42 protein-coding genes (1 of these 42 only partly in view) are annotated in these 49556 nt (G+C 57.5%); 19 read left to right on the plus strand and 23 right to left on the minus strand.

Annotated elements, in window-relative coordinates; genetic code table 11:
* Together H6F59_RS18160 and H6F59_RS18165 are read right to left on the minus strand one after the other, a co-directional pair.
* Nucleotides 1–3017, minus strand: partial view of a WD40 repeat domain-containing protein gene (locus H6F59_RS18160; RefSeq protein ID WP_190703335.1) — the 5' portion only. It extends 2545 nt beyond the left edge of the window; the window shows 3017 of its 5562 coding nt (coding positions 1–3017); its start codon is at nt 3015–3017; its stop codon lies beyond the left edge, outside the window.
* Nucleotides 3010–4383, minus strand: a complete 1374-nt coding sequence (locus H6F59_RS18165) for an AAA family ATPase (protein WP_190703337.1) — start codon at nt 4381–4383, stop codon at nt 3010–3012. Before H6F59_RS18165 ends, H6F59_RS18160 begins: the two co-directional genes overlap by 8 nt.
* A 308-nt stretch (nt 4384–4691) precedes the next feature.
* On the opposite strand from H6F59_RS18165, the gene H6F59_RS18170 reads away from it, so the two are divergent.
* Nucleotides 4692–5054: a nuclear transport factor 2 family protein gene (locus H6F59_RS18170; RefSeq protein ID WP_190703340.1), complete on the plus strand. Its 363-nt coding sequence runs from the start codon at nt 4692–4694 to the stop codon at nt 5052–5054.
* Between the two features lie 132 nt (nt 5055–5186).
* Here H6F59_RS18170 and H6F59_RS18175 read toward each other — a convergent pair whose 3' ends face one another.
* Both H6F59_RS18175 and H6F59_RS18180 read right to left on the minus strand, forming a co-directional pair.
* Nucleotides 5187–5552, minus strand: a complete 366-nt coding sequence (locus tag H6F59_RS18175; RefSeq protein WP_190703344.1) for a hypothetical protein — start codon at nt 5550–5552, stop codon at nt 5187–5189.
* Nucleotides 5553–5689: 137 nt separating this feature from the next.
* Entirely contained in the window at nt 5690–7315 is a 1626-nt protein-coding gene (locus H6F59_RS18180; RefSeq protein WP_190703349.1) for a glycosyltransferase family 39 protein, read from the minus strand.
* Between the two features lie 112 nt (nt 7316–7427).
* Here H6F59_RS18180 and H6F59_RS18185 point away from each other — a divergent pair, with 112 nt between their 5' ends.
* Entirely contained in the window at nt 7428–8225 is a 798-nt protein-coding gene (locus H6F59_RS18185; protein ID WP_242021553.1) for a methyltransferase domain-containing protein, read from the plus strand.
* 74 nt (nt 8226–8299) lie between these two features.
* Here H6F59_RS18185 and H6F59_RS18190 read toward each other — a convergent pair whose 3' ends face one another.
* Nucleotides 8300–10459 (minus strand): S-layer homology domain-containing protein, encoded by a 2160-nt coding sequence (locus H6F59_RS18190; protein WP_190703352.1) that lies wholly within the window; start codon nt 10457–10459, stop codon nt 8300–8302.
* A 106-nt stretch (nt 10460–10565) separates the two neighbouring features.
* Between H6F59_RS18190 and H6F59_RS18195 the strand changes: the two genes are divergently transcribed.
* The 3 genes from H6F59_RS18195 to H6F59_RS27380 all read left to right on the plus strand — a co-directional run bounded on the left by H6F59_RS18195 (nt 10566) and on the right by H6F59_RS27380 (nt 12040).
* Nucleotides 10566–10916: a hypothetical protein gene (locus H6F59_RS18195; protein WP_190703356.1), complete on the plus strand. Its 351-nt coding sequence runs from the start codon at nt 10566–10568 to the stop codon at nt 10914–10916.
* 78 nt (nt 10917–10994) lie between these two features.
* Complete coding sequence (locus H6F59_RS18200; RefSeq protein WP_190522372.1) at nt 10995–11330, plus strand: YtxH domain-containing protein; 336 nt, start codon at nt 10995–10997, stop codon at nt 11328–11330.
* Between the two features lie 11 nt (nt 11331–11341).
* Complete coding sequence (locus H6F59_RS27380) at nt 11342–12040, plus strand: DUF948 domain-containing protein (RefSeq protein ID WP_190703359.1); 699 nt, start codon at nt 11342–11344, stop codon at nt 12038–12040.
* A 22-nt stretch (nt 12041–12062) separates the two neighbouring features.
* Here the strand turns inward: H6F59_RS27380 and H6F59_RS18210 are convergent, their stop codons facing one another.
* Nucleotides 12063–13715: a Ppx/GppA phosphatase family protein gene (locus H6F59_RS18210; protein WP_190703362.1), complete on the minus strand. Its 1653-nt coding sequence runs from the start codon at nt 13713–13715 to the stop codon at nt 12063–12065.
* Nucleotides 13716–13998: 283 nt separating this feature from the next.
* On the opposite strand from H6F59_RS18210, the gene H6F59_RS18215 reads away from it, so the two are divergent.
* A complete protein-coding gene (locus H6F59_RS18215) occupies nt 13999–15405 on the plus strand; it encodes an FAD-dependent oxidoreductase (RefSeq protein ID WP_190703365.1) in 1407 nt (468 codons plus the stop codon).
* A gap of 57 nt (nt 15406–15462) precedes the next feature.
* Here H6F59_RS18215 and H6F59_RS18220 read toward each other — a convergent pair whose 3' ends face one another.
* The 3 genes from H6F59_RS18220 to H6F59_RS18230 form a co-directional block, all read right to left on the minus strand.
* Nucleotides 15463–16317 carry a thermonuclease family protein gene (locus H6F59_RS18220; RefSeq protein ID WP_190703368.1) on the minus strand — a complete coding sequence of 285 codons (855 nt, stop codon included), beginning with the start codon at nt 16315–16317 and terminating at the stop codon, nt 15463–15465.
* A gap of 145 nt (nt 16318–16462) precedes the next feature.
* The gene (locus H6F59_RS18225) at nt 16463–16873 is read right to left on the minus strand and encodes a fasciclin domain-containing protein (protein ID WP_190522362.1); all 411 of its coding nucleotides are present in this window, start codon (nt 16871–16873) and stop codon (nt 16463–16465) included.
* 110 nt (nt 16874–16983) lie between these two features.
* Nucleotides 16984–18279 (minus strand): CO2 hydration protein, encoded by a 1296-nt coding sequence (locus tag H6F59_RS18230; RefSeq protein ID WP_190703371.1) that lies wholly within the window; start codon nt 18277–18279, stop codon nt 16984–16986.
* 114 nt (nt 18280–18393) lie between these two features.
* Here H6F59_RS18230 and H6F59_RS18235 point away from each other — a divergent pair, with 114 nt between their 5' ends.
* Entirely contained in the window at nt 18394–18822 is a 429-nt protein-coding gene (locus H6F59_RS18235) for an NUDIX hydrolase (RefSeq protein WP_190703374.1), read from the plus strand.
* A 163-nt stretch (nt 18823–18985) separates the two neighbouring features.
* Here the strand turns inward: H6F59_RS18235 and H6F59_RS18240 are convergent, their stop codons facing one another.
* Together H6F59_RS18240 and H6F59_RS18245 are read right to left on the minus strand one after the other, a co-directional pair.
* On the minus strand, nt 18986–20545 hold the full coding sequence (locus H6F59_RS18240; RefSeq protein ID WP_190703377.1) for an NADH-quinone oxidoreductase subunit M: 1560 nt from the start codon (nt 20543–20545) through the stop codon (nt 18986–18988).
* Between the two features lie 119 nt (nt 20546–20664).
* Nucleotides 20665–22518 carry an NAD(P)H-quinone oxidoreductase subunit F gene (locus tag H6F59_RS18245; RefSeq protein ID WP_190703380.1) on the minus strand — a complete coding sequence of 618 codons (1854 nt, stop codon included), beginning with the start codon at nt 22516–22518 and terminating at the stop codon, nt 20665–20667.
* 394 nt (nt 22519–22912) lie between these two features.
* Between H6F59_RS18245 and H6F59_RS27385 the strand changes: the two genes are divergently transcribed.
* Entirely contained in the window at nt 22913–25249 is a 2337-nt protein-coding gene (locus tag H6F59_RS27385; protein WP_190703383.1) for a tetratricopeptide repeat protein, read from the plus strand.
* Nucleotides 25250–25369: 120 nt separating this feature from the next.
* Here H6F59_RS27385 and H6F59_RS18255 read toward each other — a convergent pair whose 3' ends face one another.
* On the minus strand, nt 25370–26029 hold the full coding sequence (locus tag H6F59_RS18255) for a DUF2834 domain-containing protein (protein WP_190703387.1): 660 nt from the start codon (nt 26027–26029) through the stop codon (nt 25370–25372).
* 242 nt (nt 26030–26271) lie between these two features.
* On the opposite strand from H6F59_RS18255, the gene H6F59_RS18260 reads away from it, so the two are divergent.
* Entirely contained in the window at nt 26272–27288 is a 1017-nt protein-coding gene (locus tag H6F59_RS18260) for a pentapeptide repeat-containing protein (RefSeq protein ID WP_242021554.1), read from the plus strand.
* The gene (gene cutA / locus H6F59_RS18265; RefSeq protein ID WP_190703390.1) at nt 27288–27614 is read left to right on the plus strand and encodes a divalent-cation tolerance protein CutA; all 327 of its coding nucleotides are present in this window, start codon (nt 27288–27290) and stop codon (nt 27612–27614) included. The genes H6F59_RS18260 and cutA overlap by 1 nt, the downstream gene beginning before the upstream one ends.
* A 73-nt stretch (nt 27615–27687) precedes the next feature.
* On the opposite strand, the gene H6F59_RS18270 is transcribed toward cutA, so the two are convergent.
* The gene (locus H6F59_RS18270; RefSeq protein ID WP_190703393.1) at nt 27688–28071 is read right to left on the minus strand and encodes a hypothetical protein; all 384 of its coding nucleotides are present in this window, start codon (nt 28069–28071) and stop codon (nt 27688–27690) included.
* Between the two features lie 501 nt (nt 28072–28572).
* Between H6F59_RS18270 and gndA the strand changes: the two genes are divergently transcribed.
* Together gndA and H6F59_RS18280 are read left to right on the plus strand one after the other, a co-directional pair.
* Nucleotides 28573–29997: an NADP-dependent phosphogluconate dehydrogenase gene (gene gndA, locus H6F59_RS18275; protein ID WP_190703395.1), complete on the plus strand. Its 1425-nt coding sequence runs from the start codon at nt 28573–28575 to the stop codon at nt 29995–29997.
* Nucleotides 29998–30426: 429 nt separating this feature from the next.
* The gene (locus H6F59_RS18280) at nt 30427–31410 is read left to right on the plus strand and encodes a glutathione S-transferase family protein (RefSeq protein WP_190703398.1); all 984 of its coding nucleotides are present in this window, start codon (nt 30427–30429) and stop codon (nt 31408–31410) included.
* A gap of 11 nt (nt 31411–31421) precedes the next feature.
* Here the strand turns inward: H6F59_RS18280 and H6F59_RS18285 are convergent, their stop codons facing one another.
* Nucleotides 31422–32144, minus strand: coding sequence for a winged helix-turn-helix transcriptional regulator (locus tag H6F59_RS18285; protein WP_190703403.1), 723 nt, complete (start codon nt 32142–32144; stop codon nt 31422–31424).
* 120 nt (nt 32145–32264) lie between these two features.
* On the opposite strand from H6F59_RS18285, the gene H6F59_RS18290 reads away from it, so the two are divergent.
* Nucleotides 32265–33413: an acyl-CoA dehydrogenase family protein gene (locus H6F59_RS18290; RefSeq protein ID WP_190703406.1), complete on the plus strand. Its 1149-nt coding sequence runs from the start codon at nt 32265–32267 to the stop codon at nt 33411–33413.
* Between the two features lie 97 nt (nt 33414–33510).
* Here the strand turns inward: H6F59_RS18290 and H6F59_RS18295 are convergent, their stop codons facing one another.
* The 5 genes from H6F59_RS18295 to H6F59_RS18315 all read right to left on the minus strand — a co-directional run bounded on the left by H6F59_RS18295 (nt 33511) and on the right by H6F59_RS18315 (nt 36447).
* Nucleotides 33511–33651 carry a hypothetical protein gene (locus tag H6F59_RS18295; RefSeq protein WP_190703409.1) on the minus strand — a complete coding sequence of 47 codons (141 nt, stop codon included), beginning with the start codon at nt 33649–33651 and terminating at the stop codon, nt 33511–33513.
* Between the two features lie 5 nt (nt 33652–33656).
* Nucleotides 33657–34610: an isoaspartyl peptidase/L-asparaginase gene (locus tag H6F59_RS18300; RefSeq protein WP_190703412.1), complete on the minus strand. Its 954-nt coding sequence runs from the start codon at nt 34608–34610 to the stop codon at nt 33657–33659.
* Between the two features lie 177 nt (nt 34611–34787).
* Nucleotides 34788–34940: a DUF2256 domain-containing protein gene (locus tag H6F59_RS18305; RefSeq protein ID WP_190522321.1), complete on the minus strand. Its 153-nt coding sequence runs from the start codon at nt 34938–34940 to the stop codon at nt 34788–34790.
* Nucleotides 34941–34942: 2 nt separating this feature from the next.
* A complete protein-coding gene (locus H6F59_RS18310; protein ID WP_190703417.1) occupies nt 34943–35647 on the minus strand; it encodes a GUN4 domain-containing protein in 705 nt (234 codons plus the stop codon).
* Nucleotides 35648–35805: 158 nt separating this feature from the next.
* Nucleotides 35806–36447: a response regulator transcription factor gene (locus H6F59_RS18315; protein WP_190703419.1), complete on the minus strand. Its 642-nt coding sequence runs from the start codon at nt 36445–36447 to the stop codon at nt 35806–35808.
* A gap of 246 nt (nt 36448–36693) precedes the next feature.
* Between H6F59_RS18315 and H6F59_RS18320 the strand changes: the two genes are divergently transcribed.
* From H6F59_RS18320 to recG, 5 genes are all read left to right on the plus strand, one after another.
* Nucleotides 36694–38121 (plus strand): NADP-dependent isocitrate dehydrogenase, encoded by a 1428-nt coding sequence (locus H6F59_RS18320; RefSeq protein WP_190703422.1) that lies wholly within the window; start codon nt 36694–36696, stop codon nt 38119–38121.
* A gap of 182 nt (nt 38122–38303) precedes the next feature.
* Nucleotides 38304–39083, plus strand: coding sequence for a 30S ribosomal protein S2 (gene rpsB / locus H6F59_RS18325; protein WP_190522311.1), 780 nt, complete (start codon nt 38304–38306; stop codon nt 39081–39083).
* 191 nt (nt 39084–39274) lie between these two features.
* Nucleotides 39275–40024, plus strand: coding sequence for a translation elongation factor Ts (gene tsf / locus H6F59_RS18330; RefSeq protein ID WP_190522308.1), 750 nt, complete (start codon nt 39275–39277; stop codon nt 40022–40024).
* 154 nt (nt 40025–40178) lie between these two features.
* Nucleotides 40179–41420: a hypothetical protein gene (locus H6F59_RS18335; RefSeq protein WP_190703425.1), complete on the plus strand. Its 1242-nt coding sequence runs from the start codon at nt 40179–40181 to the stop codon at nt 41418–41420.
* A gap of 18 nt (nt 41421–41438) precedes the next feature.
* Nucleotides 41439–43973 carry an ATP-dependent DNA helicase RecG gene (recG, locus tag H6F59_RS18340; protein WP_190703428.1) on the plus strand — a complete coding sequence of 845 codons (2535 nt, stop codon included), beginning with the start codon at nt 41439–41441 and terminating at the stop codon, nt 43971–43973.
* A 67-nt stretch (nt 43974–44040) separates the two neighbouring features.
* Here recG and H6F59_RS18345 read toward each other — a convergent pair whose 3' ends face one another.
* Nucleotides 44041–45264: a DUF790 family protein gene (locus H6F59_RS18345; protein ID WP_190703431.1), complete on the minus strand. Its 1224-nt coding sequence runs from the start codon at nt 45262–45264 to the stop codon at nt 44041–44043.
* A gap of 105 nt (nt 45265–45369) precedes the next feature.
* Here H6F59_RS18345 and H6F59_RS18350 point away from each other — a divergent pair, with 105 nt between their 5' ends.
* Nucleotides 45370–46269 (plus strand): alpha/beta fold hydrolase, encoded by a 900-nt coding sequence (locus H6F59_RS18350; protein WP_190703434.1) that lies wholly within the window; start codon nt 45370–45372, stop codon nt 46267–46269.
* A gap of 49 nt (nt 46270–46318) precedes the next feature.
* Here the strand turns inward: H6F59_RS18350 and H6F59_RS18355 are convergent, their stop codons facing one another.
* The 3 genes from H6F59_RS18355 to H6F59_RS18365 form a co-directional block, all read right to left on the minus strand.
* Entirely contained in the window at nt 46319–46900 is a 582-nt protein-coding gene (locus H6F59_RS18355) for a DUF2996 domain-containing protein (protein WP_190703435.1), read from the minus strand.
* Between the two features lie 174 nt (nt 46901–47074).
* Complete coding sequence (gmd, locus tag H6F59_RS18360; protein ID WP_190703438.1) at nt 47075–48148, minus strand: GDP-mannose 4,6-dehydratase; 1074 nt, start codon at nt 48146–48148, stop codon at nt 47075–47077.
* A 106-nt stretch (nt 48149–48254) separates the two neighbouring features.
* Nucleotides 48255–49316, minus strand: coding sequence for a folate-binding protein YgfZ (locus H6F59_RS18365; RefSeq protein WP_190703442.1), 1062 nt, complete (start codon nt 49314–49316; stop codon nt 48255–48257).
* Nucleotides 49317–49556: the final 240 nt, after the last annotated feature.

Consider the following 49556-nt stretch of genomic DNA (forward strand, 5'->3'; position numbering starts at 1 on the left):
CGAATAGACGATATAGCTCGAAAGCGGGTATGAGGCTCTAGACGAGTTGCATTATCACTTTGCAAAGCTTGCCCTGTGAGCATGGCTTGAGTTACGGCAGCTTCTTCCAAACCTGCTTCTAAATAGGTTTCCATGGCTAAGCTGTCGGCTAATGTTTGAGCATTAATTTTGCCCGTCAGTGCCTGCTGCTGTTGTACCCAGGCAAAGACTCCAACTCCAGTTGATACGGCTGCCAGTGACCCTAAACCGATGGCCGCTAGGCGAGTTTGCCTGAGTTTTTGCTGCTCTGCCTCGATCCGCTTACGCTGTTCTTCAAACCGTTGTTGCTCTGCCTCGACCCGCATCTGCCGCTCTTGGATCAGCTGAGCCATCAACGGCTGCTGCGACGAGCGCAAAAACGCCGCCAGGTAGTCGTGCACCAGCTGGTAGCGGTCGTCAGGGGCATTAGGCACCTGCACCACCAGTCCCGATTGAGTCAGAATTTGCAGCACCAACCCAAAGGCTTCGGCATCTACCTCAGTGTGGTTGGTAAAGGTATGTAGGTCATTCAGCAGCTCGGTCTGTGTTTTCAAGGGGCGGGTGCCTCTCTCATCAGTCAGCAAATACAGCACCAGGTTTGCCAATTTCTGGTGGGCCATCGGACCGCAGTCTCGCACCACATCGTTCAGGTACTGCTGCACCAGAGCCGCTTTAATGCTCGCCCTACTATGGGGCCACCCCTGATAGTCCGCCAGCGTCGCAATCCCCTCCGCTTGCAGCTGAGACCCCACAATTTGCAGCTCAATCGGGCGCACCTCCCCCGCCTCAGCCGCCAGGTCGGACACCACCCGCTCCACCAGGTCGGGGGCCGGGGCATAGGGCGTGGGCTGGGTCAGGTCGTCAATCACCCCCTTAGCATCGTCAGGGCTAAAGTTGCCCAGATAATAGATCCACTTTTTATCGAGAATGTTGTTGTCAATAATCGCCAGGTCCGTCAGGCGGTTGCACTCTAGCAGGTAGTGGGTATAGTCTTCGCGCAGCGACAGCACCACCTTGATATACGGCATCGCCAAACAGTCGCCCAAAAAGTTATAAAAGCGCAGACGCTCCGCTGGCTGATCGCAGGCAAAAAAGAACTCCTCAAACTGGTCAAAAATAAGCACGATGACCCGATTAACCTGAGTCTGCTGGCGCAACAGATTCAATAACAGAGTCTCTAGGTCAGCGGCATTCTCCCCCGCAGATTCGGCTAGAGCAGCTGGCCTTGGCATAGCGCCCAGCACCTCTTCCACCCAGTTGCCATAGCTCCGCAGCCGCACCGGCACCACCTGCCGCCCCCCAAACCGCTGCTGCTCCAGAGTCGGCACCAGCCCCGCCTCAATCAGCGAGCTTTTGCCCACCCCCGATGGCCCATAGACAACGGTGAGCACAAATTCATCCTGCTCTAGCCGGGTGACCAACCGGCTCACATCCTGCCTGCGGCCCGAGGCCATAATCAAGTCGGGGCCGTGGTCGCCCGTGGGCAGCGCCGGGTTAGTAATCTGCTGCTTGGGCTGTAGCCGCCCCGCCCCCACAAACGCGCGAAAGTTAAACCGACTCTCGATCGCCTCTTTTTCTCGCCGCGTCTCAAAGGCTTGCAGATAGTGGCCCTGCTCAAAATACCCTCGGCGCAGATACTCCAGCGTTTGGCTGTAGAGCCGCGGGTCATACTCCGGCTGGGTAATGCGTTGCACCTGCTCCAGCGTTTGCACCGCCGCATCCACCTGCCCTTGCCCCATCTGAGCTTTGCCCAGCGAAAACACATACCAACTGCGATGAAAACTACTCACCCAAGCGTAGAAATCGCGATCCGACACCGAGGCTTCGGCATCGCTGTCGGCAAACGGCTGAATTAACGCCAGGGCAGCTTCGGCCTGGCGCTGGGCTGCGATATAGTTCTCGTTGGCCAAGTCAACTTCCGCCAAAAAGCCCTCGGCCCGGGCCTGGCGAACTGGGTTGGCTTGGGCCTGGTGCAGTAACCGCGCCGTGGCTGCAACCGTCTCCAAAGCTTCCCACGCTTCCAGGCAGTGCAAGGCTTCGGCCCAGTAGTTAATGTAGCGAGCCATTAGCTCTAGCCGCTGGGCCTGGTCAAAGGTTTGTACGGCCTGCTCGAAGTAGCGGCACGCCTGCTGATAGGCCGGTTCAAACTCGCGGCGGTGGCGCACCGAGTAGTTGCGCCACCACAGGCCCAGGTAAAACTGCCCGTGGCCAATTTTCTCTTGCCATTGGGCAATTGTGGCAGCGCTGGGATTTTGGTCAACCAGGGCTTGCCACTGAGCCAGGCTGTGTTCGTAGTGCTCGCGGGCCTCTGGGGTGTTGTTGTCGGCAATGCGGCCCTGCACAAAAGCCAACCCCGCCAACTGCTCTGGGCTAAGGGCAATACCCTGCGCCGTCAGCACCTCCAGGCTGGCCTCTAGCTCACGGCAGCGGGCCGAGCCGGGGGTGAGGCCCAGCTCTTGGTTGCTAAGAAAGCGGTTTTCCCGCGAGTCCACCACCTGCCGCCCCACGTCGGCAATCAGCTGATCTAAAAAGGCAAGAAAAAACTCGGGCGGCGTGGCAAAGGTAACCGAGTTGGCCCAAGTGTAAAAATCTGGGGCCGTACGAATCAACTGCTTGAGGCCGTCGTCGGTGAGCCACAGCACCAGCGGAAACGGAAACTGGCGAAACTCCTCGCGAATTTGGTTGGTAGCGGTGAGCAACTGCTGCAGGTCGTGCACCCCGTCCAGCCCATAGACCATTAGGGCATTGGGAAACGGGTTACCAATCTGGCTGCGAATGGTGGTGAAGAGAGTTGTGGTGCTCGGGTCGAGGGTGATTTCGGCAAAGGAAACACTGCACTGCTGTCGCAGCTGATTTACCAACCCCTGCCGCTGCTGGGTCGAGTTGCACACCGCCAAAATCAGCTCAAACTCACCCTGAGAAAAGCGCAGCAGGCGGCAAAGCTCCTCCAGCGCTTGCTGGTTGTGGCGATCGATCTCAGAGGGCGAAACGTCAGGCATCGGGCGTGAGTTCCTTAGCGGCCAGTAGCGCGGGGTTGAGGTCAAACCAGGTTTGCCCCGCATCCCGATATTCAAACACAAACAAACTGCGCAGCAGAGCTTGATACTCGCCTTCGCCCCGCACCGCCTTTGTGCGATGCACCTCCCGCAGCAGGCCCCATTCTTCGACCTCGATCGCCTTAGTGAGATCGCTCAGCCGCAGACTAATCACCTGACCGAGCAGAGCCTGGGTGAGGGGCGGGTCGGCCTTCTTGAGGCAATCGTTGACCAGCACCAGCAAATTCCGCACGTGGCCACCGCTGGCCAAACACAGGCGATCGAGGGTTTCAGGCGAGTCAAAGATTTGCCCCAGCTGATCCAGGCGCTGGTCATCAGGCACCTCCGGAAAGGCGCGGGCCAAAATCATCTGGCGCAGAGCCTCCAGCCCCGCTTCGCAAGCGCTGCCGTCGCGGTTTTGGGTGCGCACCATGGGCAACACCTGGGGGCTAGCCCCAAACCGATTGGTCAGGTTCTCTTTTTCGTTAGAAAACGACAGCACCAGAGGGATGGTGTAGATCACATGGCAGCGCAACTGCTTGAGCTGGTCGCCCCGATCCACAAATAAGTACTCGGGTTGGCGGCGGTCCTGCACGCGGGGCTTGTTGTCGATGCGATCGAGGTTATCGACAATCACCACCAGCCCAGCCTTGCCCTGGTCGATCAGCTGCCGGTTGGCCGCGTCAATTAGCTCGCCATTGATGATGTCGAGAATGGTCTTGATGCGCGGCTCTAGATGCTGGCGCAGGAGGGCGCGCACGTCTTTGCTATCTTTGGCCTTGGTGGTAATTTCGCCAATGCCGAGGGAGAGCGAATAGGTGCCATCCGCAGCGCTGATACCCAGGTCACCACCGACCTTGATACCGCCAATTTCAGGCCCTTTAACCTTTAGCCCTGTGACCTCAGAGTTGAGCAGGTCGGCGGTGCTCTTAATTAGCTGTTGAAAGCGGCTGGGAGTTAGACGCAGCTTGGCATCCTCTAGGCTTTTGCTGACCTGCTTGGCGATCGCCAGCAAAATATCGCTGATATCCACATCCCCCATGTCTAAGTCGTCGGTCGACTCAAAGTAGACCACATGGTAGCCCGCGGCCTCTAGATCGCCCTGTAGACGAGAAAGCTCGGTCGATTTGCCACAGCCAATGTGGCCGGTAAACAACTGGCAGGTGGGCTCTTCTCCAGACAGGGTAATGGTGCGCTTCAGCTCTTGCACCAGATCGCTGCCTCGCACCGCTGAGAAGTCGATATAGTACTGCTTATCGGCGGAAGAGGTGAGGTTTAGGGTTTTGCTAGGGTTACAGGCCCGAAAAAACCGCCCTGCATCAAATGCCATGGTTTGTCGCTGCCCTATCGTTACGCTCCAACTGCCCAAACTATGGCGTATTTTCTAAGAATGAGCGACAGAAGTCCTGAAAATTTAACGGATGCGAGGAATGTGGGTTCTTTGGTAGCGTGAACCACTAGAAAAGGCAGAGGCGATCGCAGCCGCCAACTAACGCAGTGGGCAGAGCAGTACTTGCCTATACTGGCAGTACTGGCTGGAGATTAGAGCAGCACTGGCCAGGGGACAAATCGGCATCAGCCCTTTAGAAAACAGGTGAGGCAATAGGTGCCATTGCATACTTACCTGGACAAACGACTATGGAACCTCGGGAACTCGTGAAGACTTGGGTTGATACATTCAACCGCCGCGATGTGGAAGGCCTAGTAGCCTTCTACAGCGACGATGCCATTAACCATCAAGTGGCCGATGCGCCCGTCATCGGTCGCCACGCCATTCGAGCCATGTTTGCGGCGGCGTTTGCCCAGGCCGACATGGTCTGCATCGTTGAGCAAATTTTTCAGGATGGAGAGTGGGCCATTCTCGAATGGCGCGATCCTTTAGGGCTGCGAGGCTGCGGTTTTTTTCATATTCTGGACGGCAAAATTGTCTTTCAGCGCGGTTATTGGGACAAGCTGACATTTTTGCGGCTCAACGGCTTGCCCCTGCCAGATGCACCCTAACAGGGGATAGAGGCACCACTCGTGCATGAAGGATTCAATGGGGATTCCCCAAAGCGAGAGGGCAGGGGCGATCGCCCCTGCCCTCTATAATTTCTCCAGATACTCTCCTAGAAATTTGACCTCTACTTTTACCTAAAAGCCAGCATCCGATTCGGTCCAGGTGGCGCAGGGTTCAACGCTGCAGCTAGCCATCACCAGCTCAATCAAGAAGTTGCCCTCGTAGGGAGCAACTACTCCAGGCACAGCGTCAACCAGCGTATCTGAGGCTACCAGTTCACCCGACTGAGCGTCGTAGAGAAACATGTCAAGATCGCTACAGTCTTCATCGCAGCTGGCGAACACAGCCTCATCCGCCAGCAAGTAACCTTCATAGGTAATGGTTTCGCCGGTGCTGAGCCAGTCTGAGCGGGACTGAGCCTGGGCAATCGTTGCTGTGGTAGCAATCGCGATCGCCCCTAACGCCACCGTTGCCGTCATCTTCACTCCAAACTTAGTCATATTCAATGCTCCGAGGTTGATAAAAATGAGGCCAACGCCCGGTCCGTGACCAGCGATTGACCTTACCCCTAGACTGCCTCTAGCGGTATCTATTACCACACCAAGTTTTGCCAGCTCTACGGAGACTTTACTAATGTTTAAGGAAGCTGCACCAACACCCAATCGCGCACCTGGCCCAAGCGCACCGTCTCGGCGGGTAGCGCACCTAAGTCTGGGACGGCAACCCAGGCGTAGCTGCCTGGAGCTAAGGTCTGCCAGTCGTCGGTAGCGGTGCCGGGCTGGGGCGTGTAGAAGGTGATTAGCACCGCATCTTCGTCACCCAGGCCGATGCTGTTGACAATAGCGTGGACAGAGTTTTGGGCCACAATCTCTTGGAGGGGTGGAGTGGTCAGCGCCAATTTAATGTCGGGGTTGTAGTTGCCCCATAGACCAGTGGCGTAGAGCAAGGCGATCGCCCCCCATGGCCCCAACAGCCATCCCCCCTGCCAAAGTGCAGCGGATTCACCACGCTGGTGGTGGGCAGAGCGCCAGGAAACGGCCAGCGGCACTAGCCACCCCAGTCCCGCCGCGATCGCGACTAGGCCGTAGCGCCACAGCTCCTCCACCGGGAATCGCTGGGGTTGCAGCAAGGCGACACCCCCCGCAATGATCAGCACAGCCCCAATACTCGTTAGGAGCACGGTTAAACCTGTCACCAGGCGAGGACGTCGATGCGATCGGTAAAGCGCTCCTAGGGTCGTCAGGGTTAGCGCCGCCAGCAGGGCGACAAAAGGCAATAGCTGGAGTGGGTAGTACCAGGTGCGGGTCTTAAACAGGGCCAGCAGGGTAAACAGCACCAGCGGATACCCTAGCCACAGCGCTTTACGCGGGTAGGGCGACTGCCATCCTAGCCACACCCCGGGCACCGCCAGCAGCGGCCAAGGAAAAGCATTGAGAGGAATATTCCAGAAATAGTAGAGCGGGCCGACGTTGTGAAAGTCTTCCTGGGCCAGGTTGGCCAGCAGGCCAAAGGTACGCTCGAGGGGCAGCGAGCCGTAGCGCTGCACGCTGAGGGCCAGCCAGGCGATCGCAGGCACCATTCCCACCACTAGACCCAGGTAGATTCCTGGGTTAAACAGATGGCGGTGGCGGCGATGGTCAAGCAGCAGGTAGGGCACCAGGGCCATCACCACCGGAATCACCATGATGCTTTTGAGCATAAAGCCCAAGCCCACGGTGCTGCCGGCCAGCAGCCCCCAGCCCCACCGGCGCTGAGGCTGCGCTTCCGACTGAAGTAATGCCCAGATCCCGAGCAGTTCCAGCGCAGTCAGCGGCACATCTTGAGTGGCCAGCCGCGAGGCCTGCATCCAGATTGGGGTGGCGGCGAGAATCGCTGCGCCCCACAGAGCAATCTGGGGCGTCAAACATCGCAGACCGATCGCGTAGGTCAGCATCACCGCTCCCCAGCTGGCGATCGCTCCCGGCAGCCGCGCCGACCATTCACTCACCCCAAACAGTTTGTAGGAAGCCGCAATCAGCCACTGAATACCCATCATGCGATCGTGCACCGGGGCACCCCACCACTGCTGGGTAACCCAGTCCCCCGTTTCCACAATCCACCGAGCCTGCTGGGCATACAGGCCCTCGTCGTGGGGCATCAGGCTTTGCAGTGGGCTGCGCAATAGCAGCAACAGGCCCACCCACAGACTTAGCACCAGGTAGGGCGCAAGGAAGGATTTGCCAAGGCTAAACCGCCGGGTGGTCAGGCTGGAGGACAAGGGCATGGAGAGTTTCGACCTCGGGATCAGACAATTTCATCACCCTACTATAGACGGCGGCCTTGAGAGAGCCAGGTGCTACCGGTAGCCAGCCGCTTTTTCGCGGGAATGACCGCCTATGATGGTGCCTAGATCCAAGCTCAAGGGAGAAACAAGCGAAGAAATGGCGGCGGGAAGCATCGATCGACACAACCAAGAAATTCTCAAAAATGCCGAAGCTTGGCATCAAAAGCCAGCTCTGCGGGCCATCTACAAAACGTTTCACCAAACCATTGCCAACTACCTGGCCCCGCTGCCCCAGCCTACCGTCGAGCTGGGCTCTGGGGTCGCCGATATTCAGCGAGTGATCCCCGGCTGTATCCGCACCGATATCTTCCCTAACCCCTGGATTGATCGAGTTGAGAACGCCTACGCCCTTTCCTTTGCCTCCGGCAGTCTGTCGAACCTGGTGCTCTTTGATGTGTTTCACCACCTGCGCTATCCCGGCACTGCCTTCGAGGAATTCGATCGCGTGCTGGCCCCCGGTGGCCGAGTGATTTTGTTTGAGCCCTGCGTCAGCCTGCTGGGTCTGCTAGTCTACGGCGCCCTCCACCCCGAACCCCTGGCCCTTAACCAACCAATTCAGTGGCACGCGCCCCCCGATTGGGATCCAACCCAAATTGATTACTATGCCGCCCAAGGCAACGCCAGCCGCCTGTTTCTCAAAGCCAACATCCCTCAAGATTTAAACGGATTTCGAGTCGTTACTACCCAACGCTACGCCGCCATCTCCTACGTTGCCTCCGGCGGCTACTCCAAGCCCCAGCTCTACCCCACCTCGTGGCTACCGCTGATGACAGCGATCGATCGCCTCTGCGACCACCTCCCCCAACTCTTCGCCACCCGCCTACTCGTGGTTTTAGAAAAAGTCACCTAACCTACCCGCCCACTCGCCCACTCACCCACTCACCCACCCATCCACCCGCCTACCCATCCACTCGCCCACTCTTCCTACGGCCTCACAATAAACGGGTTGTCAATCCTCGACGCCCGCAGCTGTAGCACTAGCGCCTGATACACCGCCGCACAGACATCGGCGCGGCTGGCTACCCGGTTGGGGTGGAGCTGAGCAATGTCGGGCACGTTGACCACCAGACCGAGTTGCGTGGCCTTAGCAATCGCATTCACCGCATAGTCGGGAATGGTGGCGCGATCGCGGTAGCGCTCCAGCAGTCTCAGGTTGCCGGGCTGGTTGGGCAGCAGCGCCAGCCCCGAGATCAGCGCTACCCACACCTGAGCGCGCAACAAGGGATTTTCTGGCCCAAAGGTTTGATCGGGAAACCCCGAGAGAAAGCCTCCCCGGTAGGCAGTTTGAATAGCGCTGGCCCCCCAGTAGCCCGCGGGCACATCGCGAAACAGCTGGGCCGGGCGGCGCGGCGCGGGGGCAAAGGCGCGGCTAACCAGAGCGGCAAACTGGGCGCGGGTCATGCGCTGAGCGGGGTTAAAGCGGCCCGCGTCATCCCCCTGCACTAGGCCGAGGTTGAGCAAGCCCTGAATAAAGTCCAGCGCCCAGTGGGTTTGAATATCGGGAAACGATCCTTGAGCCATGGCAGCAGGGGGAGTAGCAGTAGTAGTTAAGGGAGGGGCCTTGCCCTGGGCTACTAGACCTTGGTAGATCAGCACGGCAACCTCGGCGCGGGTCATGGTTTCTAGGGGCCGCAGCTGCTCTGGGTCGGGATGGTTGATCACCAAGCCCGCCTGAGTGGCGCTGGCCAGAGCATCGATCGCATAGCTGGGAATCTGGGCGCGATCGCGATACACCCCCAGCCCGCTCGCTGGGGCCGGGGGCAGCTTCAGCCCCGCGGCCACAGCCACGATTGCCTGCACTCGCACCATGCCCTGGTTAGGGCGAAAGGTCTGGTCGGGGTAGCCGCCCAAAAAGCCCTTGCGCTGGGCCTGGTCGATAGCGCTGGCGGCCCAGTGGGTCGGTGGCACGTCCACAAAGGTGATGGCTCCCCGCACCGGGTCGAAGTTGCTGTAGCTGGCAGCCACCATAGCCGCAAACTGGCCCCGATTGATCGTTTCCTGGGGGCGATAGGTGCCGTTGCCGTAGCCCTTCACCAGACCGCGATCGGCCAGAGCCTCAATGTAGGGAGTGGCCCAGTGGCCCCCTAGGTCGGTAAAGCGGCTGGGCACCGGAGTGGCTGGAGTCAGCGGCTTGTCCAATGGTGTGGGGATTGCAGGTGCGGGAGGCGCAGGGGAAACGGTGGGGCGATCGAGCAGCACCGGCGGTACGGCGGCAGGGTCAGGCCACTGGCTGGCCAACAGATTAACTGGCCCCACCAGCCCCGTAGGAATCACGTCGTTGCCCACGAGAGTTAGCGCCGGTTGGGTGTCGTTGCGCAGATCGGCCTGGCGGTTGTAGCGCAAAATGTTGCCCGCTGGGTCGTCGGGCTGACCCAGGTCGGGGCGACCGGTGTCTTGCACTACCAGGCCAGCGGTTTGGTTTTGCACCAGCCGATTGTGCCGCAGCACTGGGCTAGCGGCCCCGGCCACCTGCACCCCCACCTGGTTATTTGAGCACTGGCAGCCGCGCAGGAGGGGGGCCGAGTTTTGACCGAGATAGATACCAGTGCCGCAGCGCTCTACCGTGCAGTCTTGCACCTCGCCCCGGGCTTGGTCGACAAAGCTGAGGCCGCGATCGCCGCAGTCATTTACCCCCGTTTTTGCCACTAGGGGACGGCTAGCCCCCGATACCTGAAGCCCCACCTTGCACTGGCTGACGCGACAGGCTCGCACTAGGGGCGCGCCCGAGCCAATTAAGATGCCAACGCCCTGAGGGTTTTGCACCGTCACCCCCCGCAGCTGGCCCTGACCCTGAATAATTAACCCTACTGAAATCGCCCCTGGCCCTGACCCGCCGCCTGCGATCGCAATCCCCTGACCCTGGGTCGATTCCTGGCCCGCGATTATCACGCCGTCCGGCACGGTGATGGGGAAGCGTTCGCCCGTGGCAGCGCTGTAGGTGCCGGGGGCGAGCTTGATCAGCGTGTTGGCCTGGGCCGCTCCGAGGGCAATCGTTAGGGTTTTGTAGGGCAGGTGGGGGCGGCCCGAGGGTTCATCAATCCCGCGGTTGGGATCCACATCGAGGGTTTTAGCTATAGTGTCCAACGGGGAGATCTCCTAACGGCAGCAGGAAATGCGGCGGTTGGCTCAGAATGTCGCTATGCCAGAATACCGTTATGATTAAGCCAGTTAAAAGGATAGGGCGAAAGTTGTGATTGCGGTTGCCGTTAGCCTAAATCTAGTGATTGCGCTGTTTTGCTTTTATGTGGCCTGGCAGGTATGGCAGTTGAGCAAAAGTCTGGGGGCCGTGGCCGACGCGCTGACGACTTGGGAGCGCAATACCCACAACACCCTCAATCCCATTGTGATTCCTCCCGCTATTTTGCGCGGCCAAGCAGGCACAGCCTACCTTAGACAACGCTACAGCCTACTTCAGCTCCAGCTTCAACGCCTTCAGCAGCTCATGGCTATGGTGGGTCTGCTGCCCCAGGCCAGCCGTTGGCTAGGAATGAGCCGCCGGTTCAGCCCCAGGGCCAACGTGGCTTCTGCTAAAAGGCGGTAGGATTGCCTTAGCTCTAGCCGGTTAAGGGATTGGGCAGAGGTCGGGGCAACGGTTTGGCAAGCACAGGATAAAGACATTATGAGCGAGAAACAGTCAGGGGGGTTTGTTGGCGGAGTGCTGCTAGGAGCCGCTATAGGCGCAGTGGCAGGGCTGCTGGTGGCTCCCCGTACCGGGCGCGAAACCCGTCGCATTCTCAAAAAATCAGCTGATGCCTTGCCTGAGCTGGTCGAAGACTTAGCCACCAGCGTCAATCTTCAAGCCGATCGCCTGTCGGAAACCGCTTTAGTTAATTGGGACCACACGCTGACTCGGCTGCGGGCGGCGATCGCCGCCGGTCAAGAGGCCAGCCGCCAGGAATATGAGCAGCTTCGCCAGTCCGCACCCGTGGTCAGCAACGGGTCTACCCAGGAGTAGGAGCACCCATTTTGGCCGACCCGCTGTTTTGGCTAGCTCTATCGTTTTTGCTGGTTGTCATCAGTCTGACGGCGGTGCTGATGGTGGCCATACCGGCCATGCGCGAGCTGGGTCGCGCTGCCCGTAGCGCCGAAAAATTCTTTGATACCCTGGGTCGCGAGCTGCCCCCCACCCTGGAGGCCATTCGTCTCACGGGGTTAGAAATAGTGGAGCTCACCGACGACGTCACTGAGGGCGTGCAGAGTGCCGGGCAGGTGGTGCAGCAGGTTAACCAAAGTATTTCTACTGCCCAGACCGGAGCTAAGCGCCTAAATACCGGCACCAAAACTTTTATGGCCGGGGCCCGCGCTGCCTGGCAAGCCTGGACGAAGAATCCGTCGCCTCAGCCACCGCCTCGCCGCCCCGCCAAATCAGCTCAGACACCTCAACCCGTTATTCAGCCTGGCGATCGCGCCCCCATCCCCACCCCACGACCGCTGGAGCTTGAGGACGGCCACAGGGAAAACCAGAGCGATGACGCGGCCTCCCCGGAGGGAAATCGCACCCTTCCCGGTAACCTTGATATCCCGCTTCCTCAGCTCGAAGAAACCACCCTTCACACGCTCCCCGAGGCTGGGCTAGAGACCATCCCCACCGCCGACTCTTCTGAGCTATTGCCCAGTCGGTCGACCCAGCAAACCCAGCACCGTCCCAGCACCGAGCGAGACTAGGGGCTTCGGCTGTTGAAATGCTTTAACCAACCAATTGAGCTGCCAGCTTTACCTCAAACACCTGCTCAAAGTAGGCCTTTTTATAGTCTAGATTCCACAGTTCTGAGGCGCAGTCGTCATTGGGGTTGGCGGCCCGCACCTCTATGGTCAGCAAGTGGGCGTCAGCATCGAAGTTGCAGTGAATGCTCTTAACAGCCCCAATTCCACGGCGATCGAGGGCCACCGCCAGGCGCAGCAGGGCGCTGAGGTGAGTAATCATCTGTCGGTGGTAGCGGGTGGGCAGATTGCGATAGTTATCGTGCTTCTTTTTAGGGGCGCTCTTACGGTGATAGCGAGCGATGTTAGCGATCACCTCCAGCTCGGTTTCGGTATAGCCCAGCAGCTCGCCATGGCGGATCAGATAGTAAGAATGCTTATGGTGCGACGAGTGGCTGACAAAATGGCCGCAGTTGTGCAGGATGGCGGCGGCCCAGAGCAGTTCTTTTTCTAGATTGCCCCAGGTGTGCAGGCTGCCTCGGGTTTGCTCAAACAGATCCATCGCAAACTCAGCCACCCGCTTTGAGCGGTCGAAGTGCACCTTATATTTCTTCGCGGTTTTGAGAATGTTGCGCTGCCGTACCGACTTTTGAAACTGCATCCGGTCTTCGATCAGACCGTGGGTGAGCATCCAGTCAACGACGACCCCCTCCCGCAGGGCACGCTCGCAGATGGTAATGCTCTCAGCATTGAGGAGCCCCATAGTTTCATGCAAAATCACCGCTCCCGCTACGACAATCTCGGCGCGGCGCGGCGACATTTCGGGCAGGGCTAGCCGCTCGGCGTAGGTGGCGTGGCGCAGGGTTTCGACCAGCCGCGAGATCTCGTCGTAGCTCATCTGAAACCCGTTAAGGGGATTGGGCACCAGGCCCAGTCGCTCGGCAGCGATGACTGCGGCTAGGCACTCAATGGTGCCCGAGGTACCCATCAGCTGCATCGGCTCTCCGTCTTGGAGATGGTGCTTAAGCTTGGTGGTGTTGGGTTCTATCATGCCCCGCACGTAGGCTCGCAGAGAGCTAAACTCGGCATCTGAAATGGGGTCAGTGGAAATAAACTGGGCCGTGAGCCGCACCGCCCCCACCTTGGTGCTGCTGAGAAAGCGATGGGGTTCGCCGGTGCCCAAAATTAACTCGGTGGAGCCGCCGCCAATGTCGATGATGGTGTGGGGCTGGCCATTAAACTCTACGCCCGAGAGCACGCCCAGGTAGATGCGCCGCGCTTCTTCGGTGCCCGAAATCAGGTTGAGGGCCAGGCCAACTTCTGTGTAAACCCGCTCAACAAATTCTTGGCCGTTGCTGGCCTCCCGCACAGCGCTGGTGGCTACCGCCACAATATCTTCGGCCTGAAGGCTAGTGGCGATCGCACAGCAGCGTTTTAGCGCCTTGATCGCCCGCTCCATAGCGGCCTCCGACAGCCCCCCCGTGGCTGCATTGAAGTCGCCTAGGCGCACGGTCTCTTTCTCGCGATCGACAATGGTAAAGGCGGGTAGATCAGGCTGAATTTTGACAACCACCATGTGAATCGAGTTAGTGCCCACATCGATGGCCGCCAAAACGCGATCGCTAGTAATTTCTGGCGGGGCAAAGTCAGAAAAATCGGTAATCGATGCGAACTCGCGGGTCGAAATAGTGCCTGTCATAGTCGCCCATGCTGCGTTTGTTTCAAATCTTACCTGTCCCGCTGCACCCCATCAGGACCGGGAATAAACTTTACTCAGACTAAATAAAGTAGGGAGGGAGTTGGGGGATAGGAAAGATAAGGGAGATAGAGAAGATGGGGAGCTAGAGAGAGCCATAGAAACCCTTACCTCTCACCCCTTACCCCCCACTCCCTCACCTTCCTCATCTCCCTCACCTTCCCCATCGCCCCGATCCCCCTGCTAGCGCTGGCGCTAAACTCATGGGGACACACGTGGAGAGACCATGACCGTTGACTACGACGCAGTGATTCTCGGCGGCACGGTGCAGGGGCGTGAGGCCGCTGCCTTTGCGGTGCGAGAGGGTGCGCGGGTAGCCCTGGTTGAGCCTCCAGGCGAAGTAGAGCGGCAGGTTCGTCGGCAGATTGTGCTTACCACCCTAGCTCAAGCTGGAGCCTCTCAAAGCCAAACCTGGGAGTCGTTGAAATCTCGGGTCAAAGCGCTAGAGGCGATCGCCTACCCCCACCTGAATCTCGATGGCTTGGCCACTAGCGGTGTGGATATAGTGCTAGAACCCGGCCAATTTAGCCCTCGGCCGAATCTGGCGGTGACGACGTTGACGCGGCGACTGCGATCGCGCGGCTACCTCCTCGCCCCCAATACCGCCGTTACCATCCCCGATATTCCTGGGCTAGCCGAAACCCCCCAACTGAGCCTCGACACGCTGCTAAACTTGGCGGTGCTGCCTGAGTCGGCGATCGTGCTGGGACGCAGTGCGGCGGCGATCGCCCTGGCCCAAGCCCTGGCTCAACTCGGTTGCCACACCACCCTAGTCACCCGAGGCGACACACTCCTCGCCACCGAAGACCCTGATATATCTGCTTTTGTGGAAGCGCTCCTGGAGGCGGCAGGAGTAACCCTCAAGCTTAACACTCGCTTAGACGCGATTCATTACAAAGATAGCGTTGAAGTCTTGTTAGCCAGTGGTGACTTACTCAAGGCTCAAACCCTGGTACTAGCTACCGCTTCCCACCCTGCCTTGGGGCCGCTCTACCTCAGCAGCATCGGCATTCAGCCTCAAATAGTTCACGGCGTTGCCACCGCTTTATCTGTGAACGATCGCCTCGCTACTGCCCATCCCCGAGTGTTTGCCTGCGGCCCGGCCCTAGGTGGCTACTGGGCCGAATCAACCGACCGCCAAGAGGTGGCGATCGCCCTGCGCAATGCGCTCTACCTGCCGCTGCGAAAGGTTTCCTTTCTCAACCGCCCTGCCCTGCTCCACACCACGCCAGAATATGCGCGGATCGGGCTCACCGCTGACCAAGCCCGTCACTGGTACGGCAGCGAAGCAACTGTGGTGCAAGTCGCTTTCGGTCAAGTTCTTAAGACCCACTACGGTAACGACATCACGGGCTTTTGCCGGTGGATAGTGCGCGCCGATGGGCAGCTGCTCGGTGCCCAAATTTGCGGCCCTGGAGCCAGCGAACTCATGCACACGGTAGCGCTGGCGATCGACCAGAATATTTCGCTGCCGCGGCTCGATCAGGTGCCAACGCTATCTCTCAGCCAAGCGGAGATCATTCCCTTAATGGTGAGCGAGTGGCAGCGGCAGCGCTGGCGGCACGGCACTTGGCGACGAGACTGGGCCGAGAACTGGTTTAACTGGCGGCGATCGCGGCGACGGCGGCTGTAAACAGGTAGGGGCCAACACCGTTTGCCCCTGTAGGGACTCGGATTTTCGACTACAGCCTTAGCGCAAGCTTTCGCAGGCAACACCGTCGCTATCGCCATCGAGACGGTGAGGGTCACCAGGGGTGGCGTTAAGCACAGCCTGAGCTTGTTCCCAGGTGGCAAAGTCGCCACAGTCGCAATCGCCAGACACACAGGCGGGCAAATTGGTCGGAGTCGCTGAAGGCGGGTTAACGGGAGCTGGCACAACAGCCGGTGGTGGATCCGTTGGGGTGGGGGATGTCCCGCCCCGACGAAAATCCCAGGGCATGGTGGGGTTGGGCTGGCTCCAAAAGTTGCGGCGAGCGTTGCGGGCCGCAGATTCGGCCTGGCGGTAGTCGTCAGCGGTGGCAGCGCAGCCAGAAATGTACTGTTCGTAAACGACGGCGTAGCCTTCACCCACCAGCTGTAGGCCAACCGATTGGCCGCCGCTGTAGATTTCAGCCACGGTTCTGCCGTAGCGATCGCGTTCAATCGCCCGCACCTCCACCATCTGCCCAGTCGAGAGCAACTGCCGCAGCCGCAGCGTTGCCTCGGGGCCGAAGGCTTGGCTGCTTTCGGGCGCATCCACACAAGCTAGACGAATGGTGATCGAGCCATCCTGCCCCTGCACACGCAGCGTATCGCCATCGCCCACAGAGACTACGGTTGCGGTGGGTAGGGTTTTAGCGGCAGCTTGGTGTGCATCTTGATCAGTGACGGCTGCTAAGGAATTTTGCTCACCGGTTGAAGCCTCGGCAATCTCTTGCTCTCTAGGTTGGGCACCAACAGCCCCTATCTCAGGCAAAGCCGAGCAACCAGAGAGCAAGACGAGCAGTCCCAAACTAGACAACCCCTCAATCAGGGCCGTCACATATCGACTTCGGGTTAGGGGCATTGTTGGGGCCAGTTATGCGATCGCTAGTTTCACAGAGAATGTCACCCTCTATACCAAGGATACCTATCCCAGTGATGCAGTTCAGGCAAGAACGTACTCAATCTAGCTAGACCAAGAGACAGCGATCGCTTCCCTCGCCCAAGGTTTAACCCATCAACATGACCGTATCCAGCACGTGGATGATGCCATTGTCGGCTTCAATGTCGGCAGCGAGTACCGTGGCATTTTTTACCTCAAACGCCTCATCATCAGAGAGGTTGTGAATGGGTATGGTCGCACCTTCAAGGGAACCCACCGTGCCGAGTTTGATCAGTTCATCCTTGGTGTATTTGCCCGCCACTACATGAAACTTGAGAATACGCCCCAGCTGAGGCGGATTTTGCACCAGGGTTTGCACCGTACCGGGGGGCAGCTTTGCAAAGGCGGCATCATTCGGCGCAAAGACCGTAAACGGCCCGGGGCTTTGCAGCGCTTCAACCAACCCCGCCGCCTGAACGGCGGCAACTAGGGTGGAAAAGCCTTCGGTATTGACAGCGATATCGACGATGGTAGGCATGGGGGTGGATGGGTGAGGGGTGGATGGGTGAGGGGTGGATGGGTGAGGGGTGGATGGGTGACTGGGTAATCAGGAGGCTGACTCATCCACTCATCCACCCATCTACCCATCTACCGGTAGTCCTGCCGCTGAACATCGCGCAGCCGAGCCTCAGGGCGCACAAAGCGATCCATTTGGGCTTCGAAGAATTGGCGGTTGGCCATTAGGTGGCGAGGGTTTTGGTCATCGAGGGGGTAGAGCAGTGCTGCCCGCAGAGCCTGGATCACCGCTGAGGTGACGTTGTACATCGATCGCTGAAAGGTGATCCCCAACTGGATCAGCATGTCGTCCTCGCCGCGACAGTGCTGCTGGTAATACTCCAACAGGTAGGGCGGCAGGAAGTGAAGCATGTCCTGCATTAGCAGTGTCGGGGGAATGCCCGCGCTGCCCACCGGGAAGACGTCGGCGTAGAGAATGCCATAGTGGAAGTCGTTTTGATCCTGCGGCACCTGACCAGCTTGGGCGTTGTAGGATTTGGTGCCTCGGAAGGGGGCGGTGCGGTAGAACACGGCTTCCACGTAGGGTAAAGCCGCTTCATACAGCCAGGTGAACCCACAAGATTTGGGGATCAGCTCGAAGCATTCGTCGCCCACATAAACGTGGTGGTAGATGGGGCGACCAGCCACGGCAAAGATGCCGTTGACCAAAAAGTCCATGGCGGCGGGCACGCCCGCAAAGCCACCTTCGTCATAGATGTCACTCATCTCGAAGAAGACCGGGGCCATCACTTCCCAAAACAGGCCCAGGTTGGAGTAGTAGGAGAGTTCGCGGCACTTTTCATAAAACATCTCGGGGAAGAGTTTGTGCAGCCCCAGCATGGCTGGGTTGCCCTTAAAGTAGGCGCGGATGGCGCGATCGCATGCCCCCTTATATTCCTCGGTATATAGATAGTCGTTGAACCGGCCGCCCATATCCTGGTGCCAGAGCATGGCCCGCATGCAGGCTTCGGCGAACTCCATGTTGACGCGATCGTGCCACAGGTGGTGGAACAGCTTGGGCAGTTTGCGCTTCAGCTCGCCCTTCTCCATAAATTCCAGCAGCTCTGGATGGGCTGTAGCTTCCCCCCGCCAAATTCGTAGGTCGGCGGTGTCACCCGCGTAGTGGTTGGGCAGGTCGAGGTACTCCTGGGGCAAAAAATACTTAAAGGCCGGTATGGGGTTCAAAAACACCCGCTCGGCAATGTAGAGCAGGTCGCGCCAATAGAAATCCATCGGCACGGCGTAGGCCTTGTAGATGCCGATGATCTGCATCAGGTTCTCCGGCGTGTCGGGCAGCATCGAGCCGCCGGCCTCTAGCCGGTGAATCACGTCGGCGTGGGGGTGGGTGGAGGGAGGGATGAGGGTTTGAGGTTGGGTGAGGGTGGGCATAGGGGTGAATGGGTTGGGGGTGGATGGGTGGGAGAGTTGTAAATGTTTAGTTTTGAGTTTTGAATTAGATTTGTTTCGGGAAGAACTTAAAATTCAACACTCAAAACTTTTGGCATGGGCAAAAAAGCGCGAATTCGGTCAATTTCGATCTGTTTGCTGCGGCGGGGCGACGAGATTCTTGTCCACGAGGCCTACGACTCGGTGAAAGAGCGAGGCTTTGCGCGCCCTCTGGGGGGCGGCATTGACTTTGGAGAAACCAGTGCCGAGGCGGCGATTCGCGAAATCAAAGAGGAGTTGGGGGCCGACATCACCGGGGTGGAGCTGCTGGGCATCGTGGAAAACATCTTTGTCTACGAGGGCGAGCCGGGGCACGAAATCGTGTTTGTTTACGATGGGCGGTTTGTGGATGAGTCGCTCTACGGGCAGGAGAGCCTAGATGTGGTGGAGGGGAAGCGGCAGTTTAAGGCGGTTTGGCGATCGCCCGCCGACCTCCGCGATGGCCCCCACCAGCTGGTTCCCGAACAAATTTGGGATTTCCTCTAAGTCCCACCGATCGCCGTAGGGTGCATTAGGCCGTAGACCCCTCTCGCTTTTACCGAACCATTTTGCTTTGGCCGTAATGCACCATCGCGGAAATTTATACCTTGGGTATATCGCGTTATGGGATGGTGCATTGCTTCGCGAATGCACCCTACGGGGTTGGGGGTCAGGGCAGGGTGGGGAGGGTGGCGATGGGGAGGGCGATCGCCCCATCGGGCTGCACCTCGAGCTCCTGAATTACCTCATCGGCGACGACCTCAGTAGTGAAGATAGGGATGTTAGACACCATCAGGCTGGCGGTCGGTTCGCCCCACTTCACCAGCCAGTTGGGCTGAATACCGAGGAACAGAATGAGCCCAGCGAGAATATAGGCGGGCAGTTTTTCAGAAAAGGTGACCTTGGGGAAATAGGCGATCGCATTGTCTAGCCGCCCAAAGCAGGTGCGGTTGAGCAGAATCACGAAGTAGACCGCCGTCAGGCCCGTGCCAATCACCCCCAGCAGGGTCTGCACCGGGTAGGCGGCATAGCTGCCCTGAAACACCAGAAACTCCGTCACGAACCCCACCAGTCCGGGGATACCGGCGCTGGCCATGCCCCCCAGCACCAGCAGCGCGCTGACCATGGGCAGCCCTCGCACCGGGTTCATTAGCCCGTTCAGCACGTCCAGTTCGCGGGTGCCGACTTTGGTCTCAATCACCCCGACCAGGTGAAACAGAATGGCCAGAATAATGCCGTGGGAAACCATTTGGCTCACCGCCCCGGTCAGTGCCAAGTCGGTCATCGCCGCGCCGCCCAGCAGCACGTAGCCCATGTGGCCAATCGAACTATAGGCCACCATGCGCTTGATGTCTTTTTGGGCGATCGCCGTCACCGCTCCATAGAGCACGCTCACCGCTGCCCACCCCGCCAGGTAGGGCGAAAACTGCGCCCAGGCATCGGGGAACAGCCCCAGACCAAAGCGAAATAGACCGTAGGTACCCAGCTTAGCCAGCACCCCGCCCAGCATCATCGCCACCGGGGTCGAGGCCGACACATAGGTATCGGGCAGCCAGGTGTGAAACGGCACCAGGGGAATTTTGATGCCAAAGGCCACCAGCAGCAGCCCTAGCAGCACTCCCTGCCACACCATCGGCAGGTCGTGGCCCATCACCGCGTAGTAGGTAAAGTCTTTAGCGCCGCTGAGCCAGACGGTACCGAGGAACCCGGCCAGCATCAGCGCGCCAGACAGCGCCGTGTAGAGCAAAAACTTGGTAGCCGCATAGGCTTTCTTCTCGCCGCCCCAGATAGCAATCAGCAGATACAGGGGCACCAGTTCAATCTCGTAGAGCAAGAAGAACAGCATCAGGTTTTGAGCCACAAAGGCTCCTGCCACACCGCTGCTCACCAGCAGCATCAGACTGTAAAAGAGCCGAGGTCGCTCAATTTGTGGGTTACTGCTCCAAATCGCGATCCAGGTGATCAGGCTGTTCAGCGCCACCATCAGCAGCGAGAGGCCGTCCAGACTGAGTTCGTAGTTGAGCCCTAGGGCAGGCAGCCAGGGCAAAAATTCGTGGAACTGAAAGCCGCCAAAGGCTAGATCAAACTGAGTGAATAGATAAAGAGTCCACAGCAGGGCGGCCCCGGAGGCAATTAGGGCACCGTTGCGGGCCTGTTGGCTGGGGAGGCCTGGCCAAAGGGAAATGGCGATCGCCCCGAGGAGAGGGATTAGGAGGAGGGGAGTGAGCATGGTGTTGGTGGATGGGTAGGGGGTGGATGGGTAGGGGGTGGATGGGTAGGGGGTGATGGGGTGATGGGTGACGGGGGATTAAACGCCCCAACTTCCTTGCTCCCCCACTCCACAGCTGTCTAAAACAGCGCCGATAGCGCCTGCCAGTTCATCAAAATCCCGAGTCCGGCAACGCCGAGGGCAATGGTGAGCACATAGAACTGAAGCTGCCCAGTGTTGCCATATTTGAGGGTTTCGCCGCTAAAGAGCGAGGCCAGGCCCACGGCATTGACTAGGCCATCAACCACGTAGCGATCGAGCCAATCAGTCATGCGCGACAGCACATCCACACCCAACACAAAGGTGTTGCGGTAGAGCTTAGGGGTGTAAAAGTCGTAGGCCAGCAGGTTTTGCAGGGGCTTTTGAATCAGCTTGCCTGGGTCTTCAACCATGCGGTTGACGTAGAGCAGGGTGCCGATCGCCGCCCCGAGAATGCTGGACCAGGTGAGCAGCAGAGCCATGTCTTGGCTAATCTCAGCCCAGGTGGGCAGCAGGTTGAACTGGGCCATGACCAACGGCAGGTGCAAGGCGAAACCAGCGACGATCGCCAGCGGCAGCACAATGAACCAGATCGGCTCGGGCGATCGCATTGTCATCTGCTGGGTCTTGCCAGCAAATATCAGACCCAGCAGCCGGGCCAGGCTAAAGGCCATCAGCCAGTTCACCAGCAGCACGATCGCTACCAGCAGACCGCGATCGCTGTGCCAGAGGCCAGACACCAGCGAGAGCATGGCCCAAAACCCACCGAGGGGAGGCAGGGCCACCAGGCTAGCGGCACCCGTAATCATGGCGATCGCGGTAACGGGGCGGCGGCCCCACAGGCCGCCCATTTGGGTCAGGTCTTGGGTGGTGATATTGATAATGATCGAGCCTGCGCCCATGACCAGAGCCGCCATGCCCAGGGCATAGATCAGGGCCAGCAGCAGGGCGGCACCGGGTTGGTGAGCGCCGAGAGCGATAAACATCAGCCCCATGTAGGCACTGCTGAGGTACGAGAGCACTCGCTTAATGTCAATTTGAGCCGCAGAGATCAGCGTCGCGCCGATCGCCGTCACCGCCCCGACCGCGATGGCAAAGGCTGAGGCCGTCGACGACAGGGCAATCACGGGCTCCAACTCCACCAGCACCCAGATGCCGGTCGTCACCACCACCGAATTGCGCAAAATGGTGCTGGGCAGCGGGCCTTCCATCGCCTCATCCAGCCACAGGTGCAGAGGGAACTGGGCGCATTTACTCATCGGGCCAGCAATTAGGCCAATACCAATGAGCGTGATCAACCCAGGATCCACATTTGCGGTTTGGGCCCAGGCCGCCAGCTCCCGAAAGTCCCAGGTGTGGGCGAGAGGATAGATGGCCAGCACCGCCATCAGCAGCACCAGGTCACCGACTCGCTTTGTCAGAAACGCGTCTCGGGCTCCGGTCACCACTAAGGATTGGTTGTACCAAAAGCCCACCAGCAGATAGGTGCCCAGGGTCAAAATCTCCAGCAGCATGTAGGCAAACAGCAGCGAGTTGCACAGCACCAGGGCGCACATACCCGCCTCAAACAGCGCCATCATGGCGAAAAAGCGTCCCCAGCCCCAGTCCATCTCCAGGTAGCCCACAGCGTAGATCTGCGACAGCAGATTCAGCGTGGTAATCAGTACACAGGCCCCTAGGGTAATCAGCGAGGCCTCTAGGGGAATGGCCAAATTTAGTCCCGCCACATCCAGCCAAGAGGCAAAGAAAAACTGGGGTGACGACTTCCCCCAGAGGGCCAAGAACGCCAGCAGGCTGTGAACCAGGGCAAGGGCCGTCATCACAACGTTGATGTACCCTGCCGGGCGCGGCCCAGTGCTACGAATAAAGGCCGGTGACCAGGGAATAGTCAGCAGCGCTCCCATCAGGGGATATAGGGGAATCAGCCAGCTGGTTTGGGCAATAATTGGAGTCATAGACGAGGCATCCTCGGGCAAAAGGACAGCGAAAGCATTACCTGGCAGGGGTTGGCAGCGGTTTCAGCCCAGACACTGAGTGCCCAGGGCAGGATTGACCTTTGTCAATCAAATCGCTATCTGAATAGACTTGAGCCTATTTTCAATAGAGTTTAGCCAATGCCTAGCCCAAAAAGAAAGGGGTAAATTGATTAAATGCTATTTGATTTTTGTTCCTGATTGATAATTTTCAATAATGCTTATCTGTTTTACCCCTCGCCTCCCTCAGCTTCTCTCAAAAACATCCTGACGTCGCGATCGCTTCCCGAAAAGTAAATTAGTAGCGATGAAGCCCCCCTGACGCCCCCTCAGGCATCGCCACGCCTCAGCGGTTTTAGTCATCAGGGGAAACAACGTGGCCGATAATCATTGGTTGACAAGGGCCGAACGCGCTTTAGTTGTAGGGTCTGGCGTCGGTGCCGTGGCGTCGATTGCTGCCCAAAACATTGCTCTGGCCTCGGCACCGCTCACGGTGCTGGCGGCGGTTGGGCTACTCAACCGCACCCGTGTTGAGCAGCAGCTTGAAGAAGCCCAGGAAAAGCTCGCCCGCCAGCACCGTCAAACCGGGCACCGCCTCACCAACCTGACCAAACAGGTGACGGCTATGCCTTCGCCCGAGGCGCTGACCAACTTTCAGCGGGCGGTGATGGATCGCAACAACCACTCCTTCATCCGCTTTGCCAAGCAAATCAACGGCCTCAAAGCCCACGTTGACGAGCGACTTGAGGCGCTGCCCGTTCCTGACCTAGCTGACATCAACCAGCAGATTGCCCAGCTCCAGGAGCAGTCGGCCGCGGCCCAAGTGAGCTTCGAAAACCTCAACACTTACATGCAGCGGCTGGCCACCACGCCTCGGGTAGAAGCCGCCGAAAACAAGCTCTCCCAGGTCAAAACCGACCTGATGCAGACGCGGGTGAGCCTCGAGAACTTGCGCTCAGAAACCCGCATCCTGGTCACCAACCTGCAAGACGCTCTGGGGCAAATCGATCGCCGCTGGCAGGAGTTTCCCCAGACCAATGCCCCTGGCCAATACCGGGCTGGAATGGGGGAGGTGGTCAAGGCCATGGCTGCCCTGGTGCCCCAGTCAGAATTTAGCCGGCTAGTAGATCACGTCAAAGAATTGACTCGCCAGCAAACCCGCATAGAACAGGCCCTCACCAAAATTCCGGTGGGCACGGTAAACGGGTTGCCGGCGACACCGCCCAGCACCGCCGAGCTAGAGCGCCTGACCGCTGAGGTGCAGCATTTGCAGCAGCAGGTCAGCCGCCAGGAAACCGCTGGCCACACCCAGGAACAGGTGCAGCAGGTGGTATCGCAATACCTAGGGCAGGTGAAGGCCCAGGTGGCCCAGCTGGAGGGAGTAACGCGATCGCTCTCCGAACGGCAGCAGCAGTTCACGAGCCAGCTGGTCACCGCCCCCGACGACGCCGCAAATCGCAAAGCTCTGATGCAGCTAGCACGGCGGGTACAGCAGACCGAAACCGAGCTCAAAACCTCGCGCCAAGAGCCCGTAGCCATAGCCAAGCCGCTGCCCTTACCCCAGCCCGACTGGATCATTGACTTCCCTGTGGCCAACGCCGTGGAACCCCAGGCCATGGCCAGCCGTCACGCCCTTGAGACTGCCCTCAAAACTGCCACGCGGCGGGTGCTGCTAGTGTGGCCCTGGGCGAGCTACGTCACCATTGACGACAGCCTGCTAGAGCAATTTCGCCAGCTGCTCGATCGCGGCGGCCAGCTCGAGATTGGCTGGTGCCACCGGGGCGACCAGCACGATGGCCGCCTGGCGTGGCGCATCAGCCAGCGCTGGGGCACCGAGTCGAGCCAGCTCCAGTTGCTCAAGGCCTCCCTCAATCAGCTCTTGCCCCTGCGAGAAAACTACCCCGATCGCTTTAAATTCAGAATTATGGGCACGGCTGAGAGCTATCTGGTCTGCGACAGCGGTAGCAGCGCCCCCGCTGACACCATGGGGAACACCTACGCCGTTGTCAGCCTCAAGGCGCTGCCCACCCAGAGCGCCGCCATCCCTGATCTAGACGCCAAGCTGCGCACCGCCGAACCCGCTGTCGTCCAAGCCCTCATGCAGCGCTTCCACGACCCGGCCATTCCCCCTGGGGACACTGTGGCCTTCTTTAACCGAGGTACTACCCGCCACGACCTGCGCGACCAGCCCGGAGCAATTAGCGACTACAGCCAGGTAATTAACCTCCAGCCCGACCACGCCATTGCCCTCAACAACCGCGGGGTGGCCCAGCTCGAACTCAACCAGGTCGAGGCCGCCGAGGCTGACCTCAGTGAGGCGATTCTGCAAAACGGCAAGCTGTTTGCTCCCCACTGCAACCGGGGCTGGTTGCGCCTAGAGCAGCGCCGCTACGCCGCGGCGATCGCCGACTTTACCCAAGCCGTGACTCTCAAGCCCCACCTGCCCATGGCCTACGTATACCGGGGCAGTGCCCTACACAAGCTGGGCGACTTCAAAGGCGCGGTGCGCGACTACAGCGACGCCATTGCCTGCGGCGACCCCATTGCGCTGCCCTACTGCTACCGCAGCGCTGCCTACCAGAGCCAGGGCGATCAGGCCAGGGCGATCGCCGATCTAGAGCGAGCCAGCGCCTATCTCGAGGCCCAGGGCGATCGCCAGGGTCTCTCCTCCGTGCAGCGTACCCTGAGCCGGTTGCAGAGTATGACAGCGTAGGAGGACGAGGGAGTGAGGAAGGTTAAGGAAGCAACAGTTTCTTGTCTTTAATCTAATTTCCTCATCCTTCCCATCTACTCCTTACCCATCCACTCATCCACCCCCTACTCCCTTACTCCCCTACGCCCCCACTTCCTCTGCTACTGGACTCTCCTCCATAGCCGGCCTCAGTGCCAGATACAAACACGCGCCTACCAAAGGAAGTGCCAGCACCGCCGCTACAATCCAGGGCTGACTCATGCCCCGGCGGGCCATGTCGTCGCGCAGCAGCACCGGGAACAACAGCCACAGGGCAACAAAGTCCAGCGACATGACGTGGATAAAGCGGCTGGTCTGCCACTGCTGCCAAAAATCAGGCCAATCTCCTTTAAGTAATGCAAAGGCAGCTAGGGCGATCGCCCCCGCCGCTAGCACTGCCCCTAGCCAGCGAGATTCCAATAGGCGCAGCAGCGCACTTTTGGGGCCGCTAAAGCTGGGGTGAGGCTGTCGCAGCGCTAAGTAGGGCAGCAGCGCAAAAGCTCCCACCGCAAACGACACCACCACAAAGGGCCAGGCCCGCTGCTTTTGTTCGTGGCCGTCCACCAGAGCCACCGCGGCGTAAACCATTGGCCAAATTCCCATAGCGTTAAACAGGGCTATGACGGTAGGGTTAATGCCCTCCCACGCGCCCGTGGAAAGTTTTAAGATCAGTTCAGCGGTGTCAGGGCGATTGGGAGGAGCAAGTATAAATGCATACAGAATAAACCCAAACCAAACGCCCCAAAAAATCAATCGATTCATGCCTTGTCGAGTGCTAAGTTTCTCACCAAATTATCAAACAAAAGCAACGAAGTCTGTCAGCCTAGAAGAAAGCAAATAAGCTGTATTCAAGCCACACAGCCCCCATGTATAGCGATTGTAAAAAAATAATTAAACACATTTTGAACTGTAAATTTATGTTCCTGAGTCTTAGTTAAAGAAGCGTTAACCTTACTCATAAATCTCATTTTTAAGGTCGCTTTTCATACCCCTTCACAGTCTGTATGCCCCAGTTTTGGGAACCTGCCGTGCCATTAGTCGCCCCCCGTGAGTCTGGCGCTTCCCCGACTCACCATAGAAGCATTATGCACATTAAATATTTCCTCGAGCTTTACGAAGCTGGCTATCGTGACTTCACCGGCATTAGCCTGGCCGGTGGTGACTTTAGCCATCACATTTTGGTAGACGTGGACCTCAGCCGCGCCAATCTTAAAGGTGCCAACCTCAGCCGCTCCTTTCTCACCCAGGCTAACCTCGACTACGCCACCCTCAACTGGGCGAACCTGAGCTTTGCCAAAATGAGCGAGACTCACCTGAACCAAGCAGACCTCACCAAGGCCAACCTGCGTGGATCCTTCTTAGTACGAGCTGACCTGCGCAATGCCAAGCTCAGCGGCTGCGACCTGTGCCATGCCAACCTGCGCAATGCCGATTTGCGGGAGGCCAATCTCTGCGGCGCTAACCTGACCGGGGCCAATTTGCGCGGTGCGAACCTGAGCGGGGCCAACCTATCCTGGGCGCATCTCACCGGGGCCCGACTCAGTGGGGCCGACCTAGAGCGCACCTGCATGGATGCCGTCAACCTAGAAGGAGCCTGGCTCAACGGCGTAGACCTCCACGGTATGAATTTGGCTGGGGCCAACCTCAAAGAGGCCAAACTCAATGGGGCCAACCTCGACCACGCCAACCTCAGCTCGGCCAATCTTACCCACACCACCATGCGTGGGGTGAGTCTATTAGGGGCCGACCTCAGCGGCTCTGATCTGACCGGGGCCGTATTGTGGAACGGCATGCTTGACGGCGTAGATCTATCGCGGGCTGACCTCACCCGTGCCCACTTGGGGGAGGCGTCTCTTAAAGCAGCCGTGGTGGTGGGCACTGAGTTCACCGAGTCGGTGCTGCCGGAAGAAGCTCGCACCTACCTCTACGAAACGGTGCAGGGGGAAACCCGTTGGACCCACCGTCCAGCCCGGGAAACCCTGAACCAATCGCAGTTTGTCGATCGCATTCCCCAGCAGTGATGTCGCCCCCATCGTTAGGAGTCGTTCTGGTCACCGCTGGCTCTGAGGCCGAGGCCGAGAGCATAGCCCGCCATCTGGTAGAGGCCTGTCTAGCCGCTTGCGTCAGCGTGCTGCCGGTGCGTTCTATTTATCGTTGGCAGGGCAAAATTCACGCCGAGCCCGAGTGGCAGCTGATCGTCAAAGCCGACCTCAACCAGTTTGATGCGATCGCCCAGGCCATCACCCAGCACCACAGCTATGAGGTGCCCGAGATCATTGCTCTACCGATTGTGGCTGGTTTGCCCGACTACTTGAGCTGGCTCCAGGCCCAGGCGCAGCCGTTTTGAAAGCAAAAAAAGGACCGGCCAACGGCCAGCCCTTCAGCTACTCAAGGAGATTTGCAAACACAGTCAAGTCAACCTAACGCCGGTAGGCCAAAGCCACCTCACTCTCAATCTCAGCTGGCTCAGACACCAAAACCGTTTCGATCTGGATGGTTGGGCTTGGATTAACCTCAGTCTCTAGGGCTGCCGCCGCTTGGGCTTGCCAGCGCTGGCGCGTTAGCAGAGTGCCACCGGATAGCAGAGCGGCGATCGCTCCCACTCCACCAAGGGCTATCCCCAGAGCATTGGTGTCAGGCGAAGCCACCAAAAAGCCGTTAGGCCCATCGTTCGCTGTTGAGAGCTCAGAATCACCCCAATTAGACAGGATATAGCCAGAATACGCAGTTCCAGAGCCGACAGTGATTACAAGACCAACCACCGCTATAGAAGCCGCCAGGGCAGAACGAGAGAGAAGTTTCATAGCCAGATGGAGAGAGAACACCACAACGTAACGCCATTGTTGCGGCACTTGCTCAATTTCACAGCTTCAGGGGCTACAGAATCTCAGAAAAATCACGGCAGGCAGAGGGGAGATAAGGAAGGTGAGGGAGACGCAGAAGGTTGGGGAGATGGGGAGGTCGGGGAGAAAGCGTTGAAGGGGTAGGGTTGAAGATTGATCGCGGTTCCCCCGATCGCCCTTCCCTACAAACTAATTACAAGCAGGGGTTGAGCAGACGAAACTCTGTACCTGGAGTGGATACCGACCGCTGAAGGTCAAGACTTCCTGGCTTTTGGGCTTCACACCTAAAGAAAACCTTTGGGAGCATGGCCATCCTGAAAAAGTTGTTTAGGCTGTTGACAGTTTTGATGCCAGTAGCATTCTTTGTGGCATTCCGTTAACGTCCTACTACCCGCCCACCCTACAGTTTTCCGTAGAAATCCGTTTTAGACCTCCGACCGAACCGTTACCGAGAGTATTGATATGGCACAGAGTTTTGGTGTAATTGGGCTCGCCGTTATGGGCGAGAACCTGGCGCTTAACGTCGAGAGTAAAGGCTTTCCGGTGGCCGTGTACAACCGCACTGCCGCCGTGACCGAACGTTTTATGGAAAAGCGTGCCCAGGGCAAAAATGTTAAGGCCACCTACAGCCTTGAAGAGTTCGTGCAGTCGTTAGAGCGGCCTCGGCGCATTTTGGTCATGGTTAAAGCCGGGGCGCCCGTAGATGCCGTCATCGACCAGCTGCGCCCTCTGCTGGACGATGGCGACATGATTATGGACGGCGGCAACTCCCTCTACGAAGACACCGAGCGCCGCACAAAGGATTTGGAATCTACTGGCCTGCGGTTTATCGGTATGGGGGTCAGCGGCGGCGAAGAGGGAGCGCTGCTCGGCCCCAGCTTGATGCCTGGCGGCACCCGCGCGGCCTACGACTCGATCGAGCCCATCGTTAAGAAAATTGCGGCTCAGGTCGATGATGGCCCCTGTGTTACCTACATCGGCCCTCGCGGCGCGGGTCACTACGTCAAAATGGTGCACAACGGCATTGAGTACGGCGATATGCAGCTGATTGCCGAAGCCTACGACCTGATGAAGAGCGTATTGAGCCTCAACCACAACCAGCTCTTCGACGTGTTCGCGGAGTGGAATCTCACCGATGAGCTGAATTCCTTTTTGATCGAAATCACCGCCGACATCTTTACCAACATCGACGCCGAAACCGGTGAGCCCTTGGCTGAGCTGATTCTAGATGCGGCGGGACAAAAGGGCACAGGTCGCTGGACGGTGATGAGCGCCCTGGAGCTAGGCGTGGGCATTCCCACCATTACCGCCGCGGTGAATGCGCGGATTATGTCGTCAATTAAAGAGGAGAGGGTAGCGGCGTCTAAGGAGCTGAGCGGTCCCACGGCCAGTTTTGACGGCGATGTCAAAGCAGTGGTGAACAAAATTCGCGATGCGCTGTACTGCTCAAAGATTTGCTCCTATGCCCAGGGCATGGCGCTGATTGGCGCGGCCTCTAAGGCCTACGAGTACGATGTCAACCTAGGTGAAACGGCTCGGATTTGGAAGGGGGGCTGCATTATTCGGGCGGGCTTTTTGAATAAGATCAAGCATGCCTATGACGAAAACCCCAGCTTGCCTAACCTGCTGCTGGCTCCTGAGTTTAAGCAGACAATTCTCGATCGCCAGACGGCTTGGCGGGAAGTAATCGCCATGGCGGCGACGTTTGGCATTCCGGTGCCGGCGTTTAGTGCGTCGCTGGATTACTTTGACAGCTACCGGCGCGATCGCCTGCCCCAAAACCTGACCCAGGCGCAGCGTGACTACTTTGGGGCGCATACGTACCTACGGGTCGATAAGGAGGGCACGTTCCACACGGAGTGGACAAAGGCTCCAGCGCGGGTGTAAATCGTTCTTTGCACTAGATCACCTCATCACATAAGTTGCCGTCGATCCCTTGTGGGTCGTCGGCATTTTTTGTCGTAGGGGCGAATAGTTATTCGCCCGATGCAATGTCTACGGCTTTGCTCAAGCTGGATACTACATCAGCATTGTTTTTCTATGGGGGCTGGGTTGTGGCAGCGCACAATTGGGGTCAAAAGCCAGATCTACTGCTGGGGGCATTTCGCAGCCCCCAGACCCCTTCGACAAGGACGTTCCGTCGTCCTTGACCTCACGGAAAGGACTGACCTGCCATCGGTTTAAACCTCTGTTCTGCAAATTGATCTGTTGGTAAATCTAACGAACCTAGGCCATGAAATTTGTAGGGTGCATCCGCGTAGCGATGCACTGCCAAACGTTCTTTATAGTAGAGACATCTCCTTACGCAAGGTTTCTATGGCTGGTCTCCCGCCGGGTTTGCTAATTCGCACTGCTAAGCAGGTTTGGACAACGCTGTGGCAGACCATGATGGGTCAGATGGCTCCCAGCAGCAAAAGTGGCGACTACCAGCGGCCTGAGAGCGCGTTTCGCCAGTGGGTTACCTCCGATGGAGCCTATCTACCTGAAGCGAATCGCTATCAGTTGATCGTTGGCATGGGCTGTCCGTGGGCGCACCGGACTTTGGTGACGCGGGCCTTGAAGGGACTGGAAGAAGCCATTTCAGTTCTGCCCGTGATCCCGTCTCCTGACGAGGGCTGCTGGGTGTTTGAAACGCCCTTTCGCGGCTGTCGCACGCTGCCAGAATTCTACCGCCAGGTCAAGCCAGGCTATCAGGGGCGAGCGACGGTACCGGTGCTGTGGGATCGGCAGAAGGCCAGCATTGTCAATAACGAAAGTGCCGACATTATCGTTATTTTGAATGAGGCGTTCAATGAATGGGCGACCCGGCCAGAGGTTGACCTTTATCCAGATGCCTTAAAAGCCGAGGTTGACCAGTGGAACGATCGCACCTACCAAGCCGTTAACAATGGCGTCTACCGCTGCGGCTTTGCCCAAACCCAGGCCGCCTACGATCGCGCCGTCACCGAGCTATTTGATGCACTGGATGTGACCGATCAGGCTTTGGGCGATCGCCCCTACCTCTGCGGCGACAAGGTGACCCTGGCCGATGTGCGGCTGTTTACGACGCTGTTTCGATTCGATGTGGTCTATTACAGCCTGTTCAAGTGCAACCGCCGCCGCATTCAAGACTACGCCCATCTCGGCCCCTACCTGCGGCGTCTATATCAACTGCCTGGCGTAGCGGAGACCTGCGACATTGAGGCGGTCAAGCGAGACTACTACGGCAACCTATTTCCGCTAAATCCGGGCGGTATTATTCCCTCTGGGCCAGATTTGGGGTATCTAAAGGCTCCGGTCGAGGTGCTGGCTAGTCGGTAGCGATTGCAGATTCAGGCCATCTTGCCGAGCACAACCGGGGCTATCCCTGAAAGGTGACGGCGTTCGCGCTGCAGGTAGAGCCAAATCGGTAATTGCTGTACGTACTCGTTAGGCCCATCGAAGGCAATACTGCCAGTCCTCAGGGCTTGCTCTAGGCTCTCATAGCCCATCACTACATGGGTAAAGACGCTGAGGTCAGCGTAGATAATGACATCAACGCTAAAACCGGGGTCTTGAAAGCAAACATCAACCCGTTCTGACTCGACCACCATCCAATAGCTGCGCTCTTTCTGTTTTCCTTTGGTCAGGCCGCGCAGGTCGAATTGCAAAACCACTTTGGTAGCTGGAAACGCCCCAAGATTAATGCCCCGCCGCATGGCCCACATTAGTAGCCGGTCATCCAGCTGATCAGGGGAGAGGCGATCGCAGGTCCAGTGGGAGGCCCAAACCCCCATTTGGTCAATCAGAGGACGCAGCGCTTCCCCCGCCGGAGTGAGCAAATAAACCGATCCCGGCCCAGTCGTTTTTTCCTGGCGAGTAATAATGCCAGCCAGCTCTAACTCCTTGAGACGCTTAATCAGCAGAGCCCTCGACATCAGCGGCACTCCATAGCTAATCTCATTGAAGTGGTGACTGCCAGACATCAACTCCCTCAAAATCAGGGGTGTCCAGCGCTCACAAATAATTTCCGCCGCCCTAGAAATAGGGCAGTACTGTCCATATCCCTTTCCCATGGCAACTATCCTCATCGGTTATTTCAATCTGTAACGGAAGTACAGATTGTGATCTTGTACCCCAGGGGCTTCAACAACAGAATAGACCCATCCAACGATTTCAGTTTTCAAGGAGCCCCCATGCTTGAACTTCTTAATCAACCCACCCATCAACAGCAAAATCGCGACTGGCTAGCCTTCGCTCAGTCGCTAGGTCAACAGTTTTCCCCCAGCGAACAGGCCGCCGATGCCAACGATACCTTTGTCGCCGAAAATTTTGAAATACTACGACAGTCGGGGCTATCGGCCATGGGTGTTCCCCAAGAATTTGGTGGGGGAGGTGCTAGCTATACAGAGGTTTGTGAAACTTTAAAAACCTTAGCTCGCCACTGTAGTTCGACCGCTCTAGCCTTTTCAATGCACACCCACCAGGTCATGGTACCGGCTTGGAAATGGCAGCACCAAAACGCTCCGGTAGATGGGTTACTCAAACGCATTGCCCAAGAGAAAATTATTCTGCTTAGCAGTGGCGGCGGCGATTGGCTGCCCGGCTCTGGCACCGCGACTCGCACCGAAGGTGGTTTCCTAATTACGGCGCGCAAAGCCTTTGCTAGCGGTGCCCCAGCCGGCGATTTGCTCATGACTAGCGCCGTCTATGACGACCCTGCCGAAGGAAAAACGGTACTGCACTTTGCCCTGCCTATGCAGACCCCTGGTGTTTCAATTGTGCCTACCTGGCAAGCCATGGGCATGCGCGGCACCGGCTCCCACGACATTGTGCTGGCTAATGTTTTTGTATCCGATCAGGCGATCGCCCTGCGTCGTCCGGCCGACAAATGGCACCCGGCATTTCATTTGATCACCATGATTGCCTTCCCCATTATTTATTCGGTCTATGTTGGGGTAGCTGAGGCCGCCAGAGATTTAGTCGTTCAGCACATTAGCAACTGTGATGATGAGCATATTTACTATCAAGTTGGCGGCTTAGACAATGAGCTAACGGCGGCTAAGATTGCCTTACAACATATGATTTCAACCAGCATCTCTAGCCAGCCTGGTTTTGATATCACCAACCAAATTATGACGGGTCGAGCCTTGGTAGCGCGATCGGTGCTCGGGGTTGTCGATATGGCCATGGAAATCGCTGGAGGTCGTTCTTTTAACCGCCCCTTTGGCTTAGAAAAACTCTTCCGCGACGCCCAAGGTGTACGGTTTCACCCCCTGCGAGATGAGGCCCAACGTAAACTTTCCGGGCAATTAGCTCTCGGGTACGACCGCACACTGCTGTAGTCACAATCGCAAAAGCTAGGGCAGAGAGTAGCGCTTATCTACTTTTTAGGGAGCAGTACTCTCTGCCTTGGCCTAGAACTACTCCACCACCCTTTCCTTACTGAGAGATAAATCCTGTTACTAGCAGAGGCAGCAAAATCAGCCCGGTCAAAATCACCATCAGGGTGGGCACATCGATTTTAAGCACGTTTTTCTCGGTCGCCGAGGGATTGCGCTTAGAAACATTGGGGTCAGTCATAGCGATTACACCACTCCGGTCAAGGTACCTGAGTCTAGCTCTAGGGTATCGCCCACGCCATCGCCCGTATGGTAGGCCGATATCAACACCTCGCTGGTTTTACCCCAGGCAATTTGACCCCATTGGCTCAAAGCGATCGCTCCAAAATCCCGGCCATGATTCGTCGCTTCCGCAAAGGATTTTTCAAACGCCGTCGCTATGTCCATACCATCGGTCACCCGCACGACAATGCGGGCCGCCAGGCATTCGTCGAGAATGTCTTCGCCAATGCCCGTACAACTCACCGCCGCCAAAGCGTTAGCGTAGGTTCCGGCTGGGGTGGCCGAGTCGCTCACCCGCCCCAGCCGCTCTAGCCCCTTACCGCCGGTAGAGGTACCCACGGCTAGGTGCCCCGACCCATCCAGCACAATCACCCCAATCGTACCCCGCCGACTTTCGGAGTCAGCAGGCACATCTACGGTCTCTGCCACCACCCCAGCCATAGCGCTTTGAAAGTTGCTGGCCCGCTCCCTCATCCATTCTTTCAAACGGAGGTCAGTCACCGGGTCAAAGGGCACCAGGCCCATCTCGCGGGCCAGCTCAGCCGCGCCATAGTCAGAGACGATGCGATCGGCAGCGGGTTGTAGGTAGGCCGCCAGGTCGATCGGATGCCGCACCCGCGACACGTTGATAACGCCGCTAAACCGCTGAGCCTCACCATCCATCAGACCCGCACTCATGCGCACCTGGCCGTCAGATTGCAGCACTGAGCCATAGCCCGCGTTGAAGTGGGGCGAATCTTCCATCAGCTGACAGCCCAGCACGACGCAATCACGGGCGCGAGCCCCCGACTCAGCTTTGCTATACACCTCGTTGACAATACTGTGTAAATCTTCTCGCAGGGTCAGCAGCCTTTCCTTGTGGCCCACTGAGCTACCCGCTCCTCCGTGAATGATTACCTTAGGTAAGGCCTGGGTCATGGCAGCCGTCCTTAAAAATGCTTTCCTATCTTAAGGGGTTGATTATTAGATAACTGTAGCGAGGGCGATCGCACTGCCAACCCAATTCGCTCAGCTCATTGGGTTGAGGTTTTCATCCAAAATTCCACCGAGGCAACAGACGGTGGACTAGGTTGGCGAGAATGTCCTTGTTTTGGGTTAGAGGCTCTGCTGGCGATGACGACGGCAGCGATCGCTGCAATATTTCACCTCATCCCAGCAGTCGGCCCACTTTTTGCGCCAGGTAAACGGGCGCTGGCATACCGGGCAAACCTTGGTAGGTAGATCGGATTTGGCACGCTGCTTCGGCACCGTTACCCCTCCTCACTCCAAGCTGGGTGCGCTAGTAGAGCCGCCATCATGCGAACACCGCGCAGTTGGTTCGACAGGGGCAAATGGCCATCCGGGGCGCTCAAATCCCAAATAAAGCCGCCGGGGTAGCGCGTCCAGATGTTGTCGTCCTTCCAGGCAATGCGGGGCCAAAACTTATCCCAATTTTGGCCGAGGCTGAGCCAGAGACGGCGCTGCACTGAGAAGCCAAACTTACCCTCAGAGTAGATCAGCCACAGTCGGTCAATGGTACGCAAATCCTCTACTGGAAACTGCTCCACCTCGGTGAAATAGACCCACTTGCGCTTTACCGCCGTTGGCCCCGCCAGTTCGCACAGCTTCGCCAGCGTCATCCGGTCCGCCTCTTCAAAGTCTTGCTGAATCAACAGCGATTGCAGCGGCCCGTAGTCAACCCCCTGCTCCGACGGCGTCGGCATTCGCCCCTGGGGCCAATGCTGCGCCAGAGAATGACGCAGATTCTCCTGCTCCGTAGCGTAGAGCACTTGAAAGATCTTGCCGTCTAAAATTGTTGGCGGCTCGTCTTTGCGCCCCACCAAAGTTGCGGTCAATGCCTCAATTCCCTCCTGCCCCAGGGCCAGCAGCTCATGCACCGCCGAGAGCTGCTTCTTCAGCGAATCGCCCTGCAACTGGTTGCGCAAATCCACTAATGTGTCGCTGTCCGAAACCATAGATACCGCATGAGAGTGCCCGCTCTCAATGATAGAACGTGTTGGGTAGGGCGGTGAAGTGGGGAGCGGGGGAGTAGGCGAGTGGGCGGGTAGGCGAGTGAGGAGGTGAGAGGATAACTCCACCACCCCCACTCCCTACTCCTTACCCATCCACCCGCCTACCCTCTCTCCAACTCCTCCGGCATCCTATAGCCGTGCTCAAAGGCAAAGCGCACGATCTGCGATCGGTTCTCGAGGTTGAGTTTAGCCAGCATGTTGCTGAGGTGAGTTTGCACCGTGCGGGGGCTTAGAAAGAGGTGTTCGCCAATCTGTTTGTTAGTGAAGCCCTGGACAACTTCCCAAAATACACGCTCCTCAGCCGGGGAAAGGGGTAGGGGAGTTGGCTGAAGAGCCGACTGTTCCAGCATGCGCTCTAGGGCACTGTGGAGACGCTGCGATCGCGCGATCGCCCCTTTGACCTTGGCAATCAGCTCCTGCGCCGAGAAGGGCTTAACCAAATAGTCATCAGCCCCGAGCATGTGACCCTGCACCCGGTTAGTCAGCTCTCCCAGGCCAGAGAGAAAGATAAATGGCACCATTTCTCCGGCGGGGCTAGAGCGCAGGTGATGGCAAAACTCGAACCCATTCATGCCCGGCATCACCACGTCTGACACCACCACGTCCGCAGGTTGATTGCACAACAAATCTAGCGCCTCTTGGCCTGAGGTCGCGCTCATCACCTCAAACCCCTGAGCCTTTAAGTGCCGGGTCAATGCCGTTTGCAATATGGGATCGTCGTCAACAATTAAAACCGTATTCATACATTTAAAGTCTCAACGGCAAAGCAGACTAGGGCTGAGGGCAAAGGCTAGCAATCTATAGCGTCACCGCCACCACTGACTACAACGGCTGCAGCAAACAATCGCTATCTCAATGTCTAGAGAGACTTAGGGGCTGGCGGCTCTCCAGACGTTCACACCCAGATTTAAATCGTGGCTAAACGAGCAAAAATGTGGGTTAAAGCGCATTAGACTATGGGATGTTTTGTCGTTTGCGGGCAATTTGCGATGTACGAACGGATCACTCCCCCGACAGTAGGCGATCGCATCACCTTTAAAGATGGCGAACCCGTCGTGCCAGATACGCCTATCATTCCCTACATCCGTGGTGATGGAACGGGGGTAGATATTTGGCCCGCCGCCCAGCGAGTGTTTGACGCGGCGGTGGCCGCAGCCTACGGCGGCAAGCGCGAGATTGTCTGGTTTCGGGTCTACGCTGGCGACGAAGCCTGTGAGCAGTACGGCACCTACCAATACCTGCCCAACGATACCCTCAAAGCCATTGAAGAGTTCGGCGTGGCGATCAAGGGCCCTCTCACTACCCCAGTCGGCGGCGGCATTCGCTCGCTCAACGTGGCCCTGCGGCAGATTAACGACCTCTACGCCTGCGTGCGCCCCTGTAAGTACTACGCCGGTACCCCCTCCCCCCACCGCAGCCCCGAAAAGCTCGACGTCATTATCTATAGAGAGAACACCGAAGATATTTACCTGGGCATCGAGTGGAAGCAGGGCGACCCGATTGGCGACCAGCTGATCAAGTACCTTAATACTGAGCTGATCCCGGCCACCCCAGAGCACGGCAAAAAGCAGATTCCCCTCGACTCGGGCATTGGCATCAAGCCAATTAGCAAAACCGGTAGCCAGCGCTTGGTGCGCCGTGCCATGAAGCACGCCCTGCGTCTGCCCAAAGACAAGCAGCAGGTCACTCTGGTGCACAAGGGCAACATCATGAAGTACACCGAAGGGGCCTTCCGCGACTGGGGCTACGAGCTGGCCACCTCAGAATTTCGCGCTGACTGCGTCACCGAACGCGAGTCCTGGATTTTGGGCAATAAAGAAGCCAATCCTGACCTCTCCACCGAAGACAACGCCCGCCAGATCGAGCCAGGATACGACGCCCTCACCCCCGAGAAGAAAGCCGCTATTCACACCGAAGTCGAGGGCATTCTCGCCGCCATTTGGGAAACCCACGGCAACGGCCAGTGGAAAGACAAGATCATGGTGAACGATCGCATCGCCGACAGCATCTTCCAGCAGATCCAGACCCGGCCCGATGAGTACTCCATCCTCGCCACCATGAACTTAAATGGCGACTACCTCTCCGATGCGGCAGCGGCCATCGTCGGCGGCCTGGGCATGGGACCAGGGGCCAACATTGGCGACACCTGCGCCATCTTTGAGGCCACCCACGGCACTGCCCCCAAGCACGCTGGGCTAGACCGCATCAACCCCGGCTCTGTGATTCTCTCTGGGGTGATGATGCTGGAGTACATGGGCTGGCAAGAGGCCGCGGACCTAATTAAGAAAGGTATGGGGGCAGCGATCGCCTCCCGCGAAGTTACCTACGACCTGGCCCGCCTAATGGAGCCGCCGGTCAACCCACCGCTGAAGTGCTCGGAGTTTGCCGAGGCGATCGTCAAACACTTTGACGACTAGCTGAGAGGTTTAGGGGGTGTAGGGTCTAAGGCACAGCTTCTCCCCTACACCCCCTAAACCTCATACCCACTCTTTTGTGATAACCTAGAAAAGTTGTCAAAAACCACACATTCGAATTTTCGGGTCTTTCCTATGGAAAGCACGTTCGAATGGAGGATTAACCCGAAAGGAGTCAAAATCAAATGCCCGTTATTACTCTCCCTGAGCTACTAGAATCTGGGGTTCACTTCGGCCACCAAACCCGCCGCTGGAATCCCAAGATGGATCAGTACATCTTCACCTCCCGCAACGGCGTTCACATCATTGACCTGGTGCAGACCGCTCAGCTGATGGAAGAAGCCTATAGATTTGTCCGCACTGCGGCTGAGCAGGGGCAAAAGTTTCTGTTCATTGGCACCAAGCGCCAGGCGGCTGGCATTGTGGCCCAAGAATCTGCCCGCTGCGGCTCTCACTACGTCAACCAGCGCTGGCTGGGCGGCATGCTGACCAACTGGGAAACCATCAAGTCTCGCGCCAACCGCCTTAAAGAGCTTGAGCGTATGGAAGAACTGGGTGCCATTGACCTGCGCCCCAAAAAAGAAGCCGCCGTACTGCGCCGCGAGCTAGAGAAGCTGCAAAAGTACCTGGGTGGTATCAAAACCATGCGCAAGGTACCCGATGTTGCCATCATCGTCGACATCAAGCGCGAATACAACGCGGTGTCGGAATGCCACAAGCTGGGCATTCCCATCATTTCGCTGCTAGATACTAACTGCGATCCTGATCTAGTAGATGTGCCCATCCCCGGCAACGATGACGCCATTCGCTCCATCAAGCTGATTTTGGGCAAGCTGGCCGACGCCATCTACGAAGGCTCCAACGGCGCCAAGGCTCGCGGCAACGATGACGATTACGAAGACTACGATGGTGGCGAAGACGACGAGTACGGCTACGACGCCCCCGCCGCCGATAGCGACGACTAGACCTTAATTCGCTTTGTTCTCCTACTGGAGAGGAATTTAGGAGTCTAGGTGTGTTGGGCAAAGGCAGAATATTCTGCCTTTGCCCAATAGTTGCCTTAGTGAAGGTGGCCCTAGGGGTTTAAGCTGAACTAGGGCCTTTTCCCTGAGTTTGTATTGAGTTTGACGATAGCGCGTTAGGACGGTAAATCACCATGGCAGAAATTTCTGCAAAGCTCGTTAAAGACCTGCGCGACAAGACCGGCGCGGGCATGATGGATTGCAAAAAAGCCCTGAAAGAAAACGATGGCGACATCGAGAAGTCAATCGAGTGGCTGCGCCAGAAGGGCATTGCTTCGGCTACTAAGAAAGAAGGCCGGGTAGCCGCTGAGGGTTTAGTGGAGAGCTACATTCACACCGGCGGCCGGGTAGGCGTGCTGGTAGAGGTCAACTGCGAAACTGACTTTGTGGCCCGCCGCGATGAGTTCAAGACTCTGGTGCGCGACATTGCCATGCAGATTGCGGCCTGCCCCAACGTGGAGTATGTGCGCGTCAGTGATATTCCTGCCGAGGTTGCTGCCAAAGAAAAGTCTATTGAGATGGGCCGCGACGACATCGCCAACAAGCCCGCCGCCATGCAGGAAAAGATCGTTGAAGGCCGTATTCAAAAGCGTCTTAAGGAGCTTTCCCTGGTCGATCAGCCCTTTATCAAAGATCAGAACATCTCTGTAGAAGAGCTGATTAAGCAGGTAGTTTCTAAACTGGGCGAAAATATCCAGGTGCGGCGCTTTTCTCGGTTTGTGCTGGGTGAGGGCATTGAGAAAGAAGAGACCAACTTTGCCGAGGAAGTCGCGGCTCAGGCTGGTCTCAACAAAAAAGAAGAACCCGTAGCCGAGGCCGAACCGGCAGCCGAGCCGAAGGCCGAAGCTGCGCCTAAGAAAGAAAAGGGCAAGAAGAAGAAGTAAGGCTAGGATGAGCCAACTTCAGGCTAGGGGCTAACGGTTGAGTTAGCAATGGTCACAGACCACCCCTTAGCCATCGCCAATAGCGGGGGCGCCAGTATTGCGTCCCCGCTTTCAATATTTCCCTATAATCCAGATATGGCATGGGCAAGGCGGTATGGTAAGGCCAGTTGAAAGCATTCGCAAAGATCTCAATGGGTTAGAGGGTGCCACCGCCACCCTGGCCGAAGAGTTTAGCCAAATTTATGCCACCTATCTGACGGTGCTGGGGCAGACGGTGCGGCGACAGGTTGTGATGGCCACTTACCACCTTTGTACCCAGGTCTACCCTGAAGAGTTTTTGGCCCTATCCGTGAGCGATCGCGGCCGCTTGCAGCAGGGCATGCAAACCCTGGGGAACAAAGCCCAGGGCTGGCTACAGCAGCTTATGGAGCCCGACCCATCTCCAGCTGAGCCCAATCTTGACCGCGACGACCTCAATCGCCTAGAAACTGCCCTGGTGGCCCTAACCAAGCCCTCGGCAGGGGCAGTTTTGACGCCTGCTGACGAGGTTTTGGAACAGTCTGATCAAACAGAAGCTGATGAGACCGACTCTGAGGTAATCGCGGAGCCTGGAGAAGCAGCCATAGAGGGGACAATTGCTGAAGACTCTGGTGCCAGAGATGCTGACGCCGAACACTTCGGTGCCGAGCACTCCAATGAGAATTCGGTTTCAGAGCCTGCTGAAGCCTCGCCGCCGTCCTCAGATGACGAGTCCTCCTCCGATGGTGAGGCCTCGGCGATCGACCCTAAGCAGCTCATTCAGTCTGTCTTAATGGCGGCTATTTCCAGCGATATAGAAGACGTATTTCGCGATCGCCCTTTCACTGGCGACCCGATGACCCCTACCTTAGTCGCCAAACACCATCTAATTCTGGAACAGAGAATCCGCGACGTACTCCAGCGCGTCTCTAAAAAAGCTAACCGGCTGTTGCGTAAGTCCCAGGTGATTCCTGACTTACCCGAGTCGGTATTAGAGGTTGCCTCCGATGCGGACATGGCAGTTCCTAAGGGGCGCGCCGTCCCCAACGTGCTCAACGTGCTGGTAGCCATGGCTGGGGATGTAGCTGCTGAGTTTGACCGCCAACAGACCGAACGTGATGAGGAAGAAGCCGACGGATCAGACGACGAGGAAGAAGCCTTAGAAAGCACCATGACCCATTTGGCCGCCGTTCAGCTGCGTCTGGCTGACCTAGAGTTAGGGGATGTGCAGACTGCTCTATGGCGCAGCAAACTGCGCACTGCCGTGGGTCGGCTACGCAAGCTGGGTAAACAGTACCAGCGGGCCGAGCGTGAGCTGGCGATCGCCCAAGCTGAGCAAGCTTGGCGAGCGGTCTGGTACGACGACTCATCCCGGTAGGGATCTGGGGAAGCATCCATGACAGAAGCACAGACCTCCCTACCCGACTGGGTGCGGCTTCAGCGAGCCCTCTCGGTCGAGGCCGAGACCGGCTTCAACAATTTGGTGGGCAAACAGCAGATCTTCAACGAATTTCTGCGCGATAGTCTGCAACAGCCTCCGGCCGTTCTCCCCGGCGATCAGCAGCAGTCGTGGCAGAGCCTGGCCAAAAAGTACAACGGCTACACCGACCTCAGCTTTGCCCAACGCCAGCACTTGGTAGCTGAGACCCGTCGCTTTCTCTACAGCACCCAGCGCCTGCTAGAAAAATTTGCCGAGACCAAATCCCTCCGTACCCGTGAAGGCAGCGCTACAGACGCTCAGAAATCAACTACAGCCAAAACATCCAAAACATCTAAAGCCCCTAAAACTACTCAGCTAGCTGAGGCATCTGGCACCGGCGGCTTTCGTTTTGGCCTTGACCAGCCCGTCACCTACCTAAAAGGCATTGGCCCTAAAAATAGCGAGCGCTTGGCCAAACTAGGCATCTTCACCGTGCAGGATGTGCTCTACTACTATCCTCGCGACCACATCAACTACGCCCAGCAGGTCAAAATTCGCGATCTAGAACCCGGCGAAACCGTCACCATCGTCGGCACCGTCAAGCGGGTCAACTGCTTCACCAGCCCCCGCAACAAAAAGCTCACCATCTTTGAACTTCAGCTCTCCGACGGCAGCGGCACCCTCAAGCTCAACCGCTTCTACCCTGGCGGTCGCTACGCCACCCCAAGCTGGCAGCAGCAGCAAAAGCGCCAGTATCCCCAGGGGGCGATCGTTGCCGCCTCCGGTTTGGTCAAAGACAGCAAGTTTGGGGTGACGCTGGAAGATCCGCATCTAGAAGTGTTGGACAGTTTGAGCGATCGCATCGAATCGCTCACCATTGGTCGCATGGTACCGGTCTATTCCCTCACCGAAGGCGTCCCCGCAGACCTGGTGCGCAAAGCAGTAGCGGCTGCCCTACCAGCGGTACCCGAACTTCAGGATCCCCTGCCGGTGGATCTGCGGCAGCGGTATGAGCTGGTGAAGGTGGAGGATGCGATCGCCCAAATCCACTTCCCCGATGACGACGAAAATCTGGCCCAGGCCCGTCGCCGCCTAGTATTCGACGAATTTCTCTACCTCCAGCTAGGCCTCCTGCGTCGTCGCCAGCAGCAGCAGGCCCAGCAAACCGCCATTACCCTCGCCCCCACCGGGAAGCTGATCGACCAGTTCTATGGCGTGATTCCCTTTAGCCTTACCGGTGCCCAGCAGCGGGTGGTCAACGACATTCTCTCTGACCTGCAAAAGCCCGTACCCATGAACCGCCTGGTGCAGGGGGATGTCGGTTCCGGTAAAACCGTCGTTGCTGTAGTCGCCACTCTCGCTGCAATTCAGTCGGGCTATCAGGCCGCCATCATGGCCCCCACCGAGGTGTTAGCCGAGCAGCACTACCGCAAGCTGGTGGAATGGTTCAACCAGCTGCACCTCACTGTGGAACTGCTCACTGGCTCCACTCGCGCCGCCAAACGTCGCAAAATGCTGGGCGAACTGGCCACTGGCGAACTGCCCATCCTCGTCGGCACCCATGCCCTGATCGAAGACCCGGTGCAGTTCCGCGATCTGGGCCTAGTGGTAATTGACGAACAGCACCGCTTTGGCGTGCAGCAGCGGGCTAGGCTCACCCAAAAAGGGGCAAATCCCCACGTGCTCACCCTCACCGCTACCCCCATTCCCCGCACCCTGACACTGACCATGCATGGCGATTTGGATGTGAGCCAAATTGACGAACTGCCGCCCGGGCGCAAAGCGATCCAAACCACGCTGCTGACGAACAAAGAACGCACCCACGCCTACGACCTCATCCGGCGCGAAATTGCCCAGGGTCGCCAGGTCTACGTGGTGCTTCCCCTAGTCGAAGAATCCGAAAAGCTCGACCTCAAATCCGCAGTGGAGGAACACCAGCGGCTAGCGGAGGTCATCTTTCCAGAATTCACTGTCGGTCTGCTTCACGGACGCATGTCTTCCGCCGAGAAAGACGTCGCTATTACCGCCTTCCGCAACCAGGAATCCCACATTTTGGTATCGACCACCGTGGTAGAAGTGGGCGTCGATGTGCCCAACGCTTCGGTAATGCTGATCGAGCACGCCGAGCGGTTTGGCCTTTCTCAGCTCCACCAGCTGCGGGGCCGAGTCGGGCGCGGTGCCGCCCAATCATTTTGCCTATTGCTCAGCGGCAGCCGCAGCGAAACCGCCATTCAGCGCCTCAAAGTGCTGGAGCAATCCCAAGACGGCTTCTTTATTGCTGAGATGGACCTGCGCTTTCGCGGTCCTGGAGAAGTGCTAGGCACCCGTCAGTCGGGCCTGCCCGATTTCGCTCTAGCCAGTTTGATCGAAGACCAGGACGTATTAACGCTAGCCCGCGAGGCAGCAGAAGCCATGCTGAAAGAAGATCCAAACCTAGCCCGCTGGCCCAAACTAGCGAAGGAACTCCAGCGGCGCTACGAAAAACTGATGGGCGGCACAATCATGACCTAGCCTGTGAGTCCAGCCCTCAAATTTTCCTATCGGTAGCTATAAGAAAACCTGGATCCTCGCCAATGCCTCAGTCTCCCAGCATCTCCAGCACCACCTTGGGCTGAAGTTTCGTCTTAAACCACACCACCTGGGCTGGAACGTTGGCAATATCTACCCCAGCATTCTCCAGGTTGAGCCGTTCTGAAACCGCCAAAATTAGGTTATTGCGCCCCGACTTGCGCACCTGGGCAAACTTCTTCCGCAGGTATTCAGGCCGCCAATAGCCAACAATCTCCAGCAAAAACTCGCGCCCGTCGGGGTGCACCAGGCGAAAGTCGGGGATCATCACGCTGCCAGGCAGGGGTACCAGATCCACCTCCCGCTCTAGTCGCCAGGGGGTTTTGGCCGGCCAGCGGCTGACGAACGACTCCTCAATCATGCTGTCGTAGGTTTTGCCAGGGGGATAGTGGGTAACCAAACCACAGTCGCTGTCGAGGGTAAATTGGCGGGGTTTTACCTGTTGAGTAAAGTTGTCCTTCATTTGCAAGGTTGCCGTCAGTCGCCACTTACTGACATGGAGAATAGCGGGAATCAACTTGGCAATATCGACTCCATAGCGCGTGCTGGGTTTAAACAGGCTGGCAGGGCCGTCGATGGTGATGGTAAACCCCTGATCGGCGTCGCCCTCGATATAGGTCATCAGCCGAAACAGCTTCAGGTAGCGAAACATGAGCTTGTACTCGCCGGGGTCATTGCGGTACAAGTGCATCACCAAGTCGCTGGCCTTATAAAACACCCCCTGGGTCTGCGATAGGTTGTAGCGATGGAGCAGGGCATCGGGAGTGGGGGAGTCAAACTCAATCAGAATGTGGTTGTCTTGGCGATCGGCGTAGAGCCCCTGACGGAGGTCAGGCACCGATACTTCCCGATCCAGCTCTTCAGAAAGCTGCTGGCCAAGGGCTGTCAAATGAGCTTCAGCCGCCTTGGGAGACGGAATTGATTGAGCGGACAGCGCAAACACTCGCCGCCGCAGCTCAATTGGCTCTAGCGGGCTCACCACATCAAACGTGGCAAAGCTATTGCGCAGAATGTGGGCTAGCCCCCGCTTGATGCGGTAGTTAGTGTCTTCGCCCTCTAGATCTTGCAGCTGGCGATTGAGGTCACCTTGGGTGCGGCCCACCTGCTGCTGAAAGAGTTGAATGAGATCGGCGGCGATCGCCCGATTCGCCCCATCCAACGCCAGCCGTTTGGGCTGTAGCCCCTCGCCCTGAAATCGGTAAATTAACAGCTCGCTCGGTAACGTTGACCTCACCTCCAGGCAGAATTCAAATGGGCAGCAGAGGCCTTTAGATTGGCCTTAAGATTGAATCATCGCCCAGGGATAGCCCCACATCCACGAATCTTAGCGAATATCACCATGCTTAACTTCCAGCCGCTGGGCTTTATTCAGCAGGCCCTCGCTACCGACCTAGGGGTCATGGCCTACTACACTCCCGGCGGCTGGCCTTGGCAGGTGGATAACCCCACGACCCGTCCGCCCCTCGTTTTTCTACACAGCCTCGGGGGCGGCTCCTCAGCCTTTGAATGGTCTAAGGTATACGCCGCCTTTGGTGCCACCCATCGGGTGATTGCCCCTGATTTGATTGGCTGGGGGCAATCAACCCATCCGCCCCGCGCTTACTCGACCGAAGACTACTTCTACATGATCACCCACCTACTGGAGTCCGTGGCTGAGCCCCCGACCCTAGTAGCGGCTACCTCCCTTACAGCCGGGGTAGTGATCCGCTTAGCGGGACTACGGCCCGATTTATTTAAAGGCCTGTTTCTGGTATCACCCTCTGGCAACAGCGATTTTGGCCGCGACTACAAAGCCAGTCTGCCCGCCCTTCTGGCTAGTACGCCTGGCGTGGACAAACTGCTGTACCAGGTAGGGGCCGCCAATGAGCTAGCGGTGCGATCGTTCCTCTCCACCTTTCTCTTTGCCGACTCTCGTCGCATTACCCCAGAAACGGTACAGGGCTATCTCGCCTGCACTCAGCAACCCAATGCTGAATATTCTGCCCTAGCCTCCCTCAATGGATCGGTCAGCTTTGACCTGTCGCGCTATATTCACCAGCTGCAAACCCCTACCACCATCTTGCTAGGAGCTGAGTCGCGGTTTAGCGCTCCAGCAATGGTCAAACGGTTGGCCAGCCTCAACCCCAAAGCCATTCAAACGGTGATAGAAATACCCCACTCTGGGGTATTACCCCACGTGGAGCATCCTGCTGTGGTGATTGGTCTGTTGCGGCAGTTTCTTGCTACCCACAGTAGCTAGCCCTGGCCGAGTATTCTGCCTGCCCACTAGCGCTTGCCCACTGGAGAGCTCAATTTCTTGCCAACCATTTTTGGCCGTTGAGCCGACGTAGGGTAAACAGCACCAGCAAGTCTAGGGTAATTTTGCGCTCGTCACCCATGAACTGCTCAATGGTGCTGGGCTGAGAGCCTCTATCGGCAAAGTAGAACAGCTTGGGGCTAGAGATATTCTCTTTTGTGAAGGCAATATTGAACTGGCGATTCCCCGAAGGGGAGGCTTCGCCATCGCCCTTTTGCCACTGCCCCTTTACGTGCCAATACTGCTCATCATCACTGATACCAAACACCTCTAGGGGCCGCTGATCGAGGGTGAGCTGAATATCGTCAATGCCCTTATCCTTCAGCGCTGACTCTAGTGTCGGAATAAAGTGCTGCTCAATAAACTCAGTGAACGGCTTGTCTTCTAGCGCCGGGGGCTTTTCCTTCTTAGGAGCGGCTTTGGGTGCGGTTTTGGGTTCAGCACCAGCCTCTGCCTTGGGGGCAGCTTTAGCCTTGGCCTGAGGCGCAGCATCTGCCGCTTGAGCCTCTGACTGAGGAGCAGGGGTATCCTCAGCGGGGGCAGAGTCTACTGGAGGGGTCTTTTCGTCAGCCATACAAAGGGAAACCTACAACAGCAATCTGGGCAAGCTCAGTGGATTGAGTCGCTCTCCCAGTTGTTCTTTCCCATACTAGAGGAAAGGCCCCTAAAACGCATGCTTTGCTGGCAAAAAAACGGTATCTATCCTCAAGACAGACACCGTTTTTGGGTCATCGACCGACTCTAGCAGTTAACCCTGGGGTGCCAAGTGCAGCATCTCTTTGCGAATAGTCGCTATATCAGAGGGGGCACCATTGCCATGGCGGATACCAATGGCCTCAAGGTCACTCTCCACCATCAGGTGCACCAGTTCCTCAAAGGTGACGCTAGGCTCCCAGCCCAGAGCCTGACGGGCTTTGGTTGAGTCACCAATTAGCAGTTCCACTTCAGCAGGCCGCAGGTAGCGGGGGTCAAACTCCACGTAGTCATGCCAGTCGAGGTTGACATGGTTAAAGGCAATGTCTAAAAACTCGCTGATAGCGTGGGTTTCGTTAGTCGCCACCACGTAGTCATCAGGCTTGTCTTGCTGCAGCATCAACCACATAGCCTTGACATAGTCTTTGGCATAGCCCCAGTCACGCTTAGCGTCGAGATTGCCCAGATACAGCTTTTTCTGCTGACCGGCCACAATGCGGGCTACCGCTCGAGTAATTTTGCGAGTCACAAAGGTCTCGCCCCGCCGAGGCGACTCGTGGTTAAACAAAATGCCGTTGCAGGCAAACAGGTCGTAGGACTCGCGGTAGTTAATCGTTTGCCAGTGGGCAAAGACTTTAGCGCAGGCGTAGGGGCTACGGGGATAGAATGGCGTGGTTTCCGTTTGGGGAATTTCTTGCACTTTGCCAAACATTTCCGAGGAGCCAGCTTGATAAAAGCGCACTTCTAGACCTGTGCGCTGCTGGTAGTCACGGATGGCCTCAAGAAGCCGCAGCGTACCCATGCCAACACAGTCCACGGTGTATTCGGGCGAATCAAAGCTCACCCGCACGTGGGACTGAGCACCCAGGTTATAAACCTCCTGGGGCTGCACCTGTTCAAGAATGCGCCGTAGCATAGTGCCATCAGTCAAATCGCCGTAGTGCAAAAACAGACGCGCTTCGGCACTATGAGGATCAACGTAGACATGGTCGATTCGGTCAGTATTGAATGTAGAGGTGCGGCGAATAATACCGTGAACCTCGTAGCCTTTATCTAGAAGTAATTCTGCTAAATAAGATCCATCCTGACCGGTAATACCAGTAATCAGGGCGCGTTTAGGTTGGCTCATAGGGTAAAAATCTGTACGGCATTGCTTGGCTGACCAAGCTTAATACAATCGGTGCGTTACTTAAATACAATCAAGTTAGTTCACCTAAGAATACCCAAATTACCGCTTAAGCGGGTAGATTATTCGTCGTCAAGTACCCTCGAGCTAGATAGGGCAAATCAACCACTACGCCGTTGGCTGCACCCACGCTGACCGTCAAGCCTGCTCCACCAGCTTTGGTGCGAATATAGCCTAAACCCCTTAAACCACCGGAAGTTTCAACCACACTAGTGAGTAAACCAACTTTTTCATCCCCGGCAAAAATAACTTCCCCTGGACCAACCGTGCCGTTTAGCTGAAGACCCCAGAGCTGTTGCTTAACCCCTTGATAGGTGTTTAATCGAGCAATAGTTTCTTGACCGATATAGCACCCCTTATCAAAGGCAATCGCGTCCCACAGCCCCGCTTCGAGAGGGTTGTAATCATCGGTGAGTTCGCGCTCTGGGGCAGGACGCCCCTGCTGCACCCTCAGCTGCTGCCAGAGCAGTTCTCCTGCTGGGATAATTCCAGCATCGGTAAGCTGTTGCCATACGGATGCTGCGCCTTCTACCGACACCAAAAGGGTGTACCCAGGCAGAGCTAAACCACTACCTACAGCCAAGCGTAGAGCAACACCACCGAGATCAACGCTTCGATGGTGGGCTGTAGACAAATCAGGTTCTAATTCAATACCTAAGTTCTTGAGGACAGCAGCACTGCTAGAGCCAACGAGGGAGAAAACAGCTATATCTGCGGTCAGGTTAGCCAGCGATACCTGATCGGCCGGAAAAATGTAGCGATCCATCCAGTCCATCAGGCGCTGATCTTGACCAGGGGAGGTGAGAATCAGCAGCGCCTCATCGGCCACATAGACGGTGGTCAGATCAATGGTTCTAGCGGTAGAGGTAACAAACACGGTGTCGCAGCCCTCGCCGGGCTGGCGTTGGGTAAACGTGTTTGTGGTCTGATTGTGAATAAACCGCAGGCGATCGCCCCCAGACATTTGAAGCACACCCCAATGGCTGCGATCGAACAGCACAGCTCCAGCTTTAACCGTTTCTAGGTCAGCAGCATTTTTAAATGTATTGGGAATCCCCTCTGACGACAAAATCGCGCCCTGGCTTTTCTGTAAATCCCGAAGTGCTTGCATTGTGGAAGCCATGTCTCGTTTGGGTTTTGCCTACTGATGGGCCTTGCTTATTTTAGAGTGTAGCGAGCGCCCACACTAACGCAAAAGCGCCCCCCCTGTGGGGAGCGCTGTTGTTCTAGTCAATCAGTGGGGTAGTCGTTGCAGACTAGCCGATGATTTCAGGCGCCTCAGCGGTAGCAAGGTCGAGGGGGAAGTTGTGAGCATTGCGCTCGTGCATCACTTCCATACCCAGGTTCGCCC

Origin of the sequence: Nodosilinea sp. FACHB-141 (genome assembly GCF_014696135.1) — a bacterium.
GTDB lineage: Bacteria > Cyanobacteriota > Cyanobacteriia > Phormidesmidales > Phormidesmidaceae > Nodosilinea.

Coding starts and splice junctions, on each gene's coding strand:
- H6F59_RS18215 (WP_190703365.1), top strand. CDS start 13,999: ATGACCGTTGACTACGACGCAGTGATTCTCGGCGGCACGGTGCAGGGG.
- H6F59_RS18285 (WP_190703403.1), bottom strand. CDS start 32,144: ATGGGAAAGGGATATGGACAGTACTGCCCTATTTCTAGGGCGGCGGAA.
- cutA (WP_190703390.1), top strand. CDS start 27,288: ATGTCGCCCCCATCGTTAGGAGTCGTTCTGGTCACCGCTGGCTCTGAG.
- gmd (WP_190703438.1), bottom strand. CDS start 48,148: ATGAGCCAACCTAAACGCGCCCTGATTACTGGTATTACCGGTCAGGAT.
- recG (WP_190703428.1), top strand. CDS start 41,439: ATGACAGAAGCACAGACCTCCCTACCCGACTGGGTGCGGCTTCAGCGA.
- H6F59_RS18230 (WP_190703371.1), bottom strand. CDS start 18,279: ATGCCCACCCTCACCCAACCTCAAACCCTCATCCCTCCCTCCACCCAC.
- H6F59_RS18295 (WP_190703409.1), bottom strand. CDS start 33,651: ATGACTGACCCCAATGTTTCTAAGCGCAATCCCTCGGCGACCGAGAAA.
- H6F59_RS18220 (WP_190703368.1), bottom strand. CDS start 16,317: ATGCCCCTAACCCGAAGTCGATATGTGACGGCCCTGATTGAGGGGTTG.
- H6F59_RS18355 (WP_190703435.1), bottom strand. CDS start 46,900: ATGGCTGACGAAAAGACCCCTCCAGTAGACTCTGCCCCCGCTGAGGAT.
- H6F59_RS18185 (WP_242021553.1), top strand. CDS start 7,428: ATGATGGTGCCTAGATCCAAGCTCAAGGGAGAAACAAGCGAAGAAATG.
- H6F59_RS18310 (WP_190703417.1), bottom strand. CDS start 35,647: ATGGTTTCGGACAGCGACACATTAGTGGATTTGCGCAACCAGTTGCAG.
- rpsB (WP_190522311.1), top strand. CDS start 38,304: ATGCCCGTTATTACTCTCCCTGAGCTACTAGAATCTGGGGTTCACTTC.
- H6F59_RS18200 (WP_190522372.1), top strand. CDS start 10,995: ATGAGCGAGAAACAGTCAGGGGGGTTTGTTGGCGGAGTGCTGCTAGGA.
- H6F59_RS18170 (WP_190703340.1), top strand. CDS start 4,692: ATGGAACCTCGGGAACTCGTGAAGACTTGGGTTGATACATTCAACCGC.
- H6F59_RS18235 (WP_190703374.1), top strand. CDS start 18,394: ATGGGCAAAAAAGCGCGAATTCGGTCAATTTCGATCTGTTTGCTGCGG.
- H6F59_RS18350 (WP_190703434.1), top strand. CDS start 45,370: ATGCTTAACTTCCAGCCGCTGGGCTTTATTCAGCAGGCCCTCGCTACC.
- gndA (WP_190703395.1), top strand. CDS start 28,573: ATGGCACAGAGTTTTGGTGTAATTGGGCTCGCCGTTATGGGCGAGAAC.
- H6F59_RS18225 (WP_190522362.1), bottom strand. CDS start 16,873: ATGCCTACCATCGTCGATATCGCTGTCAATACCGAAGGCTTTTCCACC.
- H6F59_RS18210 (WP_190703362.1), bottom strand. CDS start 13,715: ATGACAGGCACTATTTCGACCCGCGAGTTCGCATCGATTACCGATTTT.
- H6F59_RS18245 (WP_190703380.1), bottom strand. CDS start 22,518: ATGACTCCAATTATTGCCCAAACCAGCTGGCTGATTCCCCTATATCCC.
- H6F59_RS18240 (WP_190703377.1), bottom strand. CDS start 20,545: ATGCTCACTCCCCTCCTCCTAATCCCTCTCCTCGGGGCGATCGCCATT.
- H6F59_RS18280 (WP_190703398.1), top strand. CDS start 30,427: ATGGCTGGTCTCCCGCCGGGTTTGCTAATTCGCACTGCTAAGCAGGTT.
- H6F59_RS18165 (WP_190703337.1), bottom strand. CDS start 4,383: ATGGCATTTGATGCAGGGCGGTTTTTTCGGGCCTGTAACCCTAGCAAA.
- H6F59_RS18290 (WP_190703406.1), top strand. CDS start 32,265: ATGCTTGAACTTCTTAATCAACCCACCCATCAACAGCAAAATCGCGAC.
- H6F59_RS18260 (WP_242021554.1), top strand. CDS start 26,272: ATGCCCCAGTTTTGGGAACCTGCCGTGCCATTAGTCGCCCCCCGTGAG.
- H6F59_RS18320 (WP_190703422.1), top strand. CDS start 36,694: ATGTACGAACGGATCACTCCCCCGACAGTAGGCGATCGCATCACCTTT.
- H6F59_RS18300 (WP_190703412.1), bottom strand. CDS start 34,610: ATGACCCAGGCCTTACCTAAGGTAATCATTCACGGAGGAGCGGGTAGC.
- H6F59_RS18315 (WP_190703419.1), bottom strand. CDS start 36,447: ATGAATACGGTTTTAATTGTTGACGACGATCCCATATTGCAAACGGCA.
- tsf (WP_190522308.1), top strand. CDS start 39,275: ATGGCAGAAATTTCTGCAAAGCTCGTTAAAGACCTGCGCGACAAGACC.
- H6F59_RS18175 (WP_190703344.1), bottom strand. CDS start 5,552: ATGACTAAGTTTGGAGTGAAGATGACGGCAACGGTGGCGTTAGGGGCG.
- H6F59_RS18365 (WP_190703442.1), bottom strand. CDS start 49,316: ATGCAAGCACTTCGGGATTTACAGAAAAGCCAGGGCGCGATTTTGTCG.
- H6F59_RS18255 (WP_190703387.1), bottom strand. CDS start 26,029: ATGAATCGATTGATTTTTTGGGGCGTTTGGTTTGGGTTTATTCTGTAT.
- H6F59_RS18270 (WP_190703393.1), bottom strand. CDS start 28,071: ATGAAACTTCTCTCTCGTTCTGCCCTGGCGGCTTCTATAGCGGTGGTT.
- H6F59_RS18335 (WP_190703425.1), top strand. CDS start 40,179: ATGGTAAGGCCAGTTGAAAGCATTCGCAAAGATCTCAATGGGTTAGAG.
- H6F59_RS18180 (WP_190703349.1), bottom strand. CDS start 7,315: ATGCCCTTGTCCTCCAGCCTGACCACCCGGCGGTTTAGCCTTGGCAAA.